The sequence below is a fragment of the Streptomyces sp. NPDC025618 genome (assembly GCF_055558795.1).
In genome coordinates this window covers 62,472-118,071 of the sequence record NZ_JBVHLW010000002.1, presented here as the reverse complement: position 1 = coordinate 118,071, position 55,600 = coordinate 62,472, and the positions used below count along the sequence as shown (strand labels likewise).

63 protein-coding genes (1 of these 63 running past the window's edge) are annotated in these 55,600 nt (G+C 69.0%); 22 read left to right on the top strand and 41 right to left on the bottom strand.

Annotated features, from left to right (window positions below; genetic code table 11):
• On the top strand, nt 1-759 hold the 3' portion of the coding sequence (gene hemC / locus ACZ4A5_RS02695; protein ID WP_467577631.1) for a hydroxymethylbilane synthase. 174 nt of this gene lie to the left of the window's left edge; 759 of the gene's 933 nt are visible here — the last part of the coding sequence; its start codon lies beyond the left edge, outside the window; it ends in the stop codon at nt 757-759.
• On the opposite strand, the gene ACZ4A5_RS02690 is transcribed toward hemC, so the two are convergent.
• The 7 genes from ACZ4A5_RS02690 to ACZ4A5_RS02660 all read right to left on the bottom strand — a co-directional run bounded on the left by ACZ4A5_RS02690 (nt 749) and on the right by ACZ4A5_RS02660 (nt 6,042).
• Nucleotides 749-1,612, bottom strand: coding sequence for an endonuclease/exonuclease/phosphatase family protein (locus ACZ4A5_RS02690; RefSeq protein WP_467577628.1), 864 nt, complete (start codon nt 1,610-1,612; stop codon nt 749-751). The genes hemC and ACZ4A5_RS02690 overlap by 11 nt on opposite strands.
• A 144-nt stretch (nt 1,613-1,756) precedes the next feature.
• A complete protein-coding gene (locus ACZ4A5_RS02685) occupies nt 1,757-2,290 on the bottom strand; it encodes a DUF6624 domain-containing protein (protein WP_467577625.1) in 534 nt (177 codons plus the stop codon).
• 115 nt (nt 2,291-2,405) lie between these two features.
• A complete protein-coding gene (locus tag ACZ4A5_RS02680) occupies nt 2,406-3,341 on the bottom strand; it encodes a glycosyltransferase family 2 protein (RefSeq protein WP_467577622.1) in 936 nt (311 codons plus the stop codon).
• The gene (locus ACZ4A5_RS02675) at nt 3,338-4,216 is read right to left on the bottom strand and encodes an SAM-dependent methyltransferase (protein ID WP_467577620.1); all 879 of its coding nucleotides are present in this window, start codon (nt 4,214-4,216) and stop codon (nt 3,338-3,340) included. The genes ACZ4A5_RS02680 and ACZ4A5_RS02675 overlap by 4 nt, the downstream gene beginning before the upstream one ends.
• Nucleotides 4,217-4,364: 148 nt before the next feature.
• Nucleotides 4,365-4,709, bottom strand: a complete 345-nt coding sequence (locus ACZ4A5_RS02670) for a hypothetical protein (RefSeq protein WP_467577618.1) — start codon at nt 4,707-4,709, stop codon at nt 4,365-4,367.
• Entirely contained in the window at nt 4,706-5,452 is a 747-nt protein-coding gene (locus tag ACZ4A5_RS02665; protein ID WP_467577616.1) for a TauD/TfdA family dioxygenase, read from the bottom strand. The genes ACZ4A5_RS02670 and ACZ4A5_RS02665 overlap by 4 nt, the downstream gene beginning before the upstream one ends.
• Nucleotides 5,453-5,475: 23 nt before the next feature.
• Complete coding sequence (locus ACZ4A5_RS02660; RefSeq protein WP_467577614.1) at nt 5,476-6,042, bottom strand: ATP-binding protein; 567 nt, start codon at nt 6,040-6,042, stop codon at nt 5,476-5,478.
• 205 nt (nt 6,043-6,247) lie between these two features.
• Here ACZ4A5_RS02660 and ACZ4A5_RS02655 point away from each other — a divergent pair, with 205 nt between their 5' ends.
• On the top strand, nt 6,248-7,573 hold the full coding sequence (locus tag ACZ4A5_RS02655; RefSeq protein WP_467577611.1) for a hypothetical protein: 1,326 nt from the start codon (nt 6,248-6,250) through the stop codon (nt 7,571-7,573).
• Here the strand turns inward: ACZ4A5_RS02655 and ACZ4A5_RS02650 are convergent.
• Nucleotides 7,547-8,608: an NAD-dependent epimerase/dehydratase family protein gene (locus ACZ4A5_RS02650; RefSeq protein WP_467577608.1), complete on the bottom strand. Its 1,062-nt coding sequence runs from the start codon at nt 8,606-8,608 to the stop codon at nt 7,547-7,549. The two genes, ACZ4A5_RS02655 and ACZ4A5_RS02650, sit on opposite strands and share 27 nt — an antisense overlap.
• 101 nt (nt 8,609-8,709) lie before the next feature.
• Here ACZ4A5_RS02650 and ACZ4A5_RS02645 point away from each other — a divergent pair, with 101 nt between their 5' ends.
• The 6 genes from ACZ4A5_RS02645 to ACZ4A5_RS02620 all read left to right on the top strand — a co-directional run bounded on the left by ACZ4A5_RS02645 (nt 8,710) and on the right by ACZ4A5_RS02620 (nt 13,579).
• A complete protein-coding gene (locus ACZ4A5_RS02645; RefSeq protein WP_467577605.1) occupies nt 8,710-9,186 on the top strand; it encodes a gamma-glutamylcyclotransferase family protein in 477 nt (158 codons plus the stop codon).
• Between the two features lie 339 nt (nt 9,187-9,525).
• Nucleotides 9,526-10,683: a methyltransferase domain-containing protein gene (locus ACZ4A5_RS02640; protein WP_467577602.1), complete on the top strand. Its 1,158-nt coding sequence runs from the start codon at nt 9,526-9,528 to the stop codon at nt 10,681-10,683.
• Nucleotides 10,684-11,137: 454 nt separating this feature from the next.
• Nucleotides 11,138-11,551 (top strand): hypothetical protein, encoded by a 414-nt coding sequence (locus ACZ4A5_RS02635; protein ID WP_467577601.1) that lies wholly within the window; start codon nt 11,138-11,140, stop codon nt 11,549-11,551.
• Nucleotides 11,552-11,699: 148 nt separating this feature from the next.
• A complete protein-coding gene (locus ACZ4A5_RS02630) occupies nt 11,700-12,860 on the top strand; it encodes a hypothetical protein (RefSeq protein WP_467577598.1) in 1,161 nt (386 codons plus the stop codon).
• Nucleotides 12,861-12,892: 32 nt separating this feature from the next.
• Nucleotides 12,893-13,204, top strand: coding sequence for a hypothetical protein (locus tag ACZ4A5_RS02625; protein WP_467577596.1), 312 nt, complete (start codon nt 12,893-12,895; stop codon nt 13,202-13,204).
• Nucleotides 13,205-13,294: 90 nt separating this feature from the next.
• Nucleotides 13,295-13,579, top strand: a complete 285-nt coding sequence (locus ACZ4A5_RS02620; RefSeq protein WP_467577594.1) for a hypothetical protein — start codon at nt 13,295-13,297, stop codon at nt 13,577-13,579.
• A 73-nt stretch (nt 13,580-13,652) separates the two neighbouring features.
• On the opposite strand, the gene ACZ4A5_RS02615 is transcribed toward ACZ4A5_RS02620, so the two are convergent.
• The 6 genes from ACZ4A5_RS02615 to ACZ4A5_RS02590 all read right to left on the bottom strand — a co-directional run bounded on the left by ACZ4A5_RS02615 (nt 13,653) and on the right by ACZ4A5_RS02590 (nt 18,540).
• Nucleotides 13,653-14,111 (bottom strand): Pycsar system effector family protein, encoded by a 459-nt coding sequence (locus tag ACZ4A5_RS02615; protein ID WP_467577591.1) that lies wholly within the window; start codon nt 14,109-14,111, stop codon nt 13,653-13,655.
• Between the two features lie 199 nt (nt 14,112-14,310).
• Nucleotides 14,311-14,529 carry a basic helix-loop-helix domain-containing protein gene (locus tag ACZ4A5_RS02610; RefSeq protein ID WP_467577587.1) on the bottom strand — a complete coding sequence of 73 codons (219 nt, stop codon included), beginning with the start codon at nt 14,527-14,529 and terminating at the stop codon, nt 14,311-14,313.
• A 10-nt stretch (nt 14,530-14,539) separates the two neighbouring features.
• Nucleotides 14,540-15,436, bottom strand: coding sequence for a peptidoglycan recognition protein family protein (locus ACZ4A5_RS02605; RefSeq protein ID WP_467577584.1), 897 nt, complete (start codon nt 15,434-15,436; stop codon nt 14,540-14,542).
• Nucleotides 15,437-15,515: 79 nt separating this feature from the next.
• Nucleotides 15,516-15,878 (bottom strand): hypothetical protein, encoded by a 363-nt coding sequence (locus ACZ4A5_RS02600; RefSeq protein WP_467577582.1) that lies wholly within the window; start codon nt 15,876-15,878, stop codon nt 15,516-15,518.
• 822 nt (nt 15,879-16,700) lie between these two features.
• Nucleotides 16,701-17,387, bottom strand: a complete 687-nt coding sequence (locus ACZ4A5_RS02595; RefSeq protein ID WP_467577579.1) for a hypothetical protein — start codon at nt 17,385-17,387, stop codon at nt 16,701-16,703.
• A 178-nt stretch (nt 17,388-17,565) separates the two neighbouring features.
• The gene (locus ACZ4A5_RS02590; protein WP_467577576.1) at nt 17,566-18,540 is read right to left on the bottom strand and encodes a pentapeptide repeat-containing protein; all 975 of its coding nucleotides are present in this window, start codon (nt 18,538-18,540) and stop codon (nt 17,566-17,568) included.
• A gap of 306 nt (nt 18,541-18,846) precedes the next feature.
• Here ACZ4A5_RS02590 and ACZ4A5_RS02585 point away from each other — a divergent pair, with 306 nt between their 5' ends.
• The 3 genes from ACZ4A5_RS02585 to ACZ4A5_RS02575 all read left to right on the top strand — a co-directional run bounded on the left by ACZ4A5_RS02585 (nt 18,847) and on the right by ACZ4A5_RS02575 (nt 21,063).
• Complete coding sequence (locus ACZ4A5_RS02585; protein WP_467577573.1) at nt 18,847-19,698, top strand: endonuclease/exonuclease/phosphatase family protein; 852 nt, start codon at nt 18,847-18,849, stop codon at nt 19,696-19,698.
• A complete protein-coding gene (locus tag ACZ4A5_RS02580) occupies nt 19,695-20,273 on the top strand; it encodes a hypothetical protein (RefSeq protein ID WP_467577570.1) in 579 nt (192 codons plus the stop codon). The genes ACZ4A5_RS02585 and ACZ4A5_RS02580 overlap by 4 nt, the downstream gene beginning before the upstream one ends.
• A 91-nt stretch (nt 20,274-20,364) precedes the next feature.
• Nucleotides 20,365-21,063: an alpha/beta hydrolase gene (locus ACZ4A5_RS02575; RefSeq protein ID WP_467577567.1), complete on the top strand. Its 699-nt coding sequence runs from the start codon at nt 20,365-20,367 to the stop codon at nt 21,061-21,063.
• A 59-nt stretch (nt 21,064-21,122) separates the two neighbouring features.
• Here the strand turns inward: ACZ4A5_RS02575 and ACZ4A5_RS02570 are convergent, their stop codons facing one another.
• From ACZ4A5_RS02570 to ACZ4A5_RS02520, 11 genes are all read right to left on the bottom strand, one after another.
• Nucleotides 21,123-22,214, bottom strand: a complete 1,092-nt coding sequence (locus tag ACZ4A5_RS02570; protein ID WP_467577564.1) for an IS110 family RNA-guided transposase — start codon at nt 22,212-22,214, stop codon at nt 21,123-21,125.
• A 104-nt stretch (nt 22,215-22,318) separates the two neighbouring features.
• Nucleotides 22,319-23,272, bottom strand: a complete 954-nt coding sequence (locus tag ACZ4A5_RS02565; RefSeq protein ID WP_467578134.1) for an IS5 family transposase — start codon at nt 23,270-23,272, stop codon at nt 22,319-22,321.
• Between the two features lie 360 nt (nt 23,273-23,632).
• Nucleotides 23,633-24,172, bottom strand: coding sequence for an RICIN domain-containing protein (locus ACZ4A5_RS02560; RefSeq protein WP_467577562.1), 540 nt, complete (start codon nt 24,170-24,172; stop codon nt 23,633-23,635).
• A 326-nt stretch (nt 24,173-24,498) separates the two neighbouring features.
• A complete protein-coding gene (locus ACZ4A5_RS02555; RefSeq protein ID WP_467577559.1) occupies nt 24,499-26,730 on the bottom strand; it encodes a hypothetical protein in 2,232 nt (743 codons plus the stop codon).
• Nucleotides 26,731-26,757: 27 nt separating this feature from the next.
• Nucleotides 26,758-27,849 (bottom strand): hypothetical protein, encoded by a 1,092-nt coding sequence (locus ACZ4A5_RS02550; protein WP_467577557.1) that lies wholly within the window; start codon nt 27,847-27,849, stop codon nt 26,758-26,760.
• Nucleotides 27,846-28,775 (bottom strand): hypothetical protein, encoded by a 930-nt coding sequence (locus ACZ4A5_RS02545; protein WP_467577554.1) that lies wholly within the window; start codon nt 28,773-28,775, stop codon nt 27,846-27,848. The genes ACZ4A5_RS02550 and ACZ4A5_RS02545 overlap by 4 nt, the downstream gene beginning before the upstream one ends.
• 39 nt (nt 28,776-28,814) lie before the next feature.
• Nucleotides 28,815-29,711 (bottom strand): phage distal tail protein, encoded by an 897-nt coding sequence (locus ACZ4A5_RS02540; RefSeq protein WP_467577551.1) that lies wholly within the window; start codon nt 29,709-29,711, stop codon nt 28,815-28,817.
• The gene (locus tag ACZ4A5_RS02535) at nt 29,708-34,657 is read right to left on the bottom strand and encodes a phage tail tape measure protein (RefSeq protein WP_467577548.1); all 4,950 of its coding nucleotides are present in this window, start codon (nt 34,655-34,657) and stop codon (nt 29,708-29,710) included. The genes ACZ4A5_RS02540 and ACZ4A5_RS02535 overlap by 4 nt, the downstream gene beginning before the upstream one ends.
• 43 nt (nt 34,658-34,700) lie before the next feature.
• Entirely contained in the window at nt 34,701-34,973 is a 273-nt protein-coding gene (locus ACZ4A5_RS02530; RefSeq protein ID WP_467577546.1) for a hypothetical protein, read from the bottom strand.
• A 62-nt stretch (nt 34,974-35,035) separates the two neighbouring features.
• Nucleotides 35,036-35,626: a hypothetical protein gene (locus ACZ4A5_RS02525; protein ID WP_467577543.1), complete on the bottom strand. Its 591-nt coding sequence runs from the start codon at nt 35,624-35,626 to the stop codon at nt 35,036-35,038.
• Nucleotides 35,627-35,766: 140 nt separating this feature from the next.
• Nucleotides 35,767-36,459, bottom strand: a complete 693-nt coding sequence (locus ACZ4A5_RS02520) for a phage tail tube protein (RefSeq protein WP_467577540.1) — start codon at nt 36,457-36,459, stop codon at nt 35,767-35,769.
• A gap of 67 nt (nt 36,460-36,526) precedes the next feature.
• Here ACZ4A5_RS02520 and ACZ4A5_RS02515 point away from each other — a divergent pair, with 67 nt between their 5' ends.
• Together ACZ4A5_RS02515 and ACZ4A5_RS02510 are read left to right on the top strand one after the other, a co-directional pair.
• Nucleotides 36,527-36,760: a hypothetical protein gene (locus ACZ4A5_RS02515; RefSeq protein WP_467577538.1), complete on the top strand. Its 234-nt coding sequence runs from the start codon at nt 36,527-36,529 to the stop codon at nt 36,758-36,760.
• A 474-nt stretch (nt 36,761-37,234) separates the two neighbouring features.
• The gene (locus ACZ4A5_RS02510; protein ID WP_467577535.1) at nt 37,235-37,840 is read left to right on the top strand and encodes a hypothetical protein; all 606 of its coding nucleotides are present in this window, start codon (nt 37,235-37,237) and stop codon (nt 37,838-37,840) included.
• 200 nt (nt 37,841-38,040) lie between these two features.
• On the opposite strand, the gene ACZ4A5_RS02505 is transcribed toward ACZ4A5_RS02510, so the two are convergent.
• From ACZ4A5_RS02505 to ACZ4A5_RS02435, 15 genes are all read right to left on the bottom strand, one after another.
• Nucleotides 38,041-38,343: a hypothetical protein gene (locus ACZ4A5_RS02505; RefSeq protein WP_467577532.1), complete on the bottom strand. Its 303-nt coding sequence runs from the start codon at nt 38,341-38,343 to the stop codon at nt 38,041-38,043.
• A gap of 98 nt (nt 38,344-38,441) precedes the next feature.
• The gene (locus ACZ4A5_RS02500; protein ID WP_467577530.1) at nt 38,442-39,182 is read right to left on the bottom strand and encodes a PP2C family protein-serine/threonine phosphatase; all 741 of its coding nucleotides are present in this window, start codon (nt 39,180-39,182) and stop codon (nt 38,442-38,444) included.
• Nucleotides 39,183-39,227: 45 nt separating this feature from the next.
• Nucleotides 39,228-39,653, bottom strand: coding sequence for a tyrosine-type recombinase/integrase (locus ACZ4A5_RS02495; RefSeq protein WP_467577527.1), 426 nt, complete (start codon nt 39,651-39,653; stop codon nt 39,228-39,230).
• A gap of 135 nt (nt 39,654-39,788) precedes the next feature.
• Nucleotides 39,789-40,220 (bottom strand): hypothetical protein, encoded by a 432-nt coding sequence (locus ACZ4A5_RS02490; RefSeq protein ID WP_467577524.1) that lies wholly within the window; start codon nt 40,218-40,220, stop codon nt 39,789-39,791.
• Complete coding sequence (locus ACZ4A5_RS02485) at nt 40,217-40,459, bottom strand: hypothetical protein (protein WP_467577521.1); 243 nt, start codon at nt 40,457-40,459, stop codon at nt 40,217-40,219. The genes ACZ4A5_RS02490 and ACZ4A5_RS02485 overlap by 4 nt, the downstream gene beginning before the upstream one ends.
• Entirely contained in the window at nt 40,456-40,857 is a 402-nt protein-coding gene (locus ACZ4A5_RS02480; protein ID WP_467577517.1) for a hypothetical protein, read from the bottom strand. Before ACZ4A5_RS02480 ends, ACZ4A5_RS02485 begins: the two co-directional genes overlap by 4 nt.
• Entirely contained in the window at nt 40,854-41,273 is a 420-nt protein-coding gene (locus tag ACZ4A5_RS02475) for a DUF6093 family protein (protein WP_467577514.1), read from the bottom strand. The genes ACZ4A5_RS02480 and ACZ4A5_RS02475 overlap by 4 nt, the downstream gene beginning before the upstream one ends.
• Complete coding sequence (locus tag ACZ4A5_RS02470; RefSeq protein ID WP_467577511.1) at nt 41,266-41,637, bottom strand: hypothetical protein; 372 nt, start codon at nt 41,635-41,637, stop codon at nt 41,266-41,268. Before ACZ4A5_RS02470 ends, ACZ4A5_RS02475 begins: the two co-directional genes overlap by 8 nt.
• Nucleotides 41,638-41,709: 72 nt before the next feature.
• Nucleotides 41,710-42,282 carry an NUDIX domain-containing protein gene (locus ACZ4A5_RS02465; protein ID WP_467577508.1) on the bottom strand — a complete coding sequence of 191 codons (573 nt, stop codon included), beginning with the start codon at nt 42,280-42,282 and terminating at the stop codon, nt 41,710-41,712.
• Nucleotides 42,283-42,363: 81 nt separating this feature from the next.
• Nucleotides 42,364-42,717 carry an Lsr2 dimerization domain-containing protein gene (locus ACZ4A5_RS02460; protein ID WP_467577505.1) on the bottom strand — a complete coding sequence of 118 codons (354 nt, stop codon included), beginning with the start codon at nt 42,715-42,717 and terminating at the stop codon, nt 42,364-42,366.
• 263 nt (nt 42,718-42,980) lie between these two features.
• Nucleotides 42,981-43,286, bottom strand: coding sequence for a hypothetical protein (locus ACZ4A5_RS02455; RefSeq protein ID WP_467577502.1), 306 nt, complete (start codon nt 43,284-43,286; stop codon nt 42,981-42,983).
• 86 nt (nt 43,287-43,372) lie between these two features.
• Nucleotides 43,373-43,600 (bottom strand): hypothetical protein, encoded by a 228-nt coding sequence (locus ACZ4A5_RS02450; RefSeq protein WP_467577499.1) that lies wholly within the window; start codon nt 43,598-43,600, stop codon nt 43,373-43,375.
• Nucleotides 43,600-44,649 carry a major capsid protein gene (locus ACZ4A5_RS02445; RefSeq protein ID WP_467577497.1) on the bottom strand — a complete coding sequence of 350 codons (1,050 nt, stop codon included), beginning with the start codon at nt 44,647-44,649 and terminating at the stop codon, nt 43,600-43,602. The genes ACZ4A5_RS02450 and ACZ4A5_RS02445 overlap by 1 nt, the downstream gene beginning before the upstream one ends.
• Entirely contained in the window at nt 44,646-45,077 is a 432-nt protein-coding gene (locus ACZ4A5_RS02440) for a head decoration protein (RefSeq protein WP_467577494.1), read from the bottom strand. Before ACZ4A5_RS02440 ends, ACZ4A5_RS02445 begins: the two co-directional genes overlap by 4 nt.
• A 111-nt stretch (nt 45,078-45,188) precedes the next feature.
• On the bottom strand, nt 45,189-45,788 hold the full coding sequence (locus ACZ4A5_RS02435) for a hypothetical protein (RefSeq protein WP_467577491.1): 600 nt from the start codon (nt 45,786-45,788) through the stop codon (nt 45,189-45,191).
• Between the two features lie 211 nt (nt 45,789-45,999).
• Between ACZ4A5_RS02435 and ACZ4A5_RS02430 the strand changes: the two genes are divergently transcribed.
• The 8 genes from ACZ4A5_RS02430 to ACZ4A5_RS02395 all read left to right on the top strand — a co-directional run bounded on the left by ACZ4A5_RS02430 (nt 46,000) and on the right by ACZ4A5_RS02395 (nt 54,520).
• Nucleotides 46,000-46,491 (top strand): hypothetical protein, encoded by a 492-nt coding sequence (locus tag ACZ4A5_RS02430; RefSeq protein ID WP_467577489.1) that lies wholly within the window; start codon nt 46,000-46,002, stop codon nt 46,489-46,491.
• A gap of 334 nt (nt 46,492-46,825) precedes the next feature.
• Nucleotides 46,826-47,920 (top strand): tyrosine-type recombinase/integrase, encoded by a 1,095-nt coding sequence (locus ACZ4A5_RS02425; RefSeq protein ID WP_467577486.1) that lies wholly within the window; start codon nt 46,826-46,828, stop codon nt 47,918-47,920.
• A gap of 65 nt (nt 47,921-47,985) precedes the next feature.
• Nucleotides 47,986-49,089 carry a tyrosine-type recombinase/integrase gene (locus ACZ4A5_RS02420; protein WP_467577484.1) on the top strand — a complete coding sequence of 368 codons (1,104 nt, stop codon included), beginning with the start codon at nt 47,986-47,988 and terminating at the stop codon, nt 49,087-49,089.
• A gap of 16 nt (nt 49,090-49,105) precedes the next feature.
• Nucleotides 49,106-49,456, top strand: a complete 351-nt coding sequence (locus ACZ4A5_RS02415) for a helix-turn-helix domain-containing protein (protein WP_467577482.1) — start codon at nt 49,106-49,108, stop codon at nt 49,454-49,456.
• A complete protein-coding gene (locus ACZ4A5_RS02410; protein ID WP_467577479.1) occupies nt 49,453-51,873 on the top strand; it encodes a site-specific integrase in 2,421 nt (806 codons plus the stop codon). The genes ACZ4A5_RS02415 and ACZ4A5_RS02410 overlap by 4 nt, the downstream gene beginning before the upstream one ends.
• Nucleotides 51,874-51,912: 39 nt before the next feature.
• Nucleotides 51,913-52,458 carry a GNAT family N-acetyltransferase gene (locus tag ACZ4A5_RS02405; RefSeq protein ID WP_467577476.1) on the top strand — a complete coding sequence of 182 codons (546 nt, stop codon included), beginning with the start codon at nt 51,913-51,915 and terminating at the stop codon, nt 52,456-52,458.
• Nucleotides 52,459-52,582: 124 nt separating this feature from the next.
• Entirely contained in the window at nt 52,583-52,909 is a 327-nt protein-coding gene (locus ACZ4A5_RS02400; RefSeq protein ID WP_467577473.1) for a helix-turn-helix domain-containing protein, read from the top strand.
• A 267-nt stretch (nt 52,910-53,176) separates the two neighbouring features.
• On the top strand, nt 53,177-54,520 hold the full coding sequence (locus ACZ4A5_RS02395; RefSeq protein WP_467577471.1) for a hypothetical protein: 1,344 nt from the start codon (nt 53,177-53,179) through the stop codon (nt 54,518-54,520).
• A gap of 121 nt (nt 54,521-54,641) precedes the next feature.
• Here ACZ4A5_RS02395 and ACZ4A5_RS02390 read toward each other — a convergent pair whose 3' ends face one another.
• Nucleotides 54,642-54,809, bottom strand: a complete 168-nt coding sequence (locus tag ACZ4A5_RS02390) for a PmrA (RefSeq protein WP_467577469.1) — start codon at nt 54,807-54,809, stop codon at nt 54,642-54,644.
• Between the two features lie 107 nt (nt 54,810-54,916).
• Between ACZ4A5_RS02390 and ACZ4A5_RS02385 the strand changes: the two genes are divergently transcribed.
• The coding region (locus tag ACZ4A5_RS02385; RefSeq protein WP_467577466.1) for a hypothetical protein at nt 54,917-55,600 on the top strand (684 nt) is incomplete at its 3' end.

Genomic DNA, 55,600 nt, shown 5'->3' with positions numbered 1-55,600 from the left:
AACGGCGCGGCGTTCGCAGGCGCGCAGGAAACCGCGCTCCTGGCCAAGGAGGTGGACCTGGTCGTGCACTCGTTCAAGGACCTGCCCGCCACCCCCACCCCGGGCCTGGCGCTGCTGCCGCCGCCCGGCCGCGAGGACGCGCGCGACGCCCTGTGCGGCAGCACCCTCGACGGCCTCCCGGCGGGTGCCCGCGTGGGCACCAGCGCGCCGCGCCGCATCGCCCAGCTCCTCGCGGCCCGGCCCGACCTGCGCCTCGTCCCCATCCGCGGCAACGTCCCCCCGCGCCTGGCCAAAGCCAAGGCGGGCGGTCTCGACGCCGTGGTCCTGGCCGCCGCCGGCCTGCACCGCCTCGGCCGCGCCGAGGACATCGCGGAGCTGCTGCCCGTCGAGCCGTTCACCCCGTCGCCCGCCCAGGGCGCGCTCGGCATCCAGATCCGCGCCGACCACGCGATGCTCCGCGACCTCCTCGCCGACCTCGGCGACCACCAGGCCGACACCCAGGTGCGCGCTGAGAGGGCCGTACTCACCGCCCTGCGCTCCGGCTGCGACCTGCCCCTCGGGGCGTACACCCGTATCCGCAGCGACGGCAGCCTGTCCCTGACGGCCCGGGTCACCGCCCTGGACGGCACCCGCGAGGTCGCCGTCACCGCCACCGGCCCGGCCACCGACCCGGAGCCCCTGGGGCGCACCGTCGCCGAGAACCTTCTGCGCCACGGAGCGGGGCCCCTGCTGGATGCGGCCCGCGCGGTCACCGGCTGACCGGCCGCGCGCTCAGCCGGACCTCGACCGGAAGGTGGTCCGACAGCCGCCGGGTCAGGGGCGTGTCGTGGACGACGGCTTCGACGACGTGCCCGGTGAGGTGCTGGTTGACCAGGACGAAGTCGCTGCGGTGATCCAAGAGCTCGTCCGGCGACCAGTAGCCGGCGGTGCGGTGCGGCTCCCGGCCGAGCAGATCGAAGGGGTCCCGCCACCCGGCTCCGCTCAGCAACTGGATCGCGCGCCGGTCAGTGGCCCCGAACCGCCCGTTCAGCGTGAGCTGGCAGTGCCGCGAGCGCAGGTTCGCCGGGATCCGCTCCCAGTTCGGCTCCCGGTCGCCGACACCGATCGTGTTCAGATCACCGAGCAGCACCGCGCGCTGCTCCACGCCCTCGTAGGTGTCGGCGTAGCCGGTCAGCCACCCGGCCTCGGCCAGACGCTCCGCACCACCGAGGAAACACAGGTGCGTGAACAGTGCGATGATCTCCAGCTCGCCCCGCAGCAGCAGCCGGGCCCGGCCCAGGCCGTGATAGAAACTCCCGCGGTCGGCGTCGACGTCGTGGCCCAACACACGCACGGTCGACGGCCTGACCAGCAACGCCAGGTGGTTCCCGCGACCACTGCGCGACAGCACCGGCGGCAGCGGCACCATCCCGAGCGCGGCCGCGAGCTCCCACAACCGCCGCCAGTCACCCTGCTCCCAGCCGCGCAGCTCCTGCAACGCCAGCACGTCGGGCGCCAGAGCCGACAGGAACTCGATCTGGGCCTGCCGACGGCGCTCGTCACCCTCGCCGTCGATGCCACCGGTGCGGATGTTGAACGTCACCAGGCGCACGCCGTCATCGAGCAGGGGCACGGCTTGCGGGCGGGCACCGCACGCGTCCGTGAGTAGCTGGCCCTCCAGGCTGGCGTGCGACGTCCCTCCGCCAGCCGTTCCTTCAGGGGCGGCGGACGGCGCGGGCCGTAAATTCACAACAGGGGCATTCACGTCAAATTTCCTTCACGGGTGGGGCGTACGGTTCTGGGGCTGGGATTCGAGGCGGGGGCGCCGGGTGAGGGAGAGCAGACGCACGTCGCGGTCCGTGCCGGCCTCGGGCAAGCCGACAGCGCGGCGCCGCTCGGCCAACCCGGACGGATCGGCCACCGTGTAGAGGCTGATCGAGCCGTCGTCGTGCAGCACCCACTGGGTTCCGTGCGTCTGCGGCTCGCCCGCATGCATCAACAGCCGGTCCCCGAGATAGGCGGCGTGCCGAGCCGGCGCATCACCCGCTTCGACGGCTTCCTCCAGCAGGCCCTGCGCCTCATGCTGGAACGGCAGGTAGCGGTCGCACAGCAGCACGATCCACCACGCCGCCTCGGCGCCGATGTCGCCCACCAGGCGCACCCCGGGCCAACCGTGGACGTCGAAGACCTGCCTCAGCTCCCGCGTGCTGCGCTGCTCCCAGCGCAGCAGGCTCTGCATCTCGCCGTCCGTGGGCACCGGGCCGTTGAGCGTGCGCGCCGCGAGCCCTTCGCTGTGCAGACGAAACACCACGGACAGAACATCCAGACGCGGACAGGGCCATGAACGGGGCGGCATGCGGGCGGTTTCTCCTTCAGCGGCCACACCATGGGGCCGGGGAACAACGAGACGGGGATGGGTCACCAGGTCAGCCATGGGAGGACACCACCGTCCGGCGCGTCCGGCGGGGCGTCCCGGTCAGGCGAAGGCGCTCGATCCGGCGGCCCGCGCTGCCGGCCAGGCACGCTGCTCCCGCCAGACGCCCGCTGCGCGTGAAGACCCAGCGCACCGGGTCACCGCCCGGCAGGTGGCACAGGCGGCCGGGAATGGGGGCTTCGGGCACTTCGTGGGCGAGCCGGGCGAGCACCGCGCCCCTCCACCAGGCCCGCGCGCACACCGCCCGCCAGGTGAGGTCGGCGGGCGCGACATCGAGGTGAACAACCGCGTCGGGCACGGCTTGTACGAAGCGGCCCGCCGCCCACAGCCGGGTGGCGAGCGCCGCCGCCCCACACCGACGGTGGCCCCGGTCAGCGCCGGGCTGCTCATCGTCGAACTGGAGAGGGGCGACGCCGTTGCGGAACCCGAGGTTGCAACCCGAGACCTCCCACGGCCGCTCCAGCTCACCGGGCACCGTCGGCCAGCGAACCGAGCCGACCAGATCGAGCACCGCCCCGGGCAGCCGAGGCCCCGGCGGGTCAGAGACGGACACCGACACCTGGCCGCACACCAGTTCCGCACCCCCGTACGTCAGTGCGGCGACCATCGCGCGCACCCACCCCGGGTCCGGCCGGGCGGCCGGGTCGGTGATCAGGACGACTTCTCCGGTGGCCACGCGGATGCCGGTGTTGCGGGCCCGGGAGAGCCCTGCATCCGGCTCGTGCAGCACGTGCACCGGCAGCCGCGAGCCGGCGAAGCTGGACCGCTCCACCACCGGCTCCCTGCGGGCGTCGACCGCGATCAGCTCGATCAGCCCTCGGTAGTCCTGCCTCAGAAGGGCCATGAGCAGGCGCGGAAGATGGTCGGCGTTTCCGCGCACGGCGACCACGACACTGACCCGCGGAGGCACGGGCTTCTCCTCGGTCACGGCTTGATGGCGAGGACGGCGTAGGCGGCGGAGGACGCGCCACCGCCCGGGGCGGTCCTGCTGTCGCGGCCCCAGCGAGCCGTCGGCTTCACGCCGTTCTTGGCCAGGCGCCAGCCCGCGCAGAACGCCTCCACCTCATGCCGGGTGCGCAGCCACATGGGCATCCCGGCCGCCGTGGCCGCCTCGGCGGCGGCCACGTGCCGGGGGTGGAGATCACCGGTGGGGTGTGTGATCGACAGGGCGCTGCCGCTGGCCAGCATGTTCCTGAGCTGGGTGACCAGGTCGTAGGGGTCCGGCATCAGGTGCAGGACGTGATGCAGCAGCACCGCGACCGGCCGGTGGAAGTCCAGGACCTCGCGGGCCTGGACGCCGGCCAGGGTGGCGGGCTGGGCCAGGTCCGCGAGCACGAACCCGGTGTGGGCCGGCGGGGTGGCGTTCATGGAAGAACGGGCGCGTGCGAGCGCCACAGGGTCAGTGTCCGCGTACACGACACGGGCCGTGCCGTACCGGCCGACGACCCGGTGCACGTACGGCCGGAGCGGGTAGCCGCAGCCGACGACGAGCACCTGCCGGATACGGCGCTCGACGGCCAGGTAGTTCAGGGCCAGCTCGCGGTGCCGGTGGGCGATCCGCGCGGCCAGCCGGGCCTGCGGGTCCGCGGCCAGCAGCACGGCGGCCATCTGCCGGTCGCTGGAGGAGTGGTCGTGCCCGTCCAGCAGGAAGTTGTGGACGCGGGCCGGGCGTGGCCTGTCGAAGTAGTCGCCGTCGAGGACCAGGCTCGGCGAGGGCGGCAGCTCCCACCGTCCCGCCTCCAGGGCGGGGCAGTCCTCGAGCGCGGGAGCGCCGGGCGGTGTGGCGGTCAGATGGTCAGTCACGGTGGTGTTCTCCGGATCAGGCCGGGCAGGGAGAGAGAAGCCGCGCCGGTGGTTCGGGCCCCGCGCCCGGCGGGCGGGACTTGGGTCTTCCGGCGGTGGAGACGGGCGACGAAATCGGCTCGCCGCCCGGTGCGAGAGCGTGGAGGAGCTAGCGCATGAGCGGCGGGATCAGGGGGACCGCGCAGGCAGCGGGCACCACGAGCAGCACGGCGGTCCGTTTCCGGAGAATCCGTCCGGGCACGGGGTCGCGCCGTCGGCGGTGCCGGGCCCGTGCGTGCCGTCTCGGCCGCATCGGCTGCACGATGGGGGCCTCCGCTGTGGGCGGCAGCGGAACGTGATGGGCCTCCGGCGAGACTGTGGCCGGCGGGTCGGGCAGCTCCAGACGGTGGAGCGCGTCCCACAGGCGTTCCAGCGTCTCGCTGTCCGTCGACCACTGCTGTTCGAGGACGTTCCCCCGCCGGAGGCGCGGGCCGTCGTGCTTCGTCCCGGTCATGCCGGTACCGCCCCCGAGACGAAGCCCGCGGCCAAGCGGAACCGAGCAGTGCCCTCGGCCCGCAGGAACATCCGGGGACCGGTGAACGCCAACCGGCCCGTCGCCCACCGGGCGTTGTCGACCAGGAGACCCTGGCCGTACCCGAGGGCGAGGACCTGCCGGTGGCGCTGCAAGGCCGTACGCAGTACGGGCAGGAACGGCTGGGTGGCTGCGCTCCAGCGCACCGCCCCGTCCTGGAGAAGCCGTAACGTGTATCGGCGGTGCCCGACGTCTTCGAAGACGGGGGCTGCGACGGTACGGCCGAATGCGGCCGCCCGCTCGTGCAGGAACGCGTGGGCGGTGTTGGGGCGGCGCTGGCACAGGTCGCCGAAGAGCACCTTCCCGTCGACCAGTACGGTCTCCCCGCCCTCGTGCCCCGGGTGGATGCAAGCCATCAGCACCAGCCGGGGCGGGACGACAAGATCAGGACGGCATGTGTGCACGTCGATCGATGCGCGCGTCAGCTCGGCGTGCCCGACCAGGTGCGCATGCTCGCCGGTGTCCCAGACCTCGTGCAGTCCGAGCGGCCCCTCGCCCGGGTACACGCCCCGGAGCATCACCCGGTCCGCGAACGTGGCCACGGCCTCCGGCGACGTGAGCCCGCTGACGGCCACCAGGCCCGTGTGCCGCATCCTGGCGGCGATCAGGTCAACGACCCGCGGCTGCCGGATGTCGACCTCGTACTGGGCGAATAACCGACTCAAGGAGGCGACGGTGGGGGAAGTGGTCACCGGGCAGCCCCGCTAGGCCAGGGAAGGACAGCCCATGTACCCCTGCCTCCGTCGGGTAACTGACGCCAGGACCACTCGTCGGCTACCGCGTCGACGATCGCCATGCCTCTGCCGGAGACGGCGTCCTCGGCGACCGGCTGCTGCACAGTCGGCGCGGAGGACGAGTTCCCGCCGTCTTCAACCTCGATGAGGAGAGATCCGGCTCCCTCCGAGGCGGTGAGCGCCATCTCGTCTCGGGGGGCGTACCGAAGCGCGTTGGTCAGCAGCTCGCTGGCGACGAGTTCAGCCAAACCAATGTCGTTCGAGTCGCCAACGCCCCAACTGGCCAGAGTCTGCCTCAGCTTGTGGCGGGCGCTCCCGACAGCTCGCTCGTACGGGGCCACCTCGATGGCCACTTGGCGACGGACAGGAAGCCGTGGCCGCTCCAGGGGGGAGACAGCCTCCAACGTGGTCTGTCTGCCTGCGGTTCCCATGATCATCTCGCTCTGCTGGTCCGATGCTGCCAAGGGCTTTGAGACAGGGCTCACCAGCGCCACAGAGAGGGTGATCTTCGAGGGCGCCAAGGCGAGTGGTCAGAGTCCCCCCGCGGCGCCGTTCACCGCCATATCGCGGCGGGTATCACCTCGACCCTCTTTCGAGGCCCGGGGTATCACCTGGGTATCACCTCGCGGAAATGCGTTGTGCACCAAGGCAGTTAGGGCACATTGACCTGTGACGGAGGCCAGTGTTCGGAGCTCGACGAACAGGCCGGGCTGTGGGAGGAGCGTCATGGCCGAGGAGATACTGCTGCGCGCCCTGGTCGTCGCGAACCACCAGACATTCAAGGTGTTTCAGGGCGACTACCACGGAGCGGCCAAGGAGGTCGCGGTCGCGCGGAAGGATCCTTCGGTCGCCACGGCGACGCTGACCGAACTCACCTTTCGCCGGTGGACGAGTGGTGCGATGCGCTCCCTGCCGCAGTATCCGGCTCCATTCATCCTGGAGCACATGTACGGCCACCCGGCGCATGTGCTCTTCGGGCCTGCCGACCAGGTGCCTCCGCCCGCCCTCGTGTCTTTGCTCGACGAAAGCGATATCACCATGACTGCTCGGGATGCCGCCGCGCACGCCTCGGACGCCGCTTCGCTGGTAGTGCCGGACATAACCCTCGACCAGCTGCACGACGACGTCATCGACGTGGCCCGCGCCTACACCCGCACGTCGCCACTCGACGTGCATCGCCAGGCCAAGGAACTCCTCCTCATCGCCCAGAACCTGCTCGACCGTACCCAGCGGTCCCGGCAGCGCGACCGGCTGTACCTGGCGGCCGGCCAGTCCGCGGCCATCATGTCGGCCGCCTGCTTCGACCTGGGCGCCTTCGCCCCAGCCGTGCAGCTCGCACGAACCGCCGCCCTGTACGGAGAGACCAGGGAAGACGGCCCCCTCCAGGCGTACGCCTACGGCATGCTCGCCTGCCTGGCCTTCTGGGACGACCGGCCCGCCGAGGCCGTCCGCAGGGTCAAGCAAGCCCAGCAGTTCGAGGGGCTCGGCACCACTGCGATCACCCGCCTCGCCGCCATCGAAGCCCGCGCCTACGCACACCTCGGCGACCACGAGAAGGCCGAGACAGCGGTACGGAAGTCACTGGACCCGCAGGCCGCGGCCCGCGATGAGCTCCACGACGACGTCGGCGGCGAATTCGGCTTCACCGACGAACGGCTCGCCATGAGCAACGCCACCACCTACCTGCTGCTACGCGACTCCAGCCGCGCCGAGGACGCCGCCACGCGCGCGCTGAGCCTCCTGGGCGAACAAGGCGACGGCGGCGCTGTGCTGGTGTCCTCCCAGGCATCCATCGACCTCGCCCGAGCCCGCCTGATCCGCGGCGAACTCGCGGGCGCCCACGAAGCCCTGGACCCGGTCTTCGACGTGCCCACCGAATGGCGCGGCATGGGGATCGTCAAGCGCCTGGGCGCCGCCCGCGTTCAGCTCGCCCAGGAGTCCTTCCACACGGCTGCCGAGGCCCGAGTCCTGGGCGAGCGCATCGAGGAGTTCACGGCCGTCGCCGCCGCCAGGACCCTCAGCGGGTCAGCGAACCTCGCGATCGACAGCTGACCGCCGCTCAGCGAACGCGGCCAGGATCTTCGCCTCCCGCTCGGGCGCCATGCCGTGCTCGTCCCACCGGGGATGCTGCACAGGAATCCCGCCCTGGTGCAGCCACGCCCACGTCGCCTCAACCGTCTCGGCAAGCGGCCGGCACACCAGACCGGCCGCCTGCGCCCGCGTCGAGTCGATGTTCCACACCCCGGCGTGCGTGCGCCACAGCGGCAGCTCCGTCCACTGCTCGACGCCGTGCTCGACCAGAAACTCGTCCGGTACCCACTCCAGACGGCCCCGGCCTCCGGCCGCCGCCAGGCACGCCTGAAGGAAGCTGCTCATGCTTTCCCGGCCGGTCGGAGCGACCACGTTGTACGCCCCACCCGTAGCTGCTGTCGCCTGGGCGAGCGCGAACCGGGCCACGTCCCGCACGTCCACGGGCTGGATACTCCGGTCCGGGGAGCCCGGCGCGATGATCGTGCCCCCGCGCTCGGCCCGGCGCAGCCACCACGGAAGACGGCCCACGTACTCACCGGGCCCCAAGATCACGCCCGGCCGCAGAATGGCCACGCGCTCGTCGCCGAACGCCGCAAGGGCTGCGCGCTCGGCACCGGCCTTCTGCCGCCCGTAGTACCAGTCCGGCCCATCCCACCCCTCCGGCAACCGGCCGTACGCCTCATCCGCGTCCGGCGGCCCGTCCAGCAGCTCGGAGTCCTCGGACAGCGGATCACTGGGCCAGCCCCGGTACGCGTTCACCGTCGACACATACACATATCGACCCGCCACGTCCGCCAGCGTGGTCGCCCCGGCAAGCACATCGCGCGGAGCAAGCTCACCAGACGACGTGTCGATCACCGCATCCCACGAGCCCGCCCTAGCCAGCCGCGCCAAGTCCCCAGGGTCTGTCCGGTCCCCGCGGACCGCCTCGACGGACGGCACATCTGCACCCGAGCGACCCCGGTTGAAGGTCGTCACCTGCCAACCGCGCTCCAGCGCCTCCTGCGCAACGGACCGACCCAGAAACCACGTTCCGCCCAAGATGAGAATCCGCATGCCGAGATCCTGCCCGCCCCGGGCACCGTGCCGCTACCGAACTACGCTCGAAACCGCACGCGATCCTGCCGGTCAGTCTCGTCAACGCAAAGGAGGCACACGTGCCGGACCGCGCACCGCAGCACCCAACTGCCGCGGCCAGGAACCGACTCCCCGTTGGACCCGACACTCTCGACTACCTGTTCGTTTACGGGACACTCCAGTTCCCCGAGGTACTCAACGCCCTTCTCGGGCGAACCCCCAGCAGTACACCCGTCCGCGCGTCCGGATGGCGTGCCGCCGCGCTCGCACACCGCGTCTACCCCGGCCTCGTCCCCTCCACCGGGACGGCCACTGGCCGCCTGCTCGAAGACCTCACCAGACATGAGTGGCAGGCTCTCGACGACTTCGAGGACGACCACTACCTCCTCCAACGCCTCGCCCTCGACGACGGCCGCGACGCCTGGGCATACGTCTGGCCCGTTGATGACGTACTGCCCGACAACTGGGACGCCGTCGACTTCGCCCACCAGCACCTCACGGCCTACGCCACGCGGTGCGCCGGGATCGCGGCCCGCAGAGCCATCACTGACCGATGATGCTGGCCGTAAACGGCTGGTTGGCTGAAACGGTAGTGGACTGTTCGGCGCCGAACACTGGGCACCGCGGCTGAGCTGCGCTGATGGACTGGGTGTCGGCGGCTGTCCCCAACTGTGGTCGGCCTCCCGGTCATTTTGAGCAAACACCGCCTGCAAACGCCCCGTCCCGCACTACCGTCCTCCCATCACTGCTCCGACCGAGAGGAGAGCCTGAGATGGGCACACACGGTGACGGCAAGGGTGGCGAGGAAGGCGACAAGAATCAGTCCAACAAGGAGAAGGACGGCCAGTGGAACAAGCCGGTGACCGACCCTCCGAAAAAGAAGAAGTGAGGCGGCGTTGAGCTCACCGGAACGACTCCTGGAGATCCTGACCAATAAGGGGGCGGTTCTCCCGGAGTGGAAGGACGCCGTGGCCTCGGTCGACCGTAAACTCTTCGTTCCCGACGCCATTGAGGTCGACGACCGGCCTCTCAGTCGCGGCGAACGCCCTGAGCGATGGCTGACCGTGGTCTACGGCGACCTGCCGCTCGTCACCCAGGTCAACGACGGAAAGGACCTGGGGGACGACGCGTACAGGTTGCCGACATCGTCCTCTTCCATGCCCTCGCTCATGCTGGAGATGCTTGGGCTGCTGAACGTGCGAGAGGGCCACCGCGTCATGGACGCTGGAGCCGGCACGGGGTACAACCTCGCCTGGCTGTCGCACCGGCTCGGCTCCCGCAACGTCTTCGGCATTGACGTCGACTCCGCGATTGTCGAGCAGGCCATCAGGAACCTGGAATCGGCCGGGTACAGCCCGCACCTTGTGTGCGGCGACGCCGAGAAGGGATATCCGGACGGTGCACCGTACGACCGATGGATCGCGACGTTCACCGTCCCCGAGATCCCCTACGCCTGGGTCGAACAGACCCCGGCCGGGCGCATCGTTGCTCCGTGGGGCGGCAGCTATCACTCGTACTCGTTCGCGGTCCTCGACATCCAAGACGGCGTTGCCAAAGGCAAGTTCAGCGGCTACCCCGCCTTCATGCGTTCGCGTACGAACCGCCCGCCCCGCGGGTATCTGAGCGACTTCCTTCACCATCAAGACGATGCCGACCGCAGCAAGACCACGCTGTCGCCCAGAGAACTGGAAGCCGAGTACGAGGCGAAGTTCTTTATCGGCCTCAGCCTCCGTGACGCGTGGTCCCTGCTGGCCGAGGCCAACGACGGCAGCGACGAAGCCACCCTGTGGGTGCTCGCCGATGACAGGAAATCCTGGGCATCAGTGGACTACGTCCCCGGACACGACACCTTCACCGTCGAGCAGTACGGCCCCCGCCGGCTGTGGGACGAGGTCGAAGCCGCCTACCTGAAGTGGGTGGACCACGGCCGCCCGGATCGCGATCGCGCCGGGCTCACGGTGAACCGCGACGGACAGCACGTGTGGCTGGACGACGAGGACAACGTCATCGGTACGGTTCCGCTGGCTGCCCGGGAGCAGGACACCCCGCGATGACGACGCCGGGCCAGCTCGCCCTCCTCGAACCCGAGGCCCCCAGGCGTCCGGCATCGACCACGCAGCTCCGGCTGATCAACCTCAACGTCCAGCACGCATCACCGCTCCGGTCCCGTGCTCAGGCTGCCTGGCTGGCCGACCAGGAGCACGCCGACGTGGCGGTCCTGACCGAAGTCGGCGCAGGCCCCGGAGGCGACGCCCTAATTCAAGCCCTGTCCGAGTCCGGGTACCGAGGGATCATCGCGCCTGGTTCCGCTGGCGACTACCGCACGGTCATCGCGAGCCGCCTGCCCGGCCTCGAAACGGTGCCGTCCGGAGTCTCGTTCCTGGCGCACCGGGCCCCGGCAGCGCGGCTGAGGATCGGCGGCACACGGTGGGGCTCCTGGGCCTGTATGTGCCGTCACGCGGGCCGAAGGAGCGGAAGCACGAGGACAAGCGCGCGTTCCAAGCCGCGGTGACCGAGAGCCTGAGCCGGATCGTGTCGGAGCTGGGCGGCCTCGTCGTCGTTGCCGGGGATCTCAACGTCGTCGAGCCCGGCCATGAGCCGCATCACGCCGTCTTCGGGAGATGGGAGTACGACTTCTACCGGTCCTTCGCCGACGCGGGCTTGGCCGATGTCTTCCGTGCCCTGCACCCGGACGCCGCCGAGCACAGCTGGTTCGGCCGGGCTGGCAACGGCTACCGCTTCGATCACGTCTTCCTCACCGCCGAACACCAGCAGCTGCTTACGGCCTGCTCCTACCTTCATGCTCCACGCCATGAGGGCATCAGCGACCACTCCGCTATGACCCTCGTCGCGGAGCTGCCGGATACCCAAGGCCTACGCGGACTCAGCGATGAGGGCGACCCTGGGGCTGTCCCGGGCTGAAGAGGTTCCGTTCTGGGGACACGGCTTGTGCCGCAACCAGCTCGGGGTGATCGCGGCTCGGACGATCAGGCGAGTGCGTGCGGCCCGGTCAGGTAACGTGCCATCACCACAGGGGTGTTCACCGCGTGCGCAATCGAGGGGGCGTGGAATGGAGAGCTTCTTTTCCCAGCAGAGGACTTGGCCAGATGGCCCGTACCTGCACTTCCTGATCATTCTCGATGATCCGGGCTATCAGGCGTATGTCGAGGCTCATCGTGATCTGTTCTCGTCGTACGGTGACCGGCTCGGTGCCGTGCCGAAGGAGTGGTTGCACTCGACCGTGCAGGGCGTCCACCACGCCCTGAGCCGGGACCAGGTGGAGCAGGCGGTGGAAGCCGTCCGCTTCGAACTGGCCTGGAATGCCGTGCCGATGACCGTTCAGGCGGGCCCGATGAACCTTCAGATGGGCCCTGTGTGGCCGGGCCCGAGCGCGGTGACGGTCGCGATGTACCCGGAGACGCAGCTCGCCGCCCTCAACACCTCGGTGCGCAACGCCCTGTCGAAGGTCGACGGTATCCGGCTGCGAGAGGCGGACGGCCGTTTCTATCCGCACAGCACGGCGGCCTACTACAGGTCGGCCGACGTTCACGACGCCGCGTTCAACCGCGCCGTACGCGCGGTACGGCCCGACCGGGTCGAGATCACCGTGCAGCGCGTCGACGCGGTGTATCTGCGGCAGGACGTGGAGCGCGGCTACTACACCTGGGACCACCTCGCGTCTCTGCCCGTGTGCGGTGCGCCGATGCTCACCGTCGGCGAGCGCCTGGAAGAGCTGTGCCGCCAGGCGGCACGCGAGGGCGGCGAGCTCTGGCGCGACGCGTGGGAACGGGCCCGCGCCATCGTCGACCCCGGTCTCGGGAACGAGGAGATCAGCGCGGCAGGGACCCCGGCCCGCTCCGGCGCGGAGTACGTCGACGGCGCCGGGGCCCTGGCCATCGCCCTCTACACGCTGGCGCGCGAACACGCCACCGCGGTCTCTGCCGTTACCCGGCAGCAAGTCGAGGAACTCGCGGGATCCTTCATGGGCGCCGGGGCCGGTGCGCCGCGGCTGGAAGAACGGTGGACCGGCCGGCTGGAAGTACTGGGCCATCGGATGGACGACCTCGACGACCCGGTCACGGTGCGATGGCGCGCGCTCTGCTACGACCATCCGGAGCCTGATCCGGACAACCCCGACGCCAGCACATACCGCGTCGGCCACGCCGGCGAGACGGGTCTCCGACTGCTGCTGGCCCCGTTCAACCGCGAGCGCGTACGCTTCGAGCCCTGAAGGCGACCACACGGCCGATGAATTGGGGGGCCATGAACACCGAGGAACCGAAGACCCGGAACACGATCGTTCCGCTGACCGAGTCGAGCAAGCTGGGGCTCCTCGCCCTGCCCTTCCGGCCGCTGGCGGACTCCACCTGGGGTGACGTCGAGGAGTGGTTGACGGGAACCGCGAGCACGAGTCGCCGGGAGGCGACGGCCCGGGAGCGCCGACTCCTTCCCCTGCCGGCCGGGGCGGAGCAGCGGCTTCGCGAGCTGGAGGAGAGCGCCGTGCGCCCGGGGCTGCTCTGGTCCGACGCTCCGCGTTGGCGCTCCGCGTTTACGCGCGCGCTCGCGGAACGCTGACCAGGCCCGTACGGCGACGGCCCAGGACGGTCACGCCGGGCCGTCCGCCGCCCGGTGCCGCCCCTCGAAAAGCTGCGTACCGTCACCCGCATGTACACCCGTGACGCGGCCTGGCAGATCCATTTCAGCCTGCACCAACTCGCCGAGGCCCACCTGCACGACGATCACGTTCACGAAGACCTCGCGGACGCCCGGGAGCAGTACCGCGTCCATGCCTCCCACCTCCCCGCTGCCCTCGCGGTGCGGGTCCGGACCGTGCTGGACGAGTGGCACACGAACCCGGCTGGCCGGCTGGTGTCGTTGCTGCCCCTCCTGGATGACCTTGCCGAGCTTCACGGCGGCCACCTGCCGGAGTTCCGACTGCCCGAGCCGTAGCCGCCGGGCCAGGGCCCGGCCGGACCGGGCCCGCGGGGCCCAGGAGGCCCGCGCACTTCGCACCGAGCCCCGGTCAGCCGACGGACGCGAGCACATTAGCCAAAAGCAGGCACACGGCGGCGAAGCCCGTGGCGACGGAAGCCGCCTGAAGGCGCCGGAACTTGACCTTGGCCAGGCGCGACAGGACCGCGACTTGATCCGAACGGGCGTCCTCGCGTACGGCCTCCCGGATCTCCTCCGGGCTGAGCTTGGACCAGTGCATGAACGAGGTGTCGTTGTCGTCGAGCCGAGGCAGGACGGCGAGCACGATGAACACGATCGCCGCCGCGAGGAACCCGACGGCCACGCCCGCCGTGACCCGCGCAGCAGTGGGGCCGTCGGATAAGGCGCCGCGGGCCAGTGCAGCCATGGCCGTGTCTGCGCCGGACAGCAGGGCGGCCTTCCCATCGGTCTTGCCTAGCGACTCGGTGACGTTCTGCAGCGCCCGGTCGAGCCCGGCTTCGTCCTGCCGCTGCGGAGGTGTGCTGCTCACGGCTTCTCTCCTCGTGTTCTCGGGAACGCGCGAGAGCCCGAGCAGCAACGGCTGCTCGGGCTCTTCGAAGATGGCGGTACGACGGATGGACTTCAGCGCGCGCGGTGCGCTGCGCGGGTGATGTGCGGCACGGAGACGGACCGCCGGCCGGTGACGAACAGGCCCCCGCGAGCACTCGGGGGTCGCGGGGGCCTGTCGCTTACTCGACCGCTGCGGGCGGCAGTGCCGGAGAGGCTATAGCCGCGGCCTTCGTCTTCGCGTCCTCAACGCGCTGGACGACCTCGCCCGTACCCAGGACGGCGGCGGCCAGACCCAGGATCAGGGCCTGCGGCAGACCGTCCACGTAGTGGGCGACCAGGGCCACCGCCGCGGCGACGATGCCGTACAGGCGAGTGCTGTGCGCCTGAATGAATCCCATTGGTGTTCTCTCAGCTTCCGTAGGCGAGTTTGTGGAGCAGGTCCCAGCCCCGGCGGCCGATGGCCGGGTCATTGGGCTGGCCCGTGGTGAACAGGTTGTGCTTGCGGTTGAAACCCGCGACGGCCTTCTGCGTGGCCGGACCGTAGTTGTCGGACAGCGGGATCGACGGGTCGAGCCAACCGGTCTTCTTCAGCGCCTCCTGAAGCGGCTTCGCCGACGGCGTGCTCCGGTTCGGGGCCAGACCGTCAGGGAACGGCGGCGGCGTGTACGACTTCCCGGGAGTCGGCTTGTCGCGGTCGACCGGCCCGGACGGCTTCCCACCGAGCCGCTTCGCGACCCGCGCCCGCATGTCCCGCATCGTGAACCCGACGGGGTCGATCTTCCCGCTGGTCCACTCCTTGTGGCCGATGACGCTGCCCGCGTCCCAGCCGTGCGCCCGGCAGATCGCTGCCGACGCGCGCTCGATCGCATCCAGCTGCGCGGCCGGCCAGGCGTCGTGGCCGTCGCCGAGGTTGATGCACTCGAAGCCGTAGAAGTGCGTGTTGCCGTCGGTGTCGTCGTCGTTGGGCTCCGGCAGCGCCGTCTCCGCGACCACCGCCCGCAGAACATCACCGTCGCCGCGGCCCGCGTGGTTCGCACGGCCGTTGGCGATGAGGTAGACGGTGCCGTCCTTGTCGATCACGCCGTGGCACAGCGGGCCCGGCAGCTCGCTGTATCCGTTCTCGCAGATGCTGATCGACGCGTTCGTGCCGCTGGTCACCGTGTGGTGCACGATCACACCATTCACGGGGCCCCACGCGCCCTTGTGGTTCCTGTTGTGCGTCCGCCAACCGGAACGCTCAACAACGTGCACGCCCTCCGCGCGCAGCGCCTCCACGAGACGGTCCGGATTCAGTGGTGTCGCCACCTGGCGCTCCCAAACTCCCCGCGCCCACCACCAGTCTGCGTCACCCAACCCCACACCCCGGGCCGCGCCCGCAGGCGGTTCAGGAAGCGGTGCCCTTCGACGCCAGCCACAACTGCACCACCATCACCAGCAGCGGCGCCACGAACGAACTCAGCACCAGCCGGCGGGTCGCCGCCGCATGCTCCTGGTCCTCGCGCCGCTGCTGCCCGGCCCGCTCCGCCATCTGCTCATGGTCCCCACGCAGATGCGCCAGCCCCGCCTCCGCCTGGGCGATCCGCTGCTCCACCGCCCGCTGATCCGCCCGGTACACGTCCTCCGTCACCACCTGATCCAAACGGGTCGCGAGCTGCGCCAGATCACCACGCAGGTCCTCGCGCAGCTGCGACACCGCACGGTGCAGCTCCCACAGCGTGGGCTCGGCGCCCGGCGGCGGCACAGACACCGCAATCACTCTCCCGGCACCCCGCGCGTCGAACACGATCGTACGAGCACGAGCCGGGAACGCTGCTCGACAGCGAAAGCGGGCTGGTTTCACGGCAGGTTCGCTCGTCGGGTCTTAAGAGTCAGCCTCCCCGATTCCGGCGTGTACTAATTTACCTAGACGGGTGCGCACCCCTGACGCGTGTGCAAGTCTTAAGAGTCGGTTGACTTTGGACAGTCCCCGGCCGAAGTGGTCGAGAGACAGCTTGAACGGGACGATGCCGAGCCACGGCCCGTAGAAGGCAGCGAGCTGCTCCGGCCTGGCGAGACCCCGGCCGGAGCAGCTATTGCGGGCGGCCTCTGGACCACCACCTCCTTGTTAGGCGCAGGGAGGTGGTGCTACAGCAAGAACCGTGCCACGACAGCCAGAAGCACCGTCAGGGCCAGGTGGCGCCGCTCGATCCAGTCGAGGGCCTTGCTGCCCCCGGACCGTAACTTGCGAAGCCACCCCCGCACGCGCTGCCGCATGGCCATGGGTGCGCCTCCCTTTGGTCAAGGGCCCGTGAAGGCCCTATCAGCGGAGCCCGTGGAGGCTCCTGCCCCTGGCGGATGCCCGGGGCGCCCTTGTGGGAGTGCACTGTGCGACAGCACATGCGATGCTACGCCAATCACCGTTATTCGCAGGGGACTTGTGGAAACCTGACCCCCTCTGTGGACAACGGGCGTACCGGCACCCCGTTCGGCCCGGTACGCACCACGCCAACCGATACATCCTGTGCCCGTTTCGCAGACCTGCGGGCATCGTCTCGGTGCGCCTCAGCGGGACTGAACTGACAGTTTTCCTTTATGTGACAGTTTTCGGCCGGTGCGGGTGCGGGTTTAGGCGCAGCCACGCCGACAACGCCGCCTGAAGCTCCACGACCGCCGCGTGATCCAGATCCTCACCGGCCCGCCCGACACGAAGCCGCACTGCCTCCGCGCTCACCATGTACCCCACAGCCGACCGCGCGGGAGACGCCACCACATCACCGTGGGACAGCACGCGCAGGAGCGTGGCAACCCGCGGCGGCAACGGAGCTGACGGCATGCCGGCACGGGCCAGCCGCTCGAAATGCTGGGGGCGCACCGGGGAGCCGACCTCCTTGTAGAAGGCCCGGATTGCATCCTCCAACCCGGCCTCCGATGGCCCGGCGAGCGCGATGCTCACGAACGCCTCCACCAGCTCGGGGGAAGGGACCTCCGGGCATCGCTCCGCTGGTACGGTCTCGTCGACATCCAGCCGCACGGCTGACGGGGCGATGAACGTCCGCGTGTACCCCTGGCGGATCTTCTTGGCGTGCACCTCCCGCAGCGAAGCGATGGCGCGGTGCGCGGCATTCGGCTCGGTGGGCATGGTGGCGCGCTCCGTACGGCCGGGCCGCCCGTAGAGCCCGTGGTTGATGTGGATTCGGCCCGTCTCGGACGCTATCGCCGTCAGCTGGTACCCCGTCGCGTCCTTACCCAGCCGGAACCCCACCACCACCGTCGGCATGACGCTCCTCTACACCTCGCCCACCGTGGTCCCGGAGTCTAAAGGCGCGCAGGCCCCCACGTCCGGCAGTTCCCCCGAACGATGCCGAGACCAACCGACAACGAGGGATCGCGGCCACGTACCACCCTCGGTGAGACCCGCTTTCGAGGCCGATGCCACCGCCCTGGTTACCGTTTCCCTATATGTGGACGTTTTCGCCCTCTTCGGTGCAGCCCGGCCCGACACCAACAGCACCGGCCACAGCTTCGTCGAGCACGGTGGACTCGTCGATCCTCGCTGTGCCCAATTCACTCAGCCGAGCACCGCGCAGGAAGGTGCCCCTCAGATCAGCCTGCTCCAGCAGGGCATCCGTCAGGTCTGCGCCGCCGAAATCTCCGTCGCGGAGATCAGCCTCGGACAACTGGGCACCCCGGAGGTCAGCAGTGTGCGCCACGACCCCGCGCAGCGACGCCTGGTAGAAACTGCTCCCCGCCAGAACAGCCCCAATCAGCACCGCCCCGTCGAACCGACTGCCGACGAACAGCACCCGGTCGAGACGGACGTTGTTAAGGTCGACCCCGGTCACGTCAACATGACTGAGGTCGATCTCCATCTCGTTGTCACGCTGGGGCCGCCGTCCCAGAACGGTCAGGGCCGCGCGCACATCACCCGGGGCCGGGGTGCCGCCTGGGCTCTCCGGATCACGCGGGGCGCGCTCGTGGATGAAGCCCGTCAGCACCTGGACGACGGTGTCATGATGCTTCTCCGAATCGTGCATGACGCCCTCCAGCGCATGGACCCCGCCGAGCCGCTGTGCCAGCGCCGCGGACCCGAGAAGATCCATAGCCTTCACATACCGGTCGGCAATCTGCGCCTCACGAGCCAACTCCTGCTCTAGGCGGTCCTTGTCACGCGTGTGCTTGAACGTCCGGGCCGCGACCACCAGGCCGGCAGCTGGAACCGTACTGGCCACCACAATCGCAAGAGAGTTCCGGAACCCTGAGACCACCGTTGCCTTCGCAGAGTCCCCCAGCTGCCGAAGCTCCAGTCGATCGAGGACCCAGGGGGCCCGCCACAAGAGCACCACGATCCCGCTGAGGCAGATGACCACAGTCACCGTTGCCCCGAGCCCCTTGAGCCACAACTGAGTCATGGCTGCCTTCGTGCGCTGCATCACGGGCGTTCCCCCTGGTGGCCGCATGCTCTGGGCCGTGGACGTGGAGCACGAAACACAGCGTGAAGCCGGATTGTCAGTGGCAGTACGTACGGTGGGAGGCAACACCCCAAGTGCTGGCTGCACTCGCCACTGCCCCGCGTCCCGACGGCGCGGGGCAGTCGGGCTTCCGGGGCCGCAACGCCCATGTACCCGGCCCGCAAGCACACGAATCCGGCCATCATCACCCCAGCCCCCGAGATGCGCCGTCGGCACGCGGGCGAACCGCCTACCGTGACGCTCGAACATGAGCCACAGGGGGCGCCGATGCAGATCACGGTGATGTCGCAGAACTTCGGGCGAGGCGGCTGGAAGCACTCCAGCGGCGCGATCGAGGATCGGTGGCCGCAGCTCGCCGAAGCGATCAACAGCGTCCGCCCAGACGTCCTTCTCGGGCAGGAAGCGGAAGGGTGGTCCGCCGATGGGCACGCCCGCCTGATCCGGGCCGAACACGACCTCGGCATGGACGGCATCCTCGCCCCCAGTCCCTCCGGCCTCGGCCCCGTCACCATGTACCGGCGCGACACCATGGGCCGCCGCACCTACCTCAACCACGACTTCTCCGCCCACGAGACTCACCATGGATTCGAAGTCGTCGGCTGGAACCTGCCACGCCTCCCCGCCACCCTCACGGCCGGCAGCGTGCACCTCACCCCCTACGACCCCGTGCGCGCCGCCAGCGAAGTCTCGTTCATGGGCAGTCGGGTTCACCGAGCCGGAGGCGGCTTCGCGATCCTGGGAGGCGACTTCAACTACCCGCCCGTCGCGGGCCCCGAACCCGCGTACGAGCGGATGCGCCCGTACAACAAGGGCTCCCGGCTCCAGGTCACCGACCCCGAAAACCCCGGTCCGCCGAAGCCCGACCGGAGCGTGGCCTGGCGGATCGCGGGCAAGGGCTTTGTCGACGTCGCCTGGCACCTCTACAAGGAGTCCGGTGACGAGAACCTGCTGGGACGCACCGGCAGCGACGACCGGATCGACTGGATCCTCGCCAGCGACGCCCTCGTGCCCTGCATCACCGACTACGGCGTCGTCGACACCGGTTCCGACCACCGGGGCATCTGGGCCAAACTCGACCTGTCCAGGGCCGAGAACAGCGACGTATGGAGCTACCGATGACCACCGCCCTTCCCCAGGCCATGGGGGACTTGCTGCCCGCGGACTCCCCGTTGGAATGGCGGGCCGCTGTCCGCCGCGCAGCCCAGCTGCTCGCGCCGAGCTGGCCCACCGACCCCGCGGAGCGGGCACCCCTCGGCGGCCTCGCCTCGCTCGCGCTCATCCTGTACGCCCTGCACCACACCCAGAGCCAGGAGTCGGCCGCAGTCTCCATGGGTGTGCTGCGCGACGTGCTGGACGGTGGCCTCGACGTCAACGACGAGCCGTTCACCATCAAGAAGCTAATCGCCGATGGGCTGAGCGCGGCCGGCTACCGGGTCCACGATGCGGAACCCGTCATGTGCCGGGTCGCTGCTCGCGTGCTCCACCGAGACGCACCTCCGGTCTTGAACACTCCCATCGGCGCCGTAGACATTCCCTTCGGTATGGGCGGCGGCGTCCCGGGGCCTTCCGATCTCCGCTTCGCCGCAGCCTGGCTGAAGCAGGTGCTCGGCGCGCTCGACGAGGAGATCGTTGCCGCACTGCCATCTGCCCCCAAGCCCGCAAGCCCGGGAGCTATCACCAGCACCATCTCCTAGGCCGTGTATCGAAAGTGGATCAAGGTGATGGGGTGACCGTCGTTCGGGGCTAGGCTCACCGGTCTGGTATCGATCTGAGGAGACGGACGAGTTGGCTGCTGTGGTGCTTGTTCACGGCCTGTATCACCGTCCCGAGCACTTTGCGGTCTTGGCGGAACGGTTGCGGACCGACGGAACCGAGGTTGCGGTGCCTGAGCTCCACCGCGGCTCATTGGCTGCTGACACCGCCGCCGTCCAGGCCGTCATCGACGCGTTGCCCGAGCCCCCGCTCGTCCTCGGCCACTCCTACGGAGGGTCGGTGATCACAGGGGTCTGCGGAGTGGCACACCTGGTCTATCTGGCAGCGTTCGTGCTGGATACCGGTGAGAGCGCGGCCGGTTTGGGCGGTGCGTCCCAGCAGCTCAAGGACGCGATCGTCGCTGAGCCGGACGGTTCGACCACCCTGCACCCCGGCCTGGCTGTCGACACCCTCTACGGCGACTGTCCTGAACCCCTCGCCGCGCGGGCGGTCGGTCTGCTGCGTGCGCAAGCCCCGGGCTGCGGACGAGGAGTCCCCCAGCACCACAGTTGGAAGGAAACTTCCTCCACCTACGTCATCTGCGCACAGGACCGGGCTATCAACCCCGGCCTCCAGCGGACGATGGCCTCGCGCTGCACCGACGTGCGCGAATGGCAGACAGGCCACTCCCCGTTCGTGGGGCAGCCTGACCTCCTCGTGGAACTCCTGCGAGAACTGCTCAGCACCCGCATCCCGCCCAGGCGAAACCAGGAAGTCACAACCACTCGTTGATGGCTGCGATCAAGACGGTCGCCTCATATCGGACCGCCAGCTTGATGCCCCTATGGATGTCAACCGGTTGAGGATGGGGCGTTGTTCTTCCTGGGCGGGGCGATCGTCTGGTAGATCTCTCGCGCGACGTACCGTTTGAGGCAGCGGATGGCTTCGCGGCGCGTCTTGCCCTCGCTGATGCGCCGTTCCAGGTAGTGGCGGGTTGGGGCGTCCCAGCGCAGGCGGGCCAGGACGATGGTGTAGAGCGCGGAGTTGGCTTGGCGGTCTCCGCCGCGGTTGAGCCTGCGGCGCTGGGTCTTGCCGGACGATGCCTCCACCGGGCTGACGCCGCAGAGTGCGGCAAAGGAGGCCTCGCTGCCCATCCGGTCCGGGTTGTCTCCTGCCGCAACCAGCAGCGCGGCAGCGGTGTCCGGGCCGACGCCGTAGCGGTCCAACAGTTTCGGTGCGCAGGCCGTGATCGCAGTGGTGATCCGTGCGGTGAGGTCGTTCACCTCTTCGGTGAGGTGCTGGATCCGCCGTGCCAGCAGCCGGAGTGTGTGGCGGGCTGCCGTTGCCGGGGCTGTCCCGTCTGCGGGTTCCAGCCCGGAACACCGTCGGATGAGCTTGGGGTTGCTCAGGCCGGCCAGCGACTCCCGCAGAGCAGGGTCTGCTGACACCAGGACGGCCTTGAGCTGGTTGATCGCCTGCGAGCGCGACTTGATCGCGGAGCTCTTGGCCATCCTGAACATGCGGATCGTCTCGACCGGGCCGTCGCTGGTCTTGGCAGCGGCGGTGGCCCGGCCGGAAAGCACCGCCTGTGCGGCAGCCGCCGCGTCGATCGCGTCCGTCTTGCCGCGCCGGCGCCGTGTGGCCTTGTCCGGCTGGTTGACCTCGGTGACGGTGATGCCTTCGCGGTGCAGGTACCGTGTCAGCGCCGCACCGTAGGAGCCGGTGCACTCGACGCCGGCCCGCTGCAGACGGCCGAAGGAGCGCGCCCAGGACAGAAGTTGCCGGTAGCCCTCCCTCGTCGTCGGGAAGCTGCGGGTGTCCAGCATGGCTCCGGTAGTCGTGATCACCGCCGCAGCGTGGACGTCCTTGTGAGTGTCCACGCCGAGGATGACGTCTTCAGCGTGTTCGGCCGTGTGATGACGGGGGCGGGTGGGCTGGGGCATGCTGGGCACGGTCGCCTGTCTCCTGAGCACATGGGGGACACCGGTGGCCGACGCCGGGCCGGGTGCGGTGGTCAGGACTGTGACGGTGCCTGTCGCGAAGGCCCCTATCGGGACACACCCACCGGTCCGGCGGCAGCACGCACCGCCCCAGACGGCAGTCGGCAGATCAAACTCAAGGCAGGCAACGCCAGTCGTACCTCGGGCCAGACCGCCGCCCGGGGCGGCACCCCCACATCCTCACAGTCGTACCTGGTGGCGACGGCACGGTGCCTCTTGAGGCGGTTGATCGCGCACTCGACCGCGTGGCGCTCGCGGTAGTCGACTGGGTCGAAGCGTGGCGGCCGACCGCCGCGGGATCCGAGTCTCTGGCGGTTGCGCGCCTGGTCGGCCTTGTCGGGGATGGTGCAGCGGATCCCGCGGCGGCGCAGGTAGGCGCGATTCTTGCGGGAGGCGTACGCCTTGTCAGCGCGCACTCGATTGGGACGGACCCGCGGCCGGCCCGCTCCGATACGGGGCACGCGCACCTTTTCCAGAACAGGTTCGAACTGTGGCGAGTCCCCACGCTGCCCGGCGGTCACCACGATCGACATGGGCTTCTGACCTTGCTCGACGGCCAGGTGCAGCTTCGTGGTGAACCCGCCGCGTGAGCGTCCCAGCCCGTGATCGCGAGGCTCGGAGGAGACACCGCCTGGTGGTTCTTTCTGCAGGTCACCATGCTTCCGGGCCCCGGCTGCATGCTGATGGGCGCGGCACACCGTGGAATCGACGCTCAGGTCCCACGTGATCGCACCCGTCGCATCGGCCAGGGACTGGAGCCGCGTGAGGACCTGGTGCCACGTGCCGTCCCGTTGCCATCGACGAAACAGGTCGTAGATCCGGCCCCACGGCCCGTACTCGACGGGTATGTCCCGCCACGGAACGCCCGTCCGCACCCGGAACCGTATGCCGTCGATCAGCCGCCGCCGGGACCAGGCGGGCGGTCGCCCTGCCTTGGCCCGCTTCGGCAACGACGGCTCCAGCAACGCCCACTGCTCATCCGTGAGATCTCCCCGCCCCATGACCACGATCATTCAGCGCGCAAGATCCATTTTCGATACACGGCCTAGGAGCATCCCTGTGGCACACCACACCGAGTCGACCAGGCGGACGCTTCCGGACGCGATGGGCTACCTTGTCGCCTCCGTGGCCCGCCTCGTTTCTGTAGCCGCTCCCAGGTAGCTCACCGGCCCAAAGCAGACTCTGCTTCGGGCCGGTGAGGGGGTTCTACCTGTCGAAGGTGATCTTCAGCTGGGGCGGATTGGCCTGCCCGACGCCGTGGGCGTGGTCGTAGTAGGTGTCGGAGGTGCTGTTGCGCAGCTCGCGCCGGGTCTACTGATGGCAGGTCAGGCGGATCCCGTGGCTGGGCGCCCTGGCGCCTCTCAGTCGCCTGCCGCCCACTGCTGATCGATGTGTCCGTGGCAGTTCCACAGAACCAGGCGTGTGCCGTTGGCGGTGCTCCCGCCATCAGCTAGCCCCACGCACTTGTTAGCGGCAGCGTTGCTGCGAAGCTCGCCGCCGTTTCCGTACCACTGCTGATCAAGGTGGTAGTGGCAGTTCCACAGGACTAAGCGTGTGCCGTTGGCGGTGCTCCCGCCATCGGCCAGCCCCACGCACTTATTGGGGTCAGCCTGACTGTGGTAGGCCCAGACGTTGCCAACGAGGCTGAGAGACCACCACTGGTCAGCGTGTTTGTGGCAGTCCCACAGGACCAGTTCTGTGCCGTTGGCGGTGCTTCCGCCGTTAGCCAGTCCCACGCACTTATTGCCATCAGCAGCAAGACTCCGCAGAGTAAATCCACCGCTTTGCGCAGCGGGTTTATGCGTCGCTTCGCTCGCGGTGGCGGTACCAGGCAGGGCCAATGCCGCGATTCCGGCCGCCGCTGCCAACAGTCCAAGCCGATGGTTCAGGCGAGGTCTCATGCGCGAAATCTCCCTCGGATCATCCGATTGACCAGGGATGCTGTTGCAGAGTGGGTGCCGAGGGCCGATGAACAGGGCGTTTCAGAAGTCTCCTTGCCCTTACTCCCCTCACCGTTGTCCACGGCCTCGTGTCCACTATGCACTCGGTAATCGCAGTGTGGCTACGGGCTGAATCAGACAGCCGGAGTAGGTTCCGGGTTGCGTCCAGGCGATCGTAACTGCGCATATTCACTGAGCGCGGGGTCCCCGATCGTTCGTCGTTGATGGCCCCACTTGCCGTCGAGCGGGGCCATCAAGAGCTGATGCAGGGCAGAGCCCTCAGGGCCCTATCGGGTGAACGTAACCTTCAAGACAGGCGGATTGGCCTGTCCCACACCGTGCGCGCGGCCGTAGTACGCGTCGGAAGTGCTGTTCGGGTCCAGAGCGATGCCCCGCGACTTGGCCGGGTCGAAGATGTCGGTGATGTCGACCCACTTGCCCTCGTTGCGTCCCCAGCTCACCGACTTTGCGGAGCTGTAGCTGGAGAACGAGCTGGGCTGTGATCCGTGTCCGTGGGTTTTGATCACCGCGGTGCCGCCGGAGCTGCTGTACCAGTGATCGAAGTAGAGGAAAACTTCCGCCTTCTGGATCGTGGCGCCTGCCAGGTCCCTGGCTACGTCTGTGGGGAAGCCGGCCAGTGCTGCGAGGGTGCCGTGGTTCTCGGAGTAGTAGCCCTGGAGGAGCTTATCGCCGTAGAAGTCGCTTAGGTTCGACCGGCGGTCGTAGGAGCCGGACCATGCGGCCTGGTAGGTCTTGGTGTACTGCTGCGGGACTGGCTTCGGGTCCGGCTTGGTGCCGCCGGAGCCGCCGACCGCGTTGAGCCCGCCAGTTTCGGGTATCTTCGGGCCGATGTCCTCCACGTACAGAACCGCCGGGTTGGACTCCCCGCCGATCATGCGGACGTATTGGCCGCTGGGGCCCTCTTTGTTGTCGTAGGTGAACAGGAGCCGGTGCCGACCTGCCCCGAGGGCTTCGCCGGAGCGCACGAGTTCGAGGCGGCATCGCTGCCAGGACGTGTTGCGGGTCAGCTGGTAGACGGCGCTCTGGATCATCGGCGAGTTCAGATCCGGGGCCTTGGTGCCGCCGTCGCGGAGCCTAAGGCGCAGCTCGCCGCCTGCGACGGATGGCATCGCGTGGGCGTCCAGGACGATGCGGTACATGCGGGTCGGGTCGGCTTCGAAGGGCAGCTCGACCCAGCCGACCTCCGTGGCGGTGGTCGTCACCTGGGCGGCCTGACGGTTGTAGGCGATCACGCCTCGGGGAAGGCGGTCGAGGATGGTCTCAAGGTTGTCGCCGCGCCACGTGAGCTTCCCGGCGACGGCAAGGGACTGGAAACCGGCAGCGCCGTCCTCGCCGATGGACGCGACGGAGGTGCCGTCGTGGCTCGTCAGGCTGAGGTAGTTCGGGGCGCCGGTGACGAGAGAGATGACCTGCTCGCCCTGCCCGTCATAGAGCCGGACGCCGTCCGGGGCGATCTCGGCCCGCTCACCAGTGACCGCGCTGGTCATGACCGACCGGACCTCGGCGTTGTCGAAGGAGACCGAGCCAGCCGTGCCGGTGCTCTCCAGCCGCGCCTCGGCGCGGACGGCTCCCTCGGGGGCGCGGACCTTGCCGGAGATGCGCCGCCACTGCCCGTCGGCCTTCGGCTCCGGGGCGGTCACCGAACTGGTGTTGAGGATCTTTCCCCTGGCGTCTCGCCACACCAGGGAGATGCCGACTCCGGAGCCCACCCACGCCTTCGAGCAGCGGTAGTGGATGCCCAGCCAGTACATGTCGCCCGGATTCACCGCAAACGGGTCGTAGGGCATCCAACGGGGTTCGCCGCCCGTGGTGGCGATCGTCAGGCAGCACGGCGAGTCGGCACCGTCGCCCTCGATCTTGGCCCAGGACATGCCCAGGTCCGCCAGACGCGACTCGGTGAACCCCGTCTCGAACCCGGGGTCGGGCAGGAGGTTGCCGGTGCTGCCGATGCTCAACTTGTCCGCGGTGATCGCCCCGGCTGCGATGTCCGCCGTGCGGGCCTGGCGGGGCTCCCCAACGACGGCAGTGGTCGCGGCGCTGGTGGCACCGGAGAGGCTTCGGGTGCGCAGGCGTACCCACCACTGCTGGTAGCCGAGGGTCACGGTGACGGTTCCGCCCTGCGCGGTCTCCACGGTGCCGCGCAGCGTGGAGGCGTCCGGTTCGAAGTCCGGAACCGCACCGATGTGGACTTCGACGCGGGCGAAGTCCAGCGGGGAGACGGCGTTGTTCTCGAACTTGCCGTCCCAGGCGACGACGAGGGTGCCCAGGGAGGAGGTGACGGTCGGCTTGGCCGGCACGGGCGGGACGGGGCCGTTGACGACGGTGACGCCGCTGGTGCCGTCCGGCTGCTGCCCGACCAGGGCGCGCAGCGACCCCTGGTCGTCGTAGACCTCCAGGGTGGCGTCCTCCAGCGAGGCGTTGGTGAGTTTCGGGGCGCGGGATATCGCGGTGACCTGCTGCTCCAGGCGCGCGAGACGGCGGCCGATGTCTTCGGGCATGAGGGGGTATTCCTGTTCTGTGGGGGGTTAAGAAGAGAGTCCGTAGTGGTAGGACTCGGCCGGGTCGAGGGTGAGCGTGGCGCTCTCCCCGCCCGGGGTCTCGGGGTGGACGGTCCAGCCGGTGATGCGGCACCAGCCGGAGAAGTTCGTCCACTGGTCGCGGACGGTCACGTGGACGTCGTCACCGACCTGCCACGCCCCGATCGGGGCGGCAGGGTGGTCGCGGACGGTGATCTGCTCGACGGCGCCCATCACCTGCCGCCAGGTCCGCTCGGCGCGGGCCCGCTCGGCGAGCACATCGACGCCGCGGACCTCGGGGAGGTCGAGGACCTTCTCCAGGCGCAGTCGGTTGTTGCGGACGGCGTCGGTGGACCGCTGCTTGGCCCGGCCTTCGCCGACTCCGGTGGCGATGACGACCTGCGCGTACTCGTCCGCGCTGTAGGTCACCGGCACGCTGCCGACGATGTTGATGCCGGTGGAGAAGTAGATGTCGGTCCGCCGGGCGCCGAGCCGGGGGTAGCCCAGCTGGATACGGCGCACCGGGCGGTGCCGGGCGTCCCAGTGCACCGTGCACGTGTGATCCGGGGAGCCGGCGGGCTTGAAGAGGCTGTCGAACTGGTCGCCGAGATTGGGGTTTTCCCACCAGCGGGAATGCCACGGGTCGGCCGGCGTGCCGGTTTTCGCCGCGGACACGGTGTCGTCCACCGCGATCCCGGGGTTCCCGTCGGGGACCGACTGGGCGTAGGCCACGATGTCCCGGGCGATCTGGCACGGGTCCGTGTACACGTACGGGGCGCGCCCGCCGAGTTCCCCGTCGACGTCGTGCCGCCGGCGCAGGTACGACGTCCACCCGGAGGCTTCGATCTTGAGGGCGTTGCCCTCGGGGACGACCTGCCAGATGATGCCGCCCCAGCGCAGCAGTCCGTCCCGCTCCACGTAGATCAGCGTGTTGCCCGGGTCTACCAGGTCGATCGACGTGTGCGCGAGCCGGGGCGCCAACTCACCCTTCAAATGGCCGGGTCCGTTGAGCTGCGGTCCGAACTCGACGTCGGTGAGCGGCAGATCGAGGGTGAGCCACTCGCCCGTCAGCGCGTCCTGCGTCAGGTACCGGTAGGTCACACCGGTCCCTCGGTCCACTCGACGTCACACACGATGGACGTGCCTTCGTCGACCTGAAGGAAGCCCGTGTGCCTCGGGTTGAGCTGCGTCTGGAGAAACAGGGGCTGCGTCGTGCCGCGGTACTCCGGCAGGACCAGCATGCTGTCCGCGATCACGGCCGTGATGCGCCGCACGTCCTTCTGGTCGTCGTCGAGGATCGTGTCCTCGCCCTCGCGGGCCCCTAGGCAGATCTGCATGGCGCCGAAGACATCGGCCCCCTCGAAGCGGAGGCCCGCGATCGTCATGACGATGGCCGCCTGCGTCGCCCACGCCGGGACGGGCAGCATCCACCGGGCCTCGCCAGGCCAGTTCACGTACTTGTCGTCGGTCTTGCGCAGCTCGTTGGGCTTGCGCGGGTACGCGGTGTACAGGGTGCGCTCGCGCCGGGGGTTGGCCACCCGGCGGACGTCGGTGATCATCCCGGCGGTGATCGCGCCGGTCTTCGCCGGGATGTCGACGCGGGCGAGCGGGATGCCCGTGATGCCGGCCGGGACCTTCGTGGTCGTGGGGTTCACGTTGGGGATGACCTCGAACGTGTTGATCTTGTCCTTGGCCGGGTCCAGGCCGCCCTCGTACTCCGGGTCCGTGACGCGCAGGATGATCAGGTCCGAGCGGGGCGTCGCTCCGGCCGGGGGGACGGGGACGATCTCCTGGCCGATGTTGTAGGCGCTGTAACTTCCCTGCCACAGGGCCGCCTTGCCGCGGATGATCGCCGAGCCCTCGCCGACCACGACACCGGCGCCGGGCGTCGACAGAGGCTGGACCTTGAGGTCGGGGCCTTCGGTGATGCCCTCACCGCCCCGCGCGAGGCCGCGGATCATCATCCGGAAGGTCTGTGCGCTGTGGCTGGCCCCGTTGGTGAGCAGCGGCGCCTGGACGAGCGTCATGGTGGTGAACTCCTTGAACGTACTGAAGTGGGGGAGGGGTTACAGGGACCGGTAGGCGTCGCGCCACGCCACGGTCAGTCGGCAGGTGGCCGTCGGGTCGGAGGCCGTCCACCGCACCTCGGTTCGGCCCGGGAGGATGCTGAACGCGCCCAGGTCGGAGTCCGGGGTCAGCAGGACGTTGCCGCCGTTGTCGCGGACGACATGCCGCCGACCGGGCCGGGTGTCGATGCGCAGCCACTGGCCTTCATCCAGCGACACCTGCGCCTTGAGCGTCCGGCCGGTCTCGACCTGGGTGATCTTCGGGTTCGCGCACGGCCCGTACACGGTGATCACCGGCCAGGTCGCGACGTCGCCCTGGTTGGTGACCCAGCCCGGCCGGCGCTGCCCGCCGGACTCGCCGCTGGAGACCCGGATGGGGGCCTGCACCGGGGCGGTGAACCCTCCGGACGACAGCCAGCCCAGCCGCAGGGAGATCTGCTGCTCGGCGTCGCCGTAGAACCAGGGGTCGGTGGCGGCGAACTCGACGTCGAGCGGGACCCAGCCGAATGCGGCCTTCGCCCACTCCGGGTCGAGCTTCCGGAGCCTGCCGAACAGCACCTTCGCCGGGGCGCCGGGCCACTTGATGCGCAGGGGCATCACGGCGCCGCCGACCGTACGGACCCCGGGCGGATCGGCCGCGGCCTGGAGCTGTTCCACGAGCGCACGGGCAGCAGCCGCGTCGCTTGGGGTCTTCACCGCGCAGTCAATGCGGATCTTGCGCTCGGAGTACCAGTCCGGGGCCGCCCAGACGCCGTCGGCGCCGGGCTGGTCGGTGAGTTCCCCGCGCCCGTCGGGCCGACCGAGCCCTTCGATCTCCGCGACCGGGATAGACGTGTTGTGCCCGAGCAGGACGCCGCCGAGGTCCAGCTGCCAGTCCTCGAGTACGGGTGCGTTCATCGGAGCACCCCGCCGCGCTTGGCCCGGCGCACCTGGTAGGCGACTGCCGAAGCGATTCCCTCCGGTGTCGCCGAGGACCCGGAGACGTTGATCGTCTGCGTGCCGATCGCCGGGGCCTGGTGCACGACGACGACCTGCATGCGCGACCCGGCGGCATCGACGAGCTTCCGTGGCGCCACTGCCAGGCCGAACTTGTCGGCAACCTGCGCGAGGACGGCGGTCGAGCGGCCGCGCTTGGCCGGGCCGAGCGGCAGGTACGCTTCGCCGCCCGTCGAGCGTTCCGCGAACTTGATCAGCCCGTCACGGCCCGGCGGGGAAGAGTAGATGCCGGGTTCCCACAGGCCGCCGTTCGCGTACGCCCTGCCCGCGTTCGCCTTGATGAGGTCGTTGAGGAACCGGTTCGCCTTCGTGCCGGCCCGCTTGATGTGGTCCTTGCCCGCGTTGGCCACGGTGATAAGCCGGTCCTCCTCCAGGCCCGTCGCGTCGGCGACGGTGTGGATTCCGCGGTTGGGTCCGAGCGCGCCGAGGATCTTCAGGAGGTCTGCCATCTGCTCGCCGTCGAGCACCTGCCCGGCGGCCCAGGAGGCGTCGTTGGCCTTTTTCGCCTTGCCCTGGTCGCGCACTGCCTCGGCGGCGACAGCCTTCGCCGCGTCGTCTCCCTGGGCGGCCAGCCGAGAAGCAAGGTCGCCGAAACCTGCGTTAGTCAGTTCAGCGAGGTTTCGCTGGAATTCCTCGTTGTTCTTCGTGGCCGAGGTGAGCTTGTCGCTGTAGTCCGACAAGGCCCCCTTGGCGGTGCCGGAGAGCTTCCGCAGGTTCTGCGACATCTCCTTGATGTACTTGTCGCTGCCGTTCGCCATCTTCTTGACGACGTCGACACCCTCGGAACCCATCTGCTCCAGGGCAGCAGCCACGTCACTGCCTGCCTTGCGGGAGATGATCGTGAGGTTCTTACGCCATTCCTCGGCCTGGGCGGCGGACTTGCCCAGGTTCTTCTCGAACAGGCCGATGTCGAAGACTTCGCTGTCGCCCTTCTTGCGTGTGGACTTCGACGCGACATCCGAGGGTGTGAAAACCTGGGGGCCGCCGCCGGGGGTGTATGTCCAGTCGGTCATGCCGCCGGAGGCGTGGTAGACGACTTCACCGCCGAAGCGCCGGGCAACCTCGGACAGAATGGCCTTGGAGCGGGTGCGCTTGGTTGAGGCGAGAGGGATGTACGCCTCTCCATGGGTTTCAGGCTCCGCCCATACCCGCCATGTTCCGCCCTTCGCAATCTGGGCGACATGATTCTCGCGAACGCCGCCGTCCGCGTAGAACTCCAGCACACCGCCGTTCGCCTCATGCTTGGCGCCGCCACCGCTGGAGTTGGTGACCTCGTTTTTGACGATCGTGACGGTGACCGTCTTGTCCCTCAGGCTGTCAATCGCCCCTTGAATGGAGCTGACTTGGCTCTGTGCATTGCCCGTGGGGACAGAGACAGTGACTTCCTTGTCCTTGATGTCAACGATCTTGAAGCCAAGCTTCTCGACCTGGTCTCGCGCCTCCTGGGTCGGGGCTGTGACCGTGACCTCTTTGCCATGCGTCGTGGCGAGCTTGCTCTTGAGCTCTTCCAGAGCCGAGACGGCCGACTGTGTATCGGAGGAGATCGCGACGTGCTTCGCGCCTGGGGTCGCGGCGATCTTGGAGATCAGCGAATCCAGGCTCGACCGCGCTCCGTCGGTCGGCGCGGTGACCGAGACTTCCCGGTTGGGCAGGTCCCTGATCTTGAAGCCGAGGGCCTCCAGCTTGGACCTCGCGTCGTTGTCGAGCGACGACACCGTGATCGTCTTCTGGTCCGGCGTGGCCTTCAATGCCTGCTGGACAGCCATGAGCTGGGCCATGACAGGGTCCATGCCGGCGGCCTGGAGGAGGATCGACACCTTGCTCGGCACAAGACCGGCCGCGTCCGCGAGCTTCGCTGCCTGATCTGCCTCTAGGCCGAAGCCTTGGGCGGTCTCGATTGCGGACGCACGGGCCTTGCTCATCTGGTCCTGGGCGGCCTGCAAGGACTCCGGGACGGTCTTGCCCTGCGTCTGCGCGTACTGGAACGCCGCCAGGGAGGCTTCTGCCGTTGAACTGGAAAGGCTCTGAAACGTGTCGTAGAGCCGCTGGCCATTGCGTGTAACCGTGGACAGTGAACCGTCAACGTTCAGGAGGGATTTACCGAACCCCTCGGACTCGTCCACTCCATTCTTGAGGCTGTCTTTGGCGTCGCTGATTGCCTTGTTCATTCGGGCCTCGGCAGCGGAGAAGTTGACCGATCCGCCTGCCAGGACGTTCAGGGCGTCGTGCAGGGCGCGGGCCCGACTATCCGCATCCGCCGTGGTGTCGGAAAGGCGGCGCATGGCATCGCTGAACCGGCCGAAAGGACCGACGGCGTCGGCGGCGCCCTTGCCGCTGGACCCGACAGCATCGGCGACGTTCCGCGCGTCCTTCTGGGCCTTCTGCATCTCGCCCTTGACGGACTTGATGGCATCCGCTGCGCGGGCGGCGGCAACGCCTTGCTCCGTGTAGTCCTCCCACGCACCGGACATGCCGGTGTGCCATTTCGTCTGTTCCTTGGCCGTGTCCCGGAGCCGCTTCTCCAGGGCGTCCAGACCGCCGCCCTGGTCGAGATAGGCGTCCGTGAGCTGCCGGGTGGTGACACCGGCCTTCTCCATCACGTCGACGAGACGTTTCTTCCCGTCGGAGACCTTCGCTTCCATGAGATTCTGCACTGCTGCGGCCCGGACGCTCTCGGTTGTTGCGCCGTGGGATTCCCGCAGCGCCTGGGTGAGGCTGCTGATGCGGGACTGGTGCTCGGCGGCTGCCTGCGCGGCCTTTTGCTGGTGGTCGGCGAGCAGCGACAAACCGACACCGGCGGCGGTGAGGGCAGCGCCCCACGGGCCGCCGAGCGCGCCCATCAGGCCGCGGGCCGCGCCGCCCAGTCCGGCACCCATGGCGCGGGCAACGCCGCTGATCCGGCCTTCCGCGGACCGGAACGCGTTGGTCATTTGCCCGACGACGGGCACGCGGGTTTCGAGGACCGCGAGGGCCTGGCCGATGCGGCCGATGGACTGGCCGGAGTTCGCGGCGAGTTGCTGCTGCACCCGCATCTGGTCGCCGAACGACCGCCACGCGCCGACGACGGGGCCGGAAACGTTTCTGCTCATCGTCATCAGGGCCGGGTTGACCCTGGTGGCGAGCATCATTGTGGTGATCGCCGTCTGTACAGGGCCGGGCAGTGCTGCGAACGCGCGGACGATCCCACCAACGGCTTCGCCGATCGGGCGCAGGACGGCCGAGACGGTGCCCAGGGCGGACAGCGCCAGGTTCAGGGCGGTGGTGAGCGTGCCCAGGGCACCGGCCCCGGCCCCCGCGCCGTCGCTCACCTCGGACAGGGCCCGGCCGATCGGGGACAGCGCGGCGCCGAGGTTGCGCAGCACCTCCATCGCGGCCTTGCCGGCGTTGACCAGGACGCTCAGCGCGGACGCGGCGGCGGTGAACGCGGTCTGCTTGACGGGCTGGTCCAGGCCGCTGAAGGACTGCTTGACCTTCGCCCAGCCCCGTTCAACGGAAGAGGAGACGCGTGGCCCGAGCAGCGTGACCAGGTTCTGCCCGTACTTGATGGCCGACTCCATGTACGGCGTCGCAGCCGCGAGGCCCCTGGTCGCCAGACGGGTGATCTTCTCCAGGCCCGGCGCGGCCGCCGCGTAGAGGACTTGGCCCGTGTTCTTGCCCTGGGATTTCAGCTGGGTGAGCGCACCGGCGAATCCCTTGGTCTGGCTCGCCGCGATCTCCCCGGCCGCCCCTACTCGGGAGACGGCCGACCGCATCTGGTCGAAGGCAGCGGCTCCCTGGTGGGCCATGGCGGCGGCGCCGGCGAGCGCGGGCTTGCCGACGACCTTCGACAGTGCACCCAGGAAGTCCTTTTGGGACATCCTGTGTTGAGCCTGCTCAAAGCCTTCGATGACGGTGCGAAGGCCCTTGAAATTTCCTTGGGCATCCCACGCCTCGATGCCCATGTCCCGCAGCCCCTCCCGCATCTGCGCGGTCGGTTTCGCGAGGTTGGTGAGCATTCCCCGCAGGGACGTACCGGCCTTCGAGCCGAGGATGCCCGCGCGGGCGAGCATGGCGACGGCAGCGGCCGTGTCCTCCAGTGAGACGCCCAACTGGGCGGCAACGGGCCCGGTGTAGGACATCGCGTAGTAGATGTCCTGGAGGCCGCCGGACGCAGCGTTCGCGCCGGCGGCGAGCACGTCGGCGGCCCGGCCCGCGTTGTTCGAGCTGAGCCCGAACTGGTCCATGATGTCGCCGAGGAACCTCGCGCTGTCGGCGGCGCTGAGGTTGTCGGCCGCCGCGAGCTGCATCGCGGCGCGGGCGTTATCGATCGAGGACGCCGAGGTCTGGCCCGCCTTGGCCAGTTCGAGCATCGCGTCCGCCGCTTTGGCGGCGGAGGTGCCGGGGATCTTCAGGTCGGCGCCGAGTTCGCGGGCCTTCGCGGATGCCTGCATCATCTCGGCGCCGGAAGCGCCGGTGACGGCCCCCCACTTGTTGATCGCGCGCTGGTACTCGTTGCCCTCCTTGGCGATCTCGTGGAGACCGGCGACGATGCCGCCGCCGATCAGGAGACCGCGTAGGTGGTGGAGTTCCTGCCGGGCCGAGAACACGCCCTGCCGGAGACGGCCCATGGAGGCGTGGCCGTCCGAGCCGAGGCGCCGCAGGCCTGCGCCCGCGCTCGCCGACTGCCGCCCGAGGTCACGCAGGCCGCCGGCCGCCCCGGAGGCCCCGGAGCGGATTTGGTTCAGGTTCCGGTTGAGGGCCTGGACCCCGCGATCCAGGCTCCGCATGGCCTGCGCGGCCTGCCGGACGGCGGAGAGAAGCTGTGCCGCGTCAGCGCGCATCTGCACGCTGAGCGTGTAGTTCGACACCGGAGTCGGCGCCCGTTCTCCCCCGCGCCCCGCCTAACGCCCCTTACTGCCCGTGCTGCTGCCGCACCTCCCGGGGGACCAGCCCGATACGCACGCCGTACCCGTCCGGGCCGTCCGGCACCTGGTCCTGCTCCCGGGAGATCAGCTCGCACCCCACGCACCGGACTGTTGTCGTCACGTACGCGAACCGGTCCTCGTCCCACTCGGCGGCCCGGGTCCCGCAGTGGCCGCACACTGTCCGCCGGTAGGCGGCGTAGGCGAGGGCTTTCGCCCGGTCGGTGTCCGTCCACCGGCCGTCCCCGACTCCGAGAAACACGGAGTGGGGGATGCCGTAGCGGTCGCACAGCTCCAGCTCATCGCGCAGCTGTACGTCAGCGATCAGCCTTTTCCCAGCTCCACCGTGCTGGCCCGGGTAAGCTGCTGGGCCTGCCACGCCGCTTGGAAGAGCATGTTCGACTCGGAGATCGGCCACGCGTCCAGCAACTCCTGGGCCTCCGCCGGAGTCAGGCCCTCCACCGGCTGGCCGGACGGGTCACGCTCCACATGCGCCGCCGCGATCAAGGCCGCCGGGAACGCCTCCGGGTTCCACAGATCCCCGGCCTCGGCCTGCTCCTCGGACGGTGGGAACTGCTTGATCAGCCCGTCCAGCACCGGCCGGGGCAGGGCCCGGAACGTCAGTTTGAGGGCGGCCGCGTCGAACGCCTCCTGCGCCTTCGCCACCGCGGCCTCGGCGCGGCGGGTCTCCTTGCCGTCCTGCTGGCCGGCAGCCGCGTCGACCGTGCGGCACCGGGCGGCCTCCGCCTTCGCGGCGTCCAGATGCTCGCGCACCGCCGGGTCGTCACAGAGCACCAGCGTCTGCTCTGGCAGAGTCCGGGCCCGCAGCCGGGCCATCTTCGCCGCCCAGTGCGGATCACGGGCGACCGTCTCGGCCGGCGGGTTGAACACGGTGTGAGGGGTGGGGGTGGTCATGCGGGGTGGCTCCAGGAGAACGCGCGACGAAGAGGGAGAGGGAGAAGACCGGCCGGGCGCGGGCGGCCGCGCGCCGTGAACGGAGAGGAGGGGAGAGCACGCTGCTGCGCCACGCCCGGCCGGGAGAACAGGGGGGTCCGTTACTCCTTGGCGGGGCGTTCCGGGGCGGTGACCGCGGGCGGGATGGCCGCGTCCTGGACCGGCTTCTCGGTGATCGAGAAGGACACCACGAACTTCGCGGCCTCGTTGTCCACCGAGTACTGCGCCGAGCGGCTGCCGACCCGGACAGGGAAAACGTCCATGCTGCGGCTGCCGGGCACGTCGCCCTTGCGGAGCATGGTCACGAACCCGGTCGCGTCCTTCGTGAGCAACTGCTCGATCTGGTCGGAGACCTGGTCCTCGTAGAAGGTCAGCGAAGAGTCGTCGGCCTCATCGGCGCCAGGGATCTTCGTCTCGAAGGTCGACCCGAGGGTCGGGGTCTCGATCGCCTTGTTCGACAGGGACCACCCGTCGATCGCGGCAACCGCGTCGGTGAGATCCGTGCCAGCGGTCAGCTCGGCCCGCGTCGGGACGTGGCTGCCGTCACTGATCTTGGCCAGCCACAGGACGCGTGTCACACCGCGTCTGGAGAATTTCTGTACCTGCACTGCTGTCCGATTCCGGGACGGGCAGCCGTGCGATGAAAGGGGGAAGAAACGGCGGCCCCGTCCCTCGACGTCGTGTCGGGGGAACCGGCCCGTGCCACCGATGTGGCCGGACGTCCGCGCGGGGGCCTCCGCGGTGAGGATGCAGCGGCCAGCGGGCGACCGTGGTCGCTGCACGTAGACGACCATACGGCCACCGGCGGCAAACTGCGCAGCTCAGCGGGCAGGACCGCGCGGGCGGACCTACGGTCGAGGCGTGGACTTCAACATCACCAGCGACGAGGAGCGCATCCTGTTCCACGTGGCGAGCCGCTTGGAGGACAGTCCCCAGGTCGCGGAGTCCGAGATCGCCGAGAAGGACCGGTTGGCGTTCCGCTCCCTCATCACGAAGGGGTGGATCGTCGGCCTCACCACCGAGGACGGCAGCCTGTACACGGAGACGCTGACCCCGCTGGCCCAGGCGGCGCTGTCGAATCGCCGTGACGTCTGATGAGCGCGGACCAGCTTGTGCCGAGGTCAGGGCGCGGGGACGACCGCGTCGATCAACAGGCGAACGGCCTTCAGCGCCTTGTCGGCCCGCTCGGGCCCGGCCGTTTCCGCAACGGTCACCGCAGGATGCAGGATGGAGACCAGACGTCCACCCATCACGACGGCCGGGTGATCCCGAAGGCCGGACCTGAGCCAGTGGGCATCCCACTGGCCGTATGCGAGATCTTCGGCGAGCTGCTGTTCCCTGCCAAGTCCATGTGTTCAGGTTGAGGACCCTGCGGCTGGTGGCCTCCGGAGGGGGGCAACGCATCGCGGTCACTCGGATGGCGGATGTGGATGTGGCATGCCGTCTGTGGGGTGAGGTCCTGAGAGAGGATGCACCTCACTCAACCGTGGCGTGCTCGGCGGGCTCCGCTGCCCGCCCACCAATCTCAGGAAGGGCGAGGCGATGGCCAGAGGCAATCAGAGTGGCGGCATGATCGCGGAGATGAACATGGACCCCGGAAAGTTGAGGAAGAAGGGGCCGCGACGCTCCGTGGGCCCACTGAGCAAGGACACCGCCTTCATCGTGGAAGAGATTGAGGAGATGGAGGGGCCAGAGGGAGGGATCAGTGGCCATGTGCTGCGACTCCCCACGAAACATGGGAAGGCGAAGGCTGTCCTCGTGCGGCGACTCCCCACGAAACGTGGGAAGGCGAAGGCTGCCCTCACGATCGGTGCTCGTGGCAAGGGCAACGGGATGAGCCTTCCTCGACTCGTTGCCCTCCGGCCGATCTTTGCGCCGAAGGACAGCGACGGTCCCCTGCTGCAGGCGTATGTGCCCACGAACCTGAGTCGGCCGGTGGAGGAGGGGAGTGTGGTGGTGGTGCGTGGGTATGACCGCAAGCCGAAGGTGGACGTGCCCGTCGAGGTGAACCTTCGCATCGCCAAGGTGATCACGAAGCCCCGCCAACTCATCGAAGACGACTCCCTGTGGTCGTCGAAGCGAACTGACAGCTATGCCATGTCGACCTTTCAGCAGTCCAGGAATGCTGGCGCAGAGGTGGATCGAGGGGCGTCGACGAAAAAGAAGGTGAAGTAGTCAGTTCGCCAGCCCAACTCAACTGGTGCCTCCCCTGACGCTTGAACACACTCAATCATCAGGGAAGGCGCGCTCGGCCTGGGTCGGGCACCACGTTCTCGAGTGCAGCTCTTCGCGTAGGGCGATTGCGTCACGCTCGACTGCGTCGGCCAGAGAATCGGTCACACGATGCCAACGAGGACCTGGGGACGTCGTAGCGGCTACGCGGCGAGATCGTGTGACGTGGTCGGCGCGGGGTGCCGGACGGCAGCCTTGACGGCCATCTCCAGGGTGTGCCGACCCATCTCCGCAGCGGCCGGGTGGGTACAAACGGCCTCGTAGATCGCCTCGGCAGCGGTCCGCCACGCCTCCCACTGCGTCTTCCACTCGGAGTGCTGCTCGTCCGTCCACTCCGAAGTGCGCCCGTACTCCTGGAACGCCCGCACCTTCGCGAATTCGGCGTCGGCAGCGCGCTGCAAAGCGATCAGCTCGGAGGGAACATCGGTGGCGCTCTTGTCGGACATTGGAGCGATTTTAGGCCACGGGGTGACGTGATCGTGTCCGCCATGCTGGCCGAGAGCCGCCGCGCTGGCAGGCAACCCTTCGACTGAGATGGTGCACGTCACCCGGGCGCCAGGACGATAGCGGTCGCATCGTCCCGATACCCCTTCTCGTCCTCAGTGGCTGCGGCCACGACGGCATCGGCCAGCCTCTGGGGATGGTCTTCGTGCTCGCGTACGAGCGCCTCCAGGACCGCGTGGGTGACACTGCTGTGCACACCGTCGCTGGTCAGGAGCACGAGTTCGCCCGCTGGAATGTGGCAGGCGTCCACGGAACCGATTCCGCACAGGCCCAAGGAACTCCTGACCCAGTTGTCGTGCTTTCGGGCGAGGAATTCCATCTGCTCAAGGAGTTCGACAGGCCCACCACCGGAGTTCTGCCGGAGGTACTGCCCGATGTTTTGATCAGTGGTCCGTTGTCGAAGCAGGCTGCCGTTCCATCCGTAGGCGCGGCAGTCGCCAGTCCAGGCGATGGAGGTCGGGCCGCCTGGCTCAGTGACAGCGAGAACGGCGACGCCGTCCGGGCCGGTGCCCCTGCGGCCGGCTGGAGTCGCTACCAGTTCAGCGGCGGCCAGGATGCCGAGCACCGCCGTCTTGCGTGCGCCCACGCGGGCAGCTACTTCAGCGGCGACGTCCGCGAACCGTGCGACCTCGACCTCGCTGCCGATGCCGTCCACGATCGCGGCCCCCACCACCTTGGTGCCGGGGACCCGATGAATGGCCGCCGCGTCTGCGTTGACCTCGCGCACCCCCTGCCGAGTCGCCTTGACGGCAGTGATCGTCGACTCCTGTTCGGTTGTCATGCAGCCCACCGTAGGAGGAACAGCGGCTCGCAGGTGCAGACTTGGTCAGTTCGCAGAGTGTTCGAAGCTGCCGTGGAACGGCCCCGCCTGTGCGACAGGGTTGAGCTTGCGGCGCAGACGGGTGTCGCGCAGGGCGTGCAACGACTTCCCTGTCGCTTTACGGAAGGCGGCGTGTGCTCGTTCCCGGGACAGACGGGTTCCAGTCGGCAGTGCGAACACGGGACCGGCACTGCGCCCGGCGATGAGCAGCGCGAGTTCGTTGGCCGCGGCTTCGGAAACCTCGACTTCGCGGGGGCCTTCCTTCGACTCGGAGACGGCAAGGACGCGCTCTACGAGACGTACGTCGGGAACATCGAGGGCCAGCAGTTCATCTATCCGCACCTCGGACTCGTGCAGGAGCCGCCAGAACGTACGCTGCCCCAACGGCCTGCTGGAGTCCGCGAGCAGGGCCGCTACATCTTCCTCCGGCACGACCAGTTGTGCGGTATCCGTGATCCCCCTCCGCCATGCCCTCGCCTGAGCCATCAACCTACCCGGGGCCACTGACACTGGCGTGCGGGCGGGCTGTCCGAGGCGCGAAGACACGCGTGGGCCCGATCGCCTGGTTCAGGCACTGCCGATGCTGAACCGAATCCTCAGGGCGTAGGTCACCACGCCCTCGCCGACCGACGAGGGATCGGCGCCGTCATCCGCGATGAGTGCCCGGCCCCACACTCGGCCGCCCGGAACCACCAGAGGGTGCGCCCACTCGCCGGTGGTTGCCCGGTCGAGCAGGGCGCGCCGTGCGCGGTCTGCTACCCACTCGGCTTGGTCGGTACGGCTGGCGACGACGGTCACCTGGTACACGAGGTAGGCGTCCTCGGACCGGTCGCCCAGTGGGGCGCCGCCGACGTCCCCGCCCAGGGGGTACAGAACCAGGTACGGCAGTGGTGCCGGGTTCCCGCTGGCTGTGGGCAGGGCGCCAATGCCGCAGGGTTTTCCCACGGCTTGGCTGAGCATCGCTCGCACGGTCTCGGTGACGGGCGCGCGGTCGATCACTCGTCGACTCCGTTGGTGAAGTCGGAGCCCGCGAACTCCTCGATGCTGGCGGCGTCGTACCGGCACAGGCCCAGGGCGTCCCATTCGGTGAGGCCCGGGGTGGTCAAGATGGTCAGGTTGCGCTCGCCGTCGTCGTTGAGGATTTCGGCTACCACGACGGCGCGAGCGAGTATGCCCAGCTCGGCCTCGCCGACCACCACGGCGAGCGAGGCTTCCAGGTCCTCGCAGAGCCACTTCACAGGACCGTCCTTACGGCTGTGCCCAGCTCGCGCGCGATCGTCGGCCCGGCTTCTTGGACGGCGGGTCCCAGGTGCGGGAAGGGCGGCTGATGGTAGACGCGGCCGAGCGAATCGGCGCCAGCGAAGCCGTACTCCAGCCTTCGCGCCTGCGGGGCGGCACTGCCCACCACGCCGGTCACCAGCGGCCCGGCCCCGGATACCTCCGCCTGCCACGATGCCCTGTACCGGCCCGAGATGACGTTCGGGCCCGGCCGGCCGGAGGCGTTCTGCTGCACGCGGGACTTCAGCGACTGGGCGCTGTGCCCCATCACCGTGTGTACGGCCGCCATGGCGGCGACGCCATTGCGCGTCAATGCTGCGGCCAGCGCGGCCGGGCTCGTGAAGTTGCCTCCGCTCACGCCGCGTTCGCCTCCCGGTTGTGCTCCTCCAGCCAGACGGTGCGCAGCACCGGGATCGAGGAGACCTCTCCGAGCGCGGCGACCCGGTACGTGCGGCCCACCGCCTGCTCATCCCGGGACTGGGCGACGAGCACCGTGTCGTTCTCCCGCAGCTCCGCCGCACCGAGTGGCAGCAGCATCCGGTACCCGGTCCGTACCTCATCGACCCAGGCGCCGTCGTGTCCGCTGCGGGCCCGGATGCGCTCCCGTCCCCGGTACAGGCCCGCCTGGCCTGAGTGCACCACCAGCGGGTCGGCGGGCACGAGATCACCCGTCACCGGGTCCAGGACGTCTTCGCCCGTGCTGCGCGTCACCAGCACCTGGTCCGGCATCAGGTGCCGCTCCGTGAACGCGGAGATGCCTTTGACGTCAAGCACCGGCGGCCCACTCGCACAGCTGGGACAGGACGCCGCGGGTCAGCTCGCCCGGCTCCCCGTCGAGGTCGTCGCGGGCCAGGACGGCGGTGTCGAGCTGCCGCCAGTCGATGCTGCCGAGGAAGTCGAGGACGACGTGCCGCAGGTCCGCCGGCTCGGCGACGACTTCGGCCATGCCCTCGAACTCCAGGCCCTTCCAGCCTGGCTGGATGTACAGCGTGACCTCCGGGTCGCCGTCCACGGTCTGCGTGATGCGGTAGGCCTCGACACCGCTGGCGACGTCGTGCCCGTCGACCTCGATCGTGACCGGAGCATCGGGGCGAGGTGCGCAGATGCGGACGCTGCGGGATTCGGGGTAACTGCTCATGGGCCCGACCATAGGTACGCGAAGCGGGAAATTCGGCCGGTGCGGCCTGCCGCCGGGCGTCCGGGAACCGGGTCAGATCGCGAGGGCGCGCGCGGCGAGGAGGAGCCCGATCGCGGTTCCCGCCTCCGTGATCTTCCCGTCCTGCACGGCCTGGACCGCTGCCTCCAGGGGCATCCACTTCACCGTCATGCGCGCCTCCGTCGAGTCCCGGCGCACGACACCGTCCTCGAGGGCGGTGGTGAAGAAGAGATAGGTGCTCGCGGAGGTGGTGGCCGGCAGCGGGTGGAAGCGGGTGAGCAGGCGCAGTTCGCCGGGCCGCTGGCCGGTCTCCTCTTCGAATTCCCGCCGCGCCCCGGTCTCGGGATCCTCGCCTGGTCGAAGTCCGCCGCCGGGCAACGCGAGTTGGCGACGGCCCTGGAGGTAGAAGTTGTCCTCGACGAGAGGGATGTTGCCCGATGCGTCGACGGCAACGATGCGGGCGCCTTCCGAGACGGCGACGTGCTCGTACGTTCCCGGCGCCCCATTGGGCTGGACTACCCGGTCACGGTGAACGGTCAGGAAATCGCCGCGGTGTACGACCTCGCTGCTCAGTCGTGCCCAGCCGGACGTCCGGAGGTGGTTCTCCTCCGCGCGGTTCCCGTTCACGCCTCGCCCCCTTCGGGAGTGACCCGAACGCGCTTGAGCCGCGCACTGTCCTCCAGGCGCGGCTCAACCATGTGTGCCCAGCTATGCGGCATTCATGTGGTCGGCGACGTACTGCTCGCGAAGGGCGGTGGGAATACGCCCGCGGGCAGCGACCTTGATGCGGCGCCGCTTCGCCCAGGCGCGGATCTCGCTCGTGGTCGGCTCGACGGTCTTCACGTCGGGCGTGGCCCTGGTGGCCTTCCGGGGAGCGGCGGCGCGACCGGACCGCCCGGCCGCGAAGTACGGCGCCAGCTTCTCCTCCAGTTCGGCGTAGGAGTCGTCGCCCAGGTCGATGACGACGCGGCGGCTATCGAGCGAGATTACGCGTTCCTTCACGCTCTCGTCGCGCTCGTCGGTGAGGTCGTCCACGAAGTAGGTGTCAACGCGCTTGGCCATGAGAGTTTCCCTTCCGTTCGGCGCAGAACGTACCCCAATATTTTCAATTGACGGCCATTTTTGGGGCAGTTCAGATAGGGGCGGCTAAGGGATCGCTAATCCGAAGAAGAGTCATCGTGAGCTGGATACTCGCCCGTCCGCGATGAGGTTCCACATGGCTCGGCGCATGCGTGCCATCAATAGCCGTGCAGTCACCCCATGTTGCGAGACGAACAGTTCGGCCAGACGCGCAATGGGGATCCCCGGGCCAGTCGTGCAGGTATCTACCTGCGGCGGCGCGGGCATAGGGCCACGGTGGTGAGCAGATCGCGTCCTGCGACCGGAGTGTCATCCGGAGCCGTATCGGAGGCCACGGCGGTGATGCGGCGTTCCAGCGCGGACACGTTGGCCGTCTGGTCCACAGTGACTACGCCATTGACGGACACCTTCAGCGGTTCGGTCAGAAGTTTCGCCAGTCGCTCATTAAGGATTTCCAGTGCGACGGCGCGCGCTGAGCGAAGGCGTAGGTACCGGGTTTGAAGGTCGGTCGGGTCGGTATCCGGGCCAAGCTGTGCCAGCAGCCAGCTCATGGTGTCACTGTTCAAAGAGAGGGCGCTTTCGTGGGAAAAGGCGGCCGGGAGAAGTGGGGGCTCCTCCCGGCCGCAGCGGTGGTCGGTCAGTCGTCGGCGGGTGTCGAAGCGGACTTCCGGCTGGCCTTCTTCTCCGCCACGAGGATGGGAACCTGGTTGTCCTGCCAGCAGGCCGGGTTGGTGATCTGGCTGGCGACATCCGGGTCGCTGACCTCGGTGCCGGGCGTGAGGATCAGGGGGATGCGCTCAACGGGGTCGAGGACGTGGACGGCGCCAGCGAGGATGCCGGGCGCCTTACCCTGGGCGGCGCCCATTAGAGGACCTTGGCCGTTATGTGGCAGTCCGGGCTGTAAAGCACGGGCATTGCGCAGGCTGCGCCCTTCGTCCAGATCTGCACCGGGTCGTCCTCGACATCGCGGGTGACGATGATGCCGGGGGCATCCTCGCGCTCGATCGCCGGGGCCGTGCCGCGCGACAGGGCCAGGGACTCCGCGGTGGTGCCGTACTGCGTCTCGCCCCACTTCGCGCGGTCCGGCGGAAGCATGATCCACCGGTCCTCGGGCATCACGCGCTTGGACACGTTGTTCTGCCACACCTGGGCGCGGTAGAAGGTCACCGGCGGCAGGCCGTACGTGCCGCGCACGCTGTTGACCTGCTCCGGGTTGAGCGTCGCCGTCGGCGTCTGGCCGCCTGCCGGTGTGCCGTAGTACGCGGCCCGGTAGGCCATGTTGGACGCGAGGTGCGACCACGCCTTCCGGGAGGTGAGCACCATCTCCGGGGCCGGGGCGCCGATGTCGTCGAGGTAAGACATCCAGCGCAGCTCGTCCGCGATCGGGTCCGACGAGGCGTCCGACCAAGGCTTGGGCGCCGTCGGCATGTTCGCGGCCGGCACCTTGTAGTCGACCTCGACCGTCAGGCCGTTCTCGCCGGTGAGGGAGAACTTGCCGTCGAGCAGCACATCGGCGGCGGCGAGTTCGAGACGGGAGCGGATGGCCTCCACGTGGCGCTCGACGTCGTCGTACAGCAGCTCCACCAGGCGGTCGTCGTCGGCGCCCCGGGAGGCGTCGAGGAGCAGCTGCTCCAGCTCCGTCACCACGAGCTTCTGGCCGAGCGCGGGCAGCATGCCCTCGACCTGCGTGGTCTCCGCCTGCCGCTGCGCGAACGGCACGGAGGCGTCGTAGGCGCGGTACGAGGCTGCGTTCACGCGGCGCTTCGACTGCCGGATACGCCACTTGACGTCCTTGACCTGCCTCTCGCCGAAGACCGTCTTGGTCAGCAGGAAGTCATCGGGCGTGGGGATGGTGCGCGCGTACACAGTCAGGTCGGTGACCGACACGCCCTTGAGAAGGTCTGCGACGCTCATGCGGTCACCTCGCCGAGGAAGCGGATCTGCGGGCTGGCGGGGTGCGGGGCGATCTTCGTGGGGTCGATGCCGCCGGGGACGTGGGCCGTGTTCACGGAGCCGTGCCAGTACAGGGCCGCGGGGACGTTCTTGCTGCCCGGGGTGTACGGGGCTTCGGTGTACACCAGCCCGGCGAGGTGCTGGCGGCCGTCCTTGGCCTCCGGGTCGTACGGGCCGTACAGGCCGGATGTGGTGATCCGGGCGACCGGGACACCGGAGCGGACGTACCCGTACGGCTGGCCCGGCTCGGGCTCGGTGAAGTGGACGCCCTTGGTGAACGTGCTCAGGTCGAGGGTGATGGTTTCCGTGGAGTCGGTGCCGTGCCGCGATGCGAGCCAGTCGCGGTCAGCGGTCACCGTCACGGAGGTGGTGTACGGCTGAATGGTCACGCCGTCCTCCTGGTGGGTCAAAAGGCGGTCGCGCCCTCACCAGAGGTGGTGGAACGGTCCACGAAGAAGGGGCGTGGTCCCCGAAGAGGCAGGCCGCGCGCGGCCTGCCGGTCAGGTCGTCGGAGGCAGGAGCCCGCGGCGGCGTGCCATTTCCAGCCCGGCTGCGCCCGGAGTGTGGGAGATCCCGGGCGAGCGCGGCGGCGGAACGGACGCGGGAGCACCCGCAGGCGCCGGTACGGCCGGCAGGTGCGCGGCGGTGCGGGCGAACAGCTCGGGGCGGCGGGCGGCGAGCTGGCTCACCGCATCGGCGAGCTGAGCGTCGTCGGCGTCGTCCTCGACACGCAGCAGAACCATCGCGTCGTCCAGGTCCTGGCCCTTCGCGCCCGCCTCGGCCAGGTAGGAGCGCCGGACCGCTGCACGCTCACGAGCCTCCGCCGCAGCCTCCCGGGCCGTCAGAGCCTTCTCCCGCTCGGCGAACTGCACCTCGCGGTATTGCGCGTCGCTCAGCTCATCCTGCTGCGCCTTGCGGACGACGGAGACGTACTGCTCCAAAGCGTCGGAGTCGGAGAAGCCGAGCCGCTCGACCAGGGCCCGGACCGCAGCCCGGCCTCCCTGGTCCTTCTCGCGCGCCAGCATCGTGGCCAGCCGATCCTGGCGGACCGTGAGCTCGGCGGGCGAAGTGTCCTGCGGGTCTGTCGGGGTGCCGGTCATGAATGCGTGCTGCTCCCACACAACGGCCCCGCGCCACTGGCGAGTCTACGGAAACGAACGCCACACGCCATCCGCATGCGTCCCGCGGCACCGTCGGGCCGGGGAGGCTGGGCGGCAGACCCGCCCCCGATCGGGCGGTAACGACACTGGAAAGATCCACACTATGTCTGACCTCGCAAAACACCCCGTATCATCGCCAGGCGCGCAAGGGGTGCCGATCCGGAAGAACTGGTGGAAGCGCAGACCGGTCGTCCTGTGGGGCGCCGCCGCAGCTGCGTGCGCCGCCGGGGCCACCGCCGTCCTGCTGTGGGAGCCGTGGGTGGACCGCACGCCGTTCACCGCCACCATCGTCTCCGCCTCCGCCGACGCCTACATTCGCAACGGCGGTCACGGCCGTGCAGGCGAGCAGTGCACGCCCAACGCACCCGGCGAGACCGTCGTCATCTTCGACAAGAGCGGGAAGCGCAAGCTCGCCGAGGCGACCACCAGCCGGACCGGGCAGCGACTGCCCGACTCCTACGGCGACTTCGCCGGCTACTGCTACGAGGCGACCCTCGTGAAGAACGTGCCCGGTGGCGAGGGCACCTACAAGATCCAAAGCGGGGGCGGCACCATCTCCTCCATGTCCGAAGACGACCTCCGCCTCTCGGCTGACGAACAACGCGAGGGCTTCAAGAGGACGCGTGTGCCCGCAGACGACTAGGGGCTGTCCGGTGGGTCATGGTGGCTCACCGGACACGCCCTTGACGTGCTGCCCGACCGTCGTGTCGGAGGTTCAAGGCTGCTACGTGACGGGGGTGAAGATCCACTTCTGGCGGGGTCCGCCCTTGGCCATGCCGTGGACCAGCCCCCTGTCTTTGCCGACTGTGCGACATCCCGTGAGTTCCCCTGAGCCCCGCTGAGTCCCCGGGCCTGTGGCCAGGGGCTTCTTCCTCCTTCGAGTGCTCTGCCGCCTTCTGACGTAACTTCGGGATTCTTGAAGCGTTCTCACCTCGTCCGACCGATCCACAGTCGGACCGAAGGTGAGGAGGCTCGGGTTGGCGGCGCTGGCGGTCGTACGGGACCTGCGTGAGCACTGGGCGCCCGCGTCGGCGGAGGAACTGGAGCGGTTCGAGACCGACGCGCTGTCCGGGTTCGTCCTCGCGAGAGCGTCGGCGGGTCTGGCCGACGGCACGATCCGCGGGGACGTCGGTCACCTGGAGCAGATCAGGAGCTGGTTCGGCCGGCCGCTTTGGGACATGGAGCCCGCCGACGCCGACGTGTACTTCGGGAAGGTGCTGCGGAACTCACCCAGCGGCACCCGGCTGGCCCGGTCGCAGGCGCTGACCACGTACTTCATGTTCCTGGAGCTGCGGCACAAGGTCGAGCTGCACCGGATGACCGGCCGGGTCGTCGAGTGCCCGATCGACGAGATGAACCGGCCGCGCGGTGCGAAGGACGCGGCACTGCGGATCCCGCCGAGCGAGCCGGAGGTCGGGACGCTGTTCACCGGCTGGGGCGGCGAGCTGGCCACCTGCCGCAAGTTCGCCCCGACCGCGCGGAACTACACCGCTTCGAAGCTGATGTCCCAGGTTGGCCTGCGGGTGAGCGAGGCATGCAAGCTCGATCTGGACGACATCAAGTGGGACCTGGGCCGCTTCGGCAAGCTCCATGTCCGCCACGGCAAGGGCGCCCGCGGCTCGGGGCCTCGCGAGCGGATGGTGCCGCTGATCAACGGCGCCGACCGGACGCTGCGGTGGTTCATCGAGGATGTGTGGGGCCAGTTCGACGACGACCACACCCGTCCGGGCGCCCCGCTGTTCCCCTCCGAGCGCAAGAACACCGACGGCTCTTCGCGTCGGGTGGGCGACGACGCCCTGCGCAACGGTCTCAGGGACGCGGCCAAAGCGCATCTGCCGGGGTGGGGCGAGCGGCTGACGCCGCATGTCCTGCGGCATTTCTGCGCGTCCCAACTCTATGGAAACGGCCTGGACTTGCTGGCAATTCAGGAGGTTTTGGGGCATTCGTGGATCGCCACGACGATGCGATATGTCAACCCTCGGGAATTGCATCAGACGGGCGAGAAGTCGCAGGTCGCCAGGTCGCGGCGAGGGCTTGAAGGACTCCGAGGCTACTACGACCTAGCTGCCTGACCAGGCATGTTGCCGACCGCATCCCTTCTGATGCATGATCCTCCCTCCAGAAGGGATGGTCTGGAGTGGTGCATCAGCGCAAGGTGGCCCTGGAGGGATCGGCTCAACTGGAGCTCGTCTCCGGGGTAGTCCAACTGCGTCCCGAGGACGCGATGTTCGACGCGATGCTGCGGGGCTGGCGTGCTCAGCAGAAGTCGCGGGGACTGAAGGACGACACGATCGATCCGCGGGAACGACTCATACGCCGGTTCCTCGAGTTCGCGAACGACTACCCGTGGCAGTGGACGCCGGCCCACATGGACGAGTGGTCGGTCTCGTTGACCAGCGAGAAGCATCTGGCACCGTCGACGATCCGCAGCTACCAGGGCACCGTGCGGCTGTTCAGCGAGTTCCTCATCGACGGCCGCTACGGCTGGGGCCCTGCCTGCGAGGAAGCCTTCGGCACCTTTCCGGCGGCGGTCTGTCATGAGTGGAACACCATCGCCCACCTCAACGATTACGAGGGCGACCCGGAGGCGAAGCCGTTCACCCGGGAACAGCTGCAGCTTTTCCTCGACTATGCCGACGACCAGGTCGAACGAGCGGTACGGGCGAAACGCAAGGGCGCCCTGGCGGCCTACCGCGACGCCACCCTCTTCAAGGTGATCTACGGATGGGGGCTCCGCCGGACCGAGAGCTCCAAGCTCGACGTGGTCGACTTCGGACGCAACCCGCAGGCCCGGCAGTTCGGCCGGTACGGCACGCTCAACGTCCGCTATGGCAAGGCGAAGAAGGGCCAGCCTCCTCGGCGCCGGAACGTGCTGTCGGTGATGGACTGGGCCGTCGAGGCGGTAGCCGACTATGTCGAGAACGTCCGTCCGCGCTTCGGATTCCCCGACCACCCCGCTCTGTGGATCACCGAACGCGGTGGACGCCTGCGGCCCGGCTCGATCAACGACCGGTTCGAGGCATACCGCGACGCCCTTGGCCTGCCGAAAGAGCTGGTCCCGCACTCCTTGAGGCATTCGTACGTCACGCATCTGACCGAGGACGGGGTGGACCGCCGCTTCATCCAGCAGCAGGTCGGCCACGAGAGCGACAGCTCCCTGGCCATCTACACGCACGTCAGCGACGACTTCATGAACACTTCCCTGCACAAGGCACTGGCCCCGGCGTTCGCCGGGGCCTGACAGGAGGGACCCGGCGATGGCCGCCAAGCTCGACTACCACTGGCACCTGCGCAAAGTCATGGCCGACCGCGGGATGTTCTCCACCACCGACCTCATTCCTCCGCTCGCCGAGCGCGGTATCACCCTGTCCTCGAGCCAGGTCTACCGGCTCGTCGTCGAGCGACCGGAGCGACTGAGCCTGAAGATCCTCATGGCCCTGCTCGACATCCTGGACTGCACCATGGACGACCTCATCGAGCCCATCGCGGTGGTCGGGATCATGAAGAAGCCGAAGAAGGCAGCCGTCGGCGGCACAGCCCCCGACACGGAAGGACTCGGCGGACTGCGGCCAAAGCGGGCTCGGATCAAGGGCGTTGACCGGCCGTGACCACCACCGGCTCTCTCGACCGCTCCGTCGCGGACCCGATCGGCCTGATCACGGACCTTGTCGCGGAAGCCGAGAGCGAACTCGGCTCCGACACCATCCGGACCGTGGTCACCGCGGTCGCGGGCGGCCGCGCGAAGTCACGGAACCTGGCCAAGTTCCTGGCGACGCGATCCGCCGTCCTGACCGATGGCCGTTCCCCGGCGCCACGGGCCGTCGGCGATCTCCTCATCGCCCTTCGCAAGGCCGGCGCCTCGGCGGTCTCGCCACCGGTCTGCGCGGACTGCGGGAAGGGGCTGCGAAGCCTCCAGCGGCAGGGCCAGGACTGGTACTGCTCGGTCTGCATCAAGGAGACCAGCGAGTGCGCCGCCTGCGGCAACACCCGGCGCGTCACCTTCCGGGACCGCAAGGGTCTGCCACGCTGTTCGATGTGTCCCGACCACGATGACCGTGACCCAGTCACGGTCATCTACACGGTGATCAACACGATCGCCCCGGGCGCCGACCGCGACGTGGTCGCCGAGGCTCTGCGCCGGTCGGCACCCCACCGTCCCCACTATCGGCAGCGAGTGGTCTGGGCCCTGGAGGAGAACCCTCGCCTGCTGACCGGCGAGGCCCACCTCTCCCCGCACCGCGCCATCTTGAGGTTCATCGACCTTCTGCACGAGGCGGGTGTCGCCGGGATCGTCCGGCCGTCCTGCCCTCGCTGCCACCGAGTGGTTCGCATCGACAAGCCGCTCGACGGGCAGCGGGTGTGCCGCAACTGCATCGCCAAGTCCCGCGTCGAAGAATGCGTACGCTGCGGCGCCCGACGCGAGCCGGCCACCCGCGACGAGCAAGGGCGACCGCTGTGTCCGAACTGCCTGGTCACCGACCCCGCGAACGCCGAGGTCTGCAGCGGATGCAAGGAACGGCGGCGAGTGCACACCCGCACCGCCGAGGGCCCGCTTTGCCCCAACTGCTGCCCCCTGCCGGTCCTGGTCTGCTCCATCTGCGGCCTCACCGCTCCCGGCAACCACTCGAAGCTCACCGGCCTGCCCCGCTGTCGCGGCTGCTTCCAGCGCCAAGCCCGCTGCACCACCTGCGGACGCGTCCGTGGCATCCATTCCGGCACCACGGACGCTCCGGTCTGCGGCCCCTGCACCAAGCCGGACGCCGAGCTCTGGCACCCCTGCCCCACCTGCGGGCAGGCCGAGCGGCTGCGTTCACCGGGGCCATGCCGTCATTGCACTCTCAAGCAGCGGCTCCACGAGCTTCTCGCCGACGACTCAGGCTCCATACCCCCGAAGCTGCAGGCCCTCAACGACGCCCTGGCCGACACAGAACGGGCCAGCACGGCGATGCGCTGGCTCTCCGGCGGCATCGTCTCCACCGTCCTGTCCGATCTCGGCTCCGGCCGTCGGCCCCTGACACACGAGGCCCTGGACGAACTCCCGGCGGGCAAGGTCGTCGAGCACATCCGCAGCGTGCTCGTGGCCACCGGCACGCTGCCCCAGCGGGACGAGCAGATGGTCCGCCTGGAACGGCATGTGAACGATCTCGTCACCTCCCACACCACCGCCGAGGGACGGAAAATCCTGCACCGGTACGCGACCTGGCACCTCCTGCGACGGCTCCGCCGACGCAGCCGCGGCAACGACATCACGCACACCCAGCTCACCGTCGTCCGCCAGCATCTGCGGGCAGCCGTCCACCTCCTCAACTGGATCGAGGCCCAGAGCCTGACACTTGCGACCTGCCGTCAAGCCGATCTTGAACGCTGGATGACCAGCGACGACGTCCGTCACCGCCGGGAGGCAGGACACTTCGTGCGCTGGGCTCTCGCCCAGAAAATCGCCCGCGATCTCAGCTTCCCGGCCGTCCGATGGAACGGCCCGTCCCAGGCGATGGACGACGAGGCCCGCTGGGCCACCGCCCGCCGTCTGCTGCACGACGACACCCTCAAGCCCGAAGACCGCCTCGCCGGCCTGCTGTTGCTCCTCTATGCCCAGTGGCCCGCGGCGATCTCCCGGCTCACCGTCGACCACATCGAGGAGACCGACGGAGCAGTCCGCCTCCGCCTCGGCGCCGTCCCCGTCGACTTGCCCGGCCCCGTCGCTGAGCTCGCCCTTCAGCAGGTTGCGGTTCGCCGGAGCCATGCCGTCCTCGCCCGGACAGATTCACCCTGGCTCTTCCCCGGCGGCCAGCCTGGCCGCCCGATCAGCGTCTGGGCCATGGGCGAACGACTCCGCAAACTCGGCATCCGCCTCGCGGAGACCCGCTCAACCGCTCTGTTCCAGCTCGCCACCGAACTGCCCGCCGCAGTCCTCGCCCGCACCCTCGGCATCGACATCACCGTCGCCGTCAAATGGCAGCGAGCCGCCGCCGGAGACTGGGCCGCCTACGCCGCCGAGGTCAGCCGCCGGAACTCGCAAGGCTGACCCATCCCGATGTCAGTCCCCGCTGACATGCTGCTTTTCATGACGCACGCAAGCCAGCCCGACCTCGTCCAGATCACCGACGCACGCGAGATCACTCCCGAACTCCGGCGCCAGCTGATCGACTGCTGGATCGCGGTCACCAACTCGGGCGGTGCCGCCGGATTCCCCTTCCCCCCGGTCCAAGACGACGACGTCGCGCCAGTCACGGACAAGCTCCTCGGCCGTCTCCATCCGCAGCACAGCCGACTCATCACCGCCAGATTCGGTGACGGTCTTGCCGGGTGGGTCGTCCTCAACCGCGATCCCTACCGGCTCGTCGAGCACTGGGGCACGGTTCACCACCTTCAGACCCACCCCGAATTCCGCGGCCGCAGTGTCGGCTCCGCCCTCATGCGTGAGCTGCGGAAGATCGCCCGCGACGAACTGGGACTCGAACAGCTCCATCTTGCGGCCCGAGGAGGGGAGGGGCTGGAGGACTTCTACAGCCAGCTCGGATGGCGTGAGGTCGGCCGCTGGCCCGGGGCCCTCCGCCTCGCATCCGACGACACCCGGGACGAGGTCCTGATGCTCCTCGATCCCCTCTGACCGCAGGGGTATTCAGACAGTTCCAATACCCGACTCCACCATTACACGTCCAGCAGACCCGGGTCGAGGATGCCTGGGCCGCCGGGACCGAGCGGGCCGCGAAGCGGCTGGAAGGGCTGATCCGATGAGGTGGAACCTGCGGCTGACCGCCGCGAACAAGGGTATCTGGAAGGCGTCCGAGCTTCAGCGGAGCCTGGCCGAGCACGGGCTGGTGATCTCGGCGGGGAAGATGTCCGGGCTGTGGTCCGGCCAGCCGGTCTCTCTCAAGCTGGAGGACCTGGACGTCATCTGCGTCGTCCTGGGCTGCGAGATCGGCGACCTGCTGATCCCCGAACCGGCCAAGGTTCGCCGCCCCGGCGAGGAGGGCGGGCAGCAGGCCGCCGCGGTCGGCGCCCCCGCGCCAGCGGTGGTGCCCCGCCGTCGGGACGGCCGGTCCCTGCCTCCGCGGTGACGGGCCGGTTGGCGCGAGGACGGTAACTCCATGCTGGAGCCGAAGAGTTGCCCGCATTGCTTGGGCTGGGGGCTGCTGTTCATGCGATGCTGCGGAGGATGCTCCTCCTTTGCCCGCCCCGGTTCGGACGGCCGGTGCACCGGCTGCACTGGATACGGCCCGCTGCGGAAGGGGTACTGCCGGCTGTGCTGGTGCCAGGCGCGTACGGATGCCGCGGCCACCGGCGCCAGAGCGGAGCCACTGCTGCCGACGCTGCGGCATCACCAGTTGTTCTTCGCACACATGGCCCCGCTGTGGGAGCGGGTCCCGCGTCCACGGCCGCCGAAGTACGAGCGGCGGGGGCGCCCCCGCAGGCCCGATCCCCCTCCGGCGTCGCCGCCCGGCGGCTGGCTCCAGCCCGCTCTGTTCGCGGCCTGCCGCAACTTCACCCACATCGACCCCGACCAGCACACGGGCCCGGACAATCCGTGGCTCGCCTGGGCCCGACACACCGCCCACCGCCTGGGCGAGGTCCGTGGCTGGCCCCGCAAGGTCCGTTCCGGCGTCGACCGAGCTCTGATCATCCTGATGTCCCGGCACGTCGGCGGCGATGTCGTGCGCTATTCCGAGCTCTATCCGGCCTTGCAGCCGCGTCGGCTGAACATGGAGCTGACCATCGAGGTCCTCGAACACATCGGCGTCTTCCTCGACGACCGGACGCCGTCCTTCGAGACATGGCTGGAGTGCAAGCTCGACGGCATGGCCCCCGGCATCCGCCGCGACGTCGAGCACTGGATCCGGCTCCTGCACGACGGTGGCCCCCGGTCAAAGCCCCGGGACGAGGCTACGGTCTGGAACTACCTCAACCGCATCCGGCCCGTGCTGATCGAGTGGTCCAGCCGCTACGACCACCTGCGCGAGGTGACCCGTGACGACGTCCTCGCCCAGCTCGACGCCCTGAACGGAAGCCAGCGTCAGCACACCCTCATCGTGCTGCGGTCCCTGTTCGGCCGGGCCAAGAAGAGCGGCACCATCTTCAAGAACCCGACCGGCCGCATCCGCGTCGGCCAACGCGAAAGCGGCATCATCCAGCCCCTGGAACCCAAGCACATCGACAACTCGGTCGCCGCGGTCACCAAGCCGGCGGACCGCCTGGTCCTCGCCCTCGCCGCCGTGCACGCCGCACGTTCCGGAGCCATCCGCCGCCTCCAGCTCGACGACCTCGACATGGGCAACCGGAAACTCACGATCGACGGCCGTACCCGACGGCTGGACGACCTCACAATGCATGTCGCCCGCGAGTGGCTGGAGTTCCGGCGCCGCCGCTGGCCCAACACCGCCAACCCGCACCTACTGATCAACAAGATCACCGCCCTGGGAACCGCTCCGGTCAGCCAGGTCTCTCTCACCGCACCACTTCGTGGTCAGGCCGCAACCCTGGAACAGCTCCGTGTCGACCGCCAGCTCGAAGAAGCCCTCACCCACGGCCCCGACGCACTCCACCTCGCCGAGGTCTTCGGCCTCGACGAGAAGACCGCGATCCGCTATGCGAACTCCGCCAAGGCTCTCCTGGAACGGCCCTTGGAAAGTGACCCCGCGACTTCACCACGAACCCACGGGTCCACCCCCTAAAATCCGGGCATCGGACCCTCGGGTTCCCTCCGAACAACCTTCAGTTTTCGCGAACCCGCGGGGGTCTGGGGCTGCCTTTAAGGAAGCTGACACCGGGGGGCAAAGTAACCCACGGGTAATTTCAAGGGTGCTTACGGCGGGCGGCCGGGTCGCGCTCGGCGACGTGCCGGGCGACTGCGTCGCCGCCGGGGCGGGCGTAGCGCCCCAGGGGCCGTACGGAGGCGTGGCGGGAGCGGTCCGGCAGCGTCAGCGCGCTGGGGCGGTGGCTGTGACCACCCGCAGATCTCACTTAAAGTAGTAGGCTGATCACGGAAAGGTAGCGTGTCGATAGTCTTCGGGTCGCCTCGCGGTGTCTCTCCAGCTGACTGACCCGCCCCCGGTGAGGAGTGATTGAGCATGGCCATCGACGAGACCGCTGATACGGATGAGGAGACAGCCGAACTCCCGGAGGGTCTGGCCGCCCCAACAGCCGATGATGTAGGGAAGGGGGACGGGGCCCTCGCCGAACTGCAGGCGCAAGGCATGGATGTGTCGGTGCAGAAGTACTGGTGGGGGTTCGAGGTCCACCTCAATCAAGCCGCCGCCGACGCAGTCACCAAGATTGAGGAGCTTGTGGCGGGGATCGTGGGCAAATTCATCCCCAAGTACGGCAAGCTCGTGGCCATTGGGCTCAAGATCCACGCGGCCTGGATCAAGGCCGTAAACGGGCCGGGCGGAGTCAAGTGCGTATCACCGTGGACCTCGCCCGCCGCGCTCATCCCGGTCGGCAAGCGCGCCGCAGACACGAGCCTGTGGTGGACCGTATTCCATCCCGACAAGGGCTGGAACCAGGATCAGAGATTCCTGAACCACTACACCGGTGTCAAGCCTGCGCTGGCCGAATTCCAAGAAAAGCTCATCGCTGCACACCGCGGTGACAGCGACAACTGGCTGTGGTGCACCGTCTACAACCCGGACACCGGGTGGAGTGACGACCAGCGGCTCGGCGATCACAACACGGGGGTGGGTCCGGCTCTGGCCGTCTACCGCGACAAGCTCTACTGCGTGCACCGCGGCGGTGGCGACAACTGGCTGTACTAC

Bases quoted from the DNA above. Each gene is read 5' to 3' on its own strand.
- ACZ4A5_RS02670 (WP_467577618.1), bottom strand. From the start codon at position 4,709: ATGACCGGGACGAAGCACGACGGCCCGCGCCTCCGGCGGGGGAACGTC.
- ACZ4A5_RS02655 (WP_467577611.1), top strand. From the start codon at position 6,248: ATGGCCGAGGAGATACTGCTGCGCGCCCTGGTCGTCGCGAACCACCAG.
- ACZ4A5_RS02650 (WP_467577608.1), bottom strand. From the start codon at position 8,608: ATGCGGATTCTCATCTTGGGCGGAACGTGGTTTCTGGGTCGGTCCGTT.
- ACZ4A5_RS02630 (WP_467577598.1), top strand. From the start codon at position 11,700: ATGGAGAGCTTCTTTTCCCAGCAGAGGACTTGGCCAGATGGCCCGTAC.
- ACZ4A5_RS02625 (WP_467577596.1), top strand. From the start codon at position 12,893: ATGAACACCGAGGAACCGAAGACCCGGAACACGATCGTTCCGCTGACC.
- ACZ4A5_RS02620 (WP_467577594.1), top strand. From the start codon at position 13,295: ATGTACACCCGTGACGCGGCCTGGCAGATCCATTTCAGCCTGCACCAA.
- ACZ4A5_RS02610 (WP_467577587.1), bottom strand. From the start codon at position 14,529: ATGGGATTCATTCAGGCGCACAGCACTCGCCTGTACGGCATCGTCGCC.
- ACZ4A5_RS02595 (WP_467577579.1), bottom strand. From the start codon at position 17,387: ATGCCGACGGTGGTGGTGGGGTTCCGGCTGGGTAAGGACGCGACGGGG.
- ACZ4A5_RS02590 (WP_467577576.1), bottom strand. From the start codon at position 18,540: ATGCAGCGCACGAAGGCAGCCATGACTCAGTTGTGGCTCAAGGGGCTC.
- ACZ4A5_RS02585 (WP_467577573.1), top strand. From the start codon at position 18,847: ATGCAGATCACGGTGATGTCGCAGAACTTCGGGCGAGGCGGCTGGAAG.
- ACZ4A5_RS02580 (WP_467577570.1), top strand. From the start codon at position 19,695: ATGACCACCGCCCTTCCCCAGGCCATGGGGGACTTGCTGCCCGCGGAC.
- ACZ4A5_RS02570 (WP_467577564.1), bottom strand. From the start codon at position 22,214: ATGCCCCAGCCCACCCGCCCCCGTCATCACACGGCCGAACACGCTGAA.
- ACZ4A5_RS02565 (WP_467578134.1), bottom strand. From the start codon at position 23,272: ATGGGGCGGGGAGATCTCACGGATGAGCAGTGGGCGTTGCTGGAGCCG.
- ACZ4A5_RS02560 (WP_467577562.1), bottom strand. From the start codon at position 24,172: ATGAGACCTCGCCTGAACCATCGGCTTGGACTGTTGGCAGCGGCGGCC.
- ACZ4A5_RS02555 (WP_467577559.1), bottom strand. From the start codon at position 26,730: ATGCCCGAAGACATCGGCCGCCGTCTCGCGCGCCTGGAGCAGCAGGTC.
- ACZ4A5_RS02545 (WP_467577554.1), bottom strand. From the start codon at position 28,775: ATGACGCTCGTCCAGGCGCCGCTGCTCACCAACGGGGCCAGCCACAGC.
- ACZ4A5_RS02540 (WP_467577551.1), bottom strand. From the start codon at position 29,711: ATGAACGCACCCGTACTCGAGGACTGGCAGCTGGACCTCGGCGGCGTC.
- ACZ4A5_RS02525 (WP_467577543.1), bottom strand. From the start codon at position 35,626: ATGACCACCCCCACCCCTCACACCGTGTTCAACCCGCCGGCCGAGACG.
- ACZ4A5_RS02520 (WP_467577540.1), bottom strand. From the start codon at position 36,459: ATGGTCGTCTACGTGCAGCGACCACGGTCGCCCGCTGGCCGCTGCATC.
- ACZ4A5_RS02510 (WP_467577535.1), top strand. From the start codon at position 37,235: ATGATCGCGGAGATGAACATGGACCCCGGAAAGTTGAGGAAGAAGGGG.
- ACZ4A5_RS02505 (WP_467577532.1), bottom strand. From the start codon at position 38,343: ATGTCCGACAAGAGCGCCACCGATGTTCCCTCCGAGCTGATCGCTTTG.
- ACZ4A5_RS02500 (WP_467577530.1), bottom strand. From the start codon at position 39,182: ATGACAACCGAACAGGAGTCGACGATCACTGCCGTCAAGGCGACTCGG.
- ACZ4A5_RS02470 (WP_467577511.1), bottom strand. From the start codon at position 41,637: ATGAGCAGTTACCCCGAATCCCGCAGCGTCCGCATCTGCGCACCTCGC.
- ACZ4A5_RS02460 (WP_467577505.1), bottom strand. From the start codon at position 42,717: ATGGCCAAGCGCGTTGACACCTACTTCGTGGACGACCTCACCGACGAG.
- ACZ4A5_RS02455 (WP_467577502.1), bottom strand. From the start codon at position 43,286: ATGAGCTGGCTGCTGGCACAGCTTGGCCCGGATACCGACCCGACCGAC.
- ACZ4A5_RS02450 (WP_467577499.1), bottom strand. From the start codon at position 43,600: ATGGGCGCCGCCCAGGGTAAGGCGCCCGGCATCCTCGCTGGCGCCGTC.
- ACZ4A5_RS02445 (WP_467577497.1), bottom strand. From the start codon at position 44,649: ATGAGCGTCGCAGACCTTCTCAAGGGCGTGTCGGTCACCGACCTGACT.
- ACZ4A5_RS02435 (WP_467577491.1), bottom strand. From the start codon at position 45,788: ATGACCGGCACCCCGACAGACCCGCAGGACACTTCGCCCGCCGAGCTC.
- ACZ4A5_RS02415 (WP_467577482.1), top strand. From the start codon at position 49,106: ATGGCCGCCAAGCTCGACTACCACTGGCACCTGCGCAAAGTCATGGCC.
- ACZ4A5_RS02405 (WP_467577476.1), top strand. From the start codon at position 51,913: ATGACGCACGCAAGCCAGCCCGACCTCGTCCAGATCACCGACGCACGC.
- ACZ4A5_RS02400 (WP_467577473.1), top strand. From the start codon at position 52,583: ATGAGGTGGAACCTGCGGCTGACCGCCGCGAACAAGGGTATCTGGAAG.